Raw genomic sequence first — 55,737 nt, 5'->3', positions numbered from 1 at the left:
TCGCACACCCTCTACGGCACCGAGCGGTCCGGCGAGGCGATCCGATCCCGGATGCTGTCCGCCCGCCGGATCGTCGTCGCGGGCGACCCGGACGGCCAGCCGGCCGACGACAACGACCAGGAAATCGCCAAACGGACCACTCTGCACGAGGCGTTCGGGATCTGCCGCAGCACACAGGTCCGAGGCGCCCGCATCACGGTGTACGGGCGGCCGGGGGCTTGTGGTGGGGGCGGGTAGTAGCTTCCTGGGGGCCCCGGGTGCCCCCGGGTGCCCTTGACGGCCGATACCGATACGAGGCCGACGCCGACGCCGATACCGATACTGACGCCGACGCCGACCACCGCAGAGTCACGTACGGCGCGGCTGTCCGTAGCGCCACGTCCGGTGCGGCGCCCGCGGCGCCACATCCGGCGCGGCCGTCGGATCCGTGGCGTAACAGTGCGCGAAGTGCGGCATGTCGGCCTCCGCAACGGACCGGGGTCGGAGTGCCCGGCTGCCGTCATTCCCCTTGTGGTGGGTGGAAGCTGCGTACGAGCTCGATGTGCCCGACGATGTGCCGGTTGAACTCCGCCAACTCCTCCGCCGGAACCCAGAGTTCGAGGATCGTCTCGCCGCCCGCCTGACGCACCGGATAGCGCTCGGCGAAGTCCGCCTCGATCTCGAAGCGGGTGACATGGCCGACTCCGGAGGCCGGCACGTTCCAGTCGCGGGCGATCCGTATCGCGTAGTCCTCGTTGAGTACGGGATAGAAGATCGGCTGGTCGGGCAGGCGCGGCGGCCAGGCGCGCCAGCCGGAGGCCTCGACCAGGGCGAGCTCCTCGGGGCCGGTGGGGCGCCAGAGGGTGCGGGTGGCGGGCGCGGCCTCGTCCGGGCGCGGCGTGTCGATCATGCTCGTACGGTACGGGGGAGGGGCGGGCGGGGGAACCGAGATTTCGGGGCGGGGGGGGAGGGTGCGGGGCGAGATCGGGGTTCGGGGAATCGGGGCCCGGGGGAGGGACGGGCGGTGGTGCGGGTGGTGGTGCGGGCGCTGGTACGAGGGTGCCGACGGGGCGGGAGGAGACGGGTCGGGAGGAGACGGCTCGGGCCAGGGCGGTCCGGGTGGGCGCAGGCGCTTGCTCACCTCGGGGCCGCCGCTTCCCCGTCCGGCGTCGGCGAGCGCGTACCGGCCGTCCCGGCGGAGGCTTGGGCTCGTCGTTGTGGTGAAGGTGCGTACCGGCCGTCCCGGCGGAGGCTTGGGCTCGTCGTTGTGGTGAAGGTGCGTACCCGTCGTTCCGGCGGAGGCTTGGGCAAGTCGTTGTGGTGAAGGTGCGTACCTGCCGTCCCGGCGGAGGCTGGGGCCCGTCGTCCCGGTGAAGGCGCGTACCAGCCGTCCCGGTGGAAGTCCGCACCCGTTGCCCCGTCGGAAGCGCGAACCCGCCGTCCCGGTCGAGCAGCCCCCGCCCGGTCACGGCATCGGTGACCGTCACGCCCCGGACGGCCGTCCAGACCGCCGCCAAGGGGTGCGTTCCGCGAGCGGTGCTGCCAGCCGTGCGGGCGGGGTGCTGTACGCCGGAGTGGTCATGACTGCCCTGTCCGCCGCGAGTCTTCGGCGCCTACCGAAGGGACTCCGGCCTACGGTGCCCGTATGAGCACCTCCCCGGAGTACGCCACCTTCCACTTCCATGCGCTGCACCATGCCGACCAGCCGCTGCTGCTGCCCAACGCCTGGGATGTCATCTCGGCCGCCGCGCTCGCCGGGGCCGGATACGCGGCGGTCGGCACGACGAGCCTGGGCGTCGCCGCGGCCCACGGGTACCCGGACGGGCGCGGGCTCGCCGAGGTCCGGGACGCGACGCTGGCCCTCGCGCTGCGGCTCAATGGCCGGCTGGCCTGCCCGTACACGGTCGACGTGGAGGGCGGATTCGGCGGCGGTCCAGGCCAAGTGGGTGATCTCGCGGCCGAGTTGGCAGAGGCCGGGGCCGCCGGGCTGAATCTGGAGGACGGTCTGCCGGGCGGTGAAGGGCTACAGGATCCGGTGCGCCAGGCCGAATTGATCAGCGCGGTGAAGGAGCGGGCGCCGGGCCTGTTCCTCAATGCCCGCGTCGACACCCACTGGCTGACGGACAGCCCGCCGCCGCTGTCGGTGGCGCTGGAGCGCGCCGAGACCTATCTGGCCGCGGGCGCGGACGGCATCTTCGTGCCGGGCGTCACCGCCGACGAGGACGTATCGGTCCTGGTCGCCGAGATCCCCGCGCCGCTGAACATCCTCTTCGCCCCCGGACGGCACACCGTCAGCCGTTTGGCGGAGCTCGGCGTACGCCGCATCAGCACCGGTTCGCTGCTCTTCCGTACGGCCCTGCAGGCCACTCTCACGGCGGCGGACGCCATCCGTACTGGCCAGGGGCCGACGGATGCGGCCGGGGCGGGCGGCGAGGCGCTGGGCTATGGGGAGGTGCAGCGGTTGGTGGCGGGGGAGGAGTAAGGGCGAGCGGGGAGTGGAGACCGGATGCGCGGTAGCCGTGTCCGCCGGCTTGGACCACCACGGGCTCGGGCCGCACAGGCTGGGCCCCCGCGGGTTCGGGCCGCACAGGCTGGCCCCCACGGGCTCGGGCCCACCAGGCCTGGCCCCAGGGCCGGGTGCCGCGGGTCTGGGTGTCGCGGCCCAGGTGTCGCCCCAGGTGTCGCGGCTCAGGCCTGGTGTCCCCGGCTGCCGTGGCGCCGCCGCTGTACGACGACGATTGCGCCCGCCACACCCAGCGCACCCGCACCGCCTATCACCCCGGCCTTGGGCAGATGGCCGGCCTTCTCGGCCAGGCCGGCCAGTCCGTTGTCGGGCAGCATGATCGACTTGCGGCTCTCCGTGGGCACAGTGGAGTCGGCGGCGAAGGCAGCGCCCGCGGGAAGCAGCAGGGCGGCCAGCGCGCCGGTCGCGACGGTGGCGGTACGGATCACGGAGCGGCGCTGGGCCGGCATGGGTACTCCTCGTCGTGGGCGGCTCGGGCCGCCGTAGGGGCGTGGTTCTGAGAACCACGCTACGGAGTGTCCTTAACGGTAATCCGTACGTTGTGTAACAGTCGCCAAGATCTCTGGGGGCGGTCGTGTGAAGGAGGGCCCACCCAGCCGGGGCAAAAGGCTACAAAAGCCGTCAGAACGGCCGATCTGAAGATTCCGCCCGGCATCATCTTGGATAGCGTTGTGTCAGGTTACGTCCGCATATAAAGCGCTTCCCTCGCGGGTGGTCACCCCGAGTGATCGGTTCCAGGGGCCCTTCGGGCCGGGCCGGGCGGTGCACCGGCCCGGCGGCAAGGCGTAAAGGCGGTGGCGACGACATGCGACGGTTGCGACCCCGCACGGCTCTGCGCCCTCTCTCCGCCCGCAACGCCCGCTTCTCCTTCCCCGGCCGCTCCCGCCGCTCCCGCCGCTCACCCCGCTCACCCCGCTCACCCCGCTCCCCTCTCCTCGTGCTCCCCGGCTTCGCCGTCCTCGCCTCACTTGCCCTCCTCGCGGGGTGCGCGGGGGTGGAGGGATTGCAGAGCGAGGGGCGCGCCCGGGACGTGGATGCGCCGCTGGTGCTGTGGCCGGAGTATTCGCCCGCCCCGCCCCGCCGGGACGAGAACCCGGTGGCCTTGGTGCCCGTACCGAATGTCCCGCGGATCCCCAGCGGCACCATGGCGGACGCGAACCCGCTCGCCGTGCTCGACGCGGACATCGCCGCGCAGGGCCGGACGCCGCCCGCCCCGAAGGCCGTACGCCGCCCCGAGCTGCACGACATCACGGGTGACGGCAAGGCGAACCTGATCATGGCCGTCGACCTCGATCCCCGCACCAGCGAACTGCGTGTCTACAGCGTCCGGCGCACGGTGGTGACCCGGGTGCTCGTGCTGCGCGGTGTGCTGGCCGGTGTCGACCTGGCGGCCGGGCATCTGGTCATCCGTGAGCCCACCAAGGATCCGCGCTACGTCAGCGTCACCGACTATGTCTGGGACGGCCACTCGATGAGCTTGTGGAACCTCACCCTCGACGACGCCCGTACGCCCCAGACCCCGCGGGCCGGCGGCGGCAGCCCATGAAGCGCCCGGCGGTCTCCCTCCGCTGGAAGATCGCGCTGACCGTGATGGCGGTGAGCTGCGCGGTCGCCGCCGTCCTCGGTGTCCTCGTCCACAACGCGGTGGCCCGGCAGACCGTCGGCCAGGTCCGCAAGGAGACCCGCGCAAACCTCGACAGCGCCCTGGAACTCTTCGAGTACGGCACCTCCCGCGAGGGCCTCAACTCCCTCCTCGACCCGCCCGAACTGCCCGCCGAACTGCGCCGGTTGGCGCGCTCCGGGCAACGCGGCACCATGGTGGGGACGTATCGGGGCCGCCCCGTCATGTGGGCGGCGGCGCCGGCCGACGGCCAGGTCATGGCCGCCTGGTTGCCCTATGGCAACACCCGACGCTCCCTGGAGATACTCGACACCGCCATCCTCGGCTCGGCCGTGCTCGCCGCCGCGGTCGTCGCGCTCGCCGGACTGTTCCTGGCCCATCGCATCAGCCGACGGCTGGGCATCACGGCGGCGGTCGCGCGCCGTATCACCGCCGGCGATCTGGATGCCAGGGTCGGCCACGACGCAGATCAGGGGCCGGGCGGCGGCGCAGCGGGGCGGGACGAGGTGGCGGCGGTGGCCGCGGCGCTGGACTCCGTGGCCGGCTCCCTACAGAGCCGTCTCCAGGCCGAACAGCGCTTCACCGCCGATGTCGCCCATGAGCTCCGTACGCCGCTCACGGGCATCCTCGCCTCGGCCGAGCTGCTGCCGGAGGGCCGGCCAAAGGAGATGATCAACGATCGGCTGCGGGCGCTGCGTCGTCTCACCGAGGACCTGCTGGAGATCTCCCGGCTGGACTCCGGCACCGAGCACGCCGACCTCGCCGCGTATGACCTCGGGGCACTGGTCGAAGGCTCCGTACGCGCCACCGGCCTCGACACCGTCGTGCGGATCGGCGCCGACACGGTGGTCGAGACCGACCGGCGCCGACTCGACCGCATCGTCTCCAACCTCGTCATCAACGCACACCGGCACGGCCGGGCCCCGGTCGTCGTCACCGTCGACGCCCCGCCCGGCGGCCCACCGACCATCGAGGTACGCGACCACGGCCCCGGTTACTCCGTCGACCTGTTGCACCACGGCCCGCAGCGCTTCCGCACCGACGCCCCGGGCCGCGGCAAGGGGCACGGCCTGGGCCTGACCATCGCCGTCGGCCAGTCCGCCGTCCTGGGCATCGACCTCCGCTTCACCAACGCCCCCGACGGCGGCGCCCGCGCGATCCTCCGACTGCCTCATGGCGCGCCCGTCGCTCCATGACCCGACGCCCCACTGGCTCGGCCGGCTGACCGGCCGGCTGCTCCCCCGGCTGGCTGGCCGCCTAGCCCGGCTGGTCACCCAGCAGCGGGAGCTTGCGTCTGTCGGTAGCCCCCACCACCGGCCCTGTGGGTGGTTGCGTCTGTCGGTCGGCGATCCCACCGGCGCCGTGGGTGCTTCCGCCCGTCGGCTAGTCCCCCAGCACCGGCCCTGTGGGTGCTTGTGTCTGTCGGCTGGCGATCCCACCGGCGCCGTGGGTGCTTCTGCCCGTCGGCTGGCGACCTCACCGGGCCTTAGTGGGTGCCGTCACCGGCCACGGTGGGCGCTGTCACCGGCCACGGTGGGCTGTCACCAGTCGATGTCATCCGGCGGCTCCGGCAGTGCCTCATCATCGAAGGGATCCGGCGCAGCAGGACCATCGACGGTCGCCCCGGTCGGCCTGGCTGTCCCGCCCGGCCTGGCCGAGCCCGCACTCCTGGCCGCCCCGGCGCTCCCATTCGCCCCGGCACTTCTGGCCGCGCCGGTTGCCTCGGCTGCCGCTGCCCCGCCGGCGCTCTCGCCTCCGCCGCTCTCGCCGTCGGGGGCCGCTCCGTCGGGCGCCTCCCGCCCCGCCAGTACATCCAAGATCTGCGGGCCGTACTTCGCGAGTTTGTTCTCGCCGACCCCGTTGACCGAGCCGAGCTCGGACGTGGTCGTCGGCCGGAGGGTGGCGATCTCCCGCAGCGTCGCATCGTGGAAGATCACATACGCGGGCACGCCCTGCTCCTTGGCCGTACGGCCCCGCCAGCCGCGCAGCGCCTCGAAGAGCGGCAGCGCCTCCTCCGGCAGATCCGCCGGCGCCGCACGCTTGCCCTTGGCCTTCGCCTTGGCCGCCCGCGCCGCCTTCTCCGGCTCCCGCCGCATCAGCACCTCGCGCCGGCCGCCCAGCACCTCGCCGCTCGCATCCGTGAGCACCAGCGTGCCGTAGTCGCCCTCTACGGCGAGCAGCCCCTGCGCCAGCAACTGCCGTACGACACCCCGCCATTCGGCTTCCCGGAGGTCGTCCCCCACCCCGAAGACGCTCAGCCCGTCGTGATCGAACTGAATGACCTTGGCGGTCTTCTTCCCCGTCAGGATGTCGATGATCTGGCCCGCGCCGAACTTCTGCCCGCGCTCACGCTTCAGCCGTACGACCGTGGACAGCAGCTTCTGTGCGGCCACCGTGCCGTCCCAGGTCTCCGGCGGGACCAGGCACGTGTCGCAGTTGCCGCATGCGCTGCTCTCCTGGCCGAAGTAGGCCAGCAGCCGGACCCGTCGGCACTGCACCGTCTCGCACAGCGCCAGCATCGCGTCGAGATGGGAGGACAGCCGCCGTCGGTGGGCCTCGTCCCCCTCCGACCCGTCGATCATCTTCCGCTGCTGGACCACATCCTGTAGCCCGTACGCCAGCCAGGCCGTCGAGGGCTGGCCGTCGCGCCCGGCGCGGCCCGTCTCCTGGTAGTAGCCCTCGACCGACTTGGGCAGATCCAGATGGGCCACGAACCGGACATCCGGCTTGTCGATGCCCATCCCGAACGCGATCGTGGCGACCACGGTCAGCCCGTCCTCACGCAGGAACCGGGCCTGGTTCTCGGCGCGCGTCCGCGAGTCGAGTCCCGCGTGATAGGGCACCGCCGCAATGCCGTTCTCCACCAGGAACTGCGCGGTCTTCTCCACCGAGGCCCGCGACAGGCAGTAGACGATGCCCGCGTCCCCCGCATGCTCGTTCCGCAGCAGATCCAGCAGCTGTTTCTTCGGCTCGCTCTTCGCCGCAATGCGGTACTGGATGTTCGGCCGGTCGAAGCTCGCCACGAAATGCCGGGCGTCCGCCATCCGCAGCCGGGAGGAGATCTCCGTATGGGTGGCCTCGGTCGCGGTGGCGGTCAGCGCGATCCGCGGGACCTCGGGCCAGCGCTCGTGCAGCATCGACAGCGCCAGATAGTCCGGCCGGAAGTCATGGCCCCACTGCGCGACACAGTGCGCCTCGTCGATCGCGAAGAGCGAGATCTTCCCCCGGTCCAGCAGGCTCAGCGTCTGCTCGACCCGCAGCCGCTCGGGCGCCAGATACAGCAGATCCAGCTCCCCGGCCAGGAACTCGGCCTCGACGAGCCGCCGCTCCTCCAGATCCTGTGTCGAATTGAGGAACCCGGCTCGCACCCCGAGCGCCCGCAGAGCGTCGACCTGGTCCTGCATCAAAGCGATCAGCGGCGAGACGACAATGCCTACACCGGCTCTGACCAGCGAGGGAATCTGGTAGCAGAGCGACTTACCGCCACCGGTCGGCATCAGGACGACCGCGTCCCCGCCCCCTATGACGTGCTCAATGATCTCCTGCTGACTGCCGCGGAACGACTCGTACCCGAACACCCGGCGCAGCACCTGCACCGCCTCGCTTGCGTCCGAAGCGCCTTCCACATCCATGTCCACGACCACTTCCACGTCCGCCAGAGCCATTCCTGAAGCCTACGAGTTCCGAGGGGGTCGCCGTCGACCCTGTGGATAACTCTCACCACCCCGCACGGTCAGGCCGGTCGAAATCCCCTGAAACGGGTCCTCCGACCTGGTGACGACGGCGCTGAGGGTGGCGCTGTCACCCCCGCTGACCAGGCAGTCCACCGAGGCTTCCGTACGTCGGCCCTGCTTCTTCTCGGGCGACCAGTGGTAGATCGTCACCGTGCCGCGCGCATCGGCGGGCATTCCGTGTGGCAACCCGCTGACGGGCCGGCTGAACGGAGCCGCCTTCACGTCGACCGAGAAGCGGATGTCGTCGTGGGGCGAGTAGCGGTAGAAGACCCGGGCTTGGCCGCTCACCCGGCCGTGTCCGGCCGCGTTCTCCCCGCCAGCCACTGTGCCCGACGACGAAGACACGGCCGAAGCGGTGGCGGCGGCGGACGAGCTGAGCCCGGCCGCCGCGGCGAGTACGGCCGCGACGAGTGCCACCCCGACCGCAGCCCGGCGGCGTCGAGGGGAGCGGACCCGCGACCGGAGACGGAGGAGGAGGTAACGGAGGAGGAGGTAACGGAGGAGGAGGTAACGGAGGAGGAGGTAACGGAGGAGGAGGTAACGGAGGAGGAGGTAACGGAGGAGGAGGTAACGGAGGAGGAGGTAACGGAGGAGGAGGTAGTGGAAGAAGAGGGGGAGGAGGGGGAAGCGAAGCTGAAGTCGGGCATGGTGGACTCCCTTGCACTGCGGCGATCGTGTCGACCACCGCCGTATCGATGACGAGCCCTCAATCTGGTTCAGGCACGCGACTCTTCATCTCCGCGGGCACGGTCAAGACCCACCTCGCCAACATCCAGTCCAAGCTGAACGTCCGCAACCGGGTGGAGATCGCGGCATGGGCCTGGGAAACGGGGCTGGTCCTGCCGGGGCCATGAAGGGGCCATGAAGAGGGCAGGGAGGGGGCCGCGGAAGGGCCGTCGGACGGCGGGCCCGCGTCGGCGGAGCATCCCAACGAACCGCATTGAACTGCACATACCGTGGTGTCGCCGCATGTTCCCGCGCACGACAGCACATTCAGGGGCGCCCCCGCCTGCTGTCTCACCGGCCTGTCAGACTTGCGTGCACGTTGAACCACTTCCGGAACGGACACGTGGTCTCCAGTGACACCTGTATGCCACACGTCCCGGGGAGATTCATGACGCGCAGATGGTCGCTCATCACCACGATTGCCGTACTGACCGTCGCGCTGGCCTTTGTCGTCATCCAACTGGTGCGCGGCCAGGGGGCCGGGGAGTCCGGGAAGGAGCAGGCCGGGGGGACACCGGCCGCGCAGAGCCCGGGTGCTGACGCCGGGTCGCTGCGCGGCGACGGGTGGTGGCCCCTGCACCGGTCCGGTACCGCGAAGGCGGGTGAGCGCGACGCCGTCGTCAGTGGCGGGACGCAGTGGGCCGACGGCCCCGAGGGCGGCGCCCTGCGGCTGGACGGCACCAGCGGATACGCGGACACCGGTTCCCGGATCGACACCGCCGGCAAGGACTACTCGGTCGCCGCACGGGTGCGGCTCACCCCCGAGGGCATGAACGGATTGCACACCGCCCTGTCCCAGGACGGCGACCGGTTCAGCACGTTCTTCCTCCAGTACTCCGGCCAGGACCAGAACTTCGCGTTCAGTTTCACCGGCGCCCGTACCGTCGCGGAGAAGGCCGAGCAGCCGCAGGCCGGCCGCTGGTACCACCTCACCGGCACGTACAGCCGGCAGGACCACCGGATGCGGATCTACGTGGACGGCCGGCTCGCGGGAAGCAGAGAAGCTTCCAGCACGGTGAAGCCCACCGGCTCTGTGGTGATCGGACGCGGCAAGTTCGACGGCAAGGCGGCCGACCACTGGAAGGGCGATGTCGCCGATGTGCACGTCTACGACCGGGAACTGACATCCCGTGAGGTGAGCTCGCTTTCCTCCCGCGAACCGGGCTGACGGCGGTACCGGGGCGGGTTCACCCCCGCCGTAGGCCGGCGGACACGCCGCACGGAGCGAACGACCGCTCGTGGCGGCGCCCGCCGGCTTTCCCGCGGCCGGCGGAAGCCGACTTCCCCACAGACGACCGGAGAGGAAAAGGCCTTTGTCGGCCAGTGCTTCGACCGAAGACCGCATATCCCGCCCCTGCACCGCGGAACTCCGTCCCGACGAGTTCCTCAGAGCCCTCTACCAGTTCCACGGCAGCGCGTTGTTGCAGTTCGCCGCGCGGCGGCTGGGGGGCGACTGGCACCGCGCCGAGGACGTCCTCCAGGAAGTCGCGATACGCGCCTGGCGTCACGCCGGGGAGCTCGACCCGACCGCGGATTCGGCGCGGCCGTGGCTGTTCACTGTGCTGCGCAACCTCGTGATCGACGGTCACCGGGCCCGCCAGGCCAGACCGCCGGAGGCCGGCGACCCGGAACTCGCCCACCTGCCGGTGTCCGACGACGTGGACCACATCCTCACCTCCCAGGTGCTCATCGAGGCGTTGCAGGACCTGCGGCCGCCACAGCGCGAGGTCCTGCTGCACGTGCACTACCTGGGGCGCAGCGTCAACCAGACGGCCAGGGTCCTCGGCGTGCCGCCGGGCACGGTCAAGTCGCGGACGTACTACGCCGCTCGCGCACTGCGGCAGGCGCTGCACAGCCGCGGGCTGCACGCGGGCGGCCAGGACCGGGCCGCCGGATGAGACTCACGCGAAACGCCCCGCGTGCCGGGTGATCTCCAGGCCGAGTGGTCCGGTGTCGAGCGATCCGTCCGCACCGGCCCGCCAGGGCCACCCCGCGGGCGCGTCGCCGAGCACCAGCAGCGCGTCCCCGCGCCGCAGGCCGTCCAACGCCCCTTCCCGTCGCGGGAGCTGTGAGGCGTCCACGACGAACAGGTGGGGCGCCTCGCCCTGGACGGCGATCCGGCTGCTGCCCTCGATCAGCCGGAAGATCTGGGTGACGTCGGACGATCCGGGCTCCGGCGCTCCCGGGCCCGCCGAAGCCGCCCTGGCGAACGCCTCCTCCAGACTGGCCGCGGTGTGCAGCCGCGAGGTCCGCGGCGCGTCGCCGGCCATGAACCCGTCTCCGGCCAGGGACCCCACCAGGGTGACCTCGGCGAGCGCGCCCACCGGGCCGGCGAGGGCCTCGGCGACGACGGCCTGTGCCAGGCTGCGCACCTCCTCGTCCGGGCCGGTCACGGAGACGGGCCCGGCCGCCCGGGAGAGGTCGACCAGCACCCGGTCGGCGCCGTCCAGTCCCACCGTCACCGTCAGCGCGTACGGCAGGGCCGGTTCGCCCTCCGGGCCGGGGCGGTGCAGGTCGTCGGGCGAGATCGTCCAGCGCTCGCCGTCCGTCTCGGCGGTCCAGGGCGCGGGGGCGGACTCCTCCGGGCCGGCCAGCAGCAGTCCGAGGCGTTCCTCGGAGTAGACGACGGCGTACAGGTCGGGCAGCGACCGGCCGGAGCGCAGGCACTCGCCCGTCAGCCGGCGCAGGCCCGCGTTGACCACGTCCAGCGCCTCCCGCCCCACGACGGCGGCCGATGCGGCGGCGGGCTTCGGCGGGCGGGGCCGCCGCTCGGTGACGATCAGCGCGGCCACCGCCCCGATCAGCGCCAGCCCCAGCACCACGGCCAGGACGTACCAGATCATCTTCTGACTCCTTGTCGGGACGCCCCGGCGGCGGAGCCGGGACGGTCGATAGCGGGGGCGGCGCCGCGGCAATGTCGCGGTGCCAGGTACCCGAAGGCCACTACGGCGCCCGCCCGCGGATGGTTCACGGTCGGTTCACGGACGGGTCCGTGAACCATCCGCGGACGGGCGCCGTAGGTCCCGTCAGTGGCGCGGGAGCCCTCCGAGCAGGGCTCCCGCGGCTCCCCATTCACGCCGGCTGGAGGACGTTTTCGTGTCGTTGATGTTGACCGTGGTCGAGGGGGACGGTGACGCTTTCGACGTCCACCTCGACGCCGACCCCGACACGCCCGTGGGTGCCGTCGCGGAGGCGCTGGCCGGAGCGGGAGGCGTCCACCGGCCCCCGGAGGGCCTCGGCCTGTACGCCGGCGACCGGCTGCTGCCCGCGGACCTGCGGCTGCGGGACTCGCCGCTCCGCCACGCGGCCATCGTGGGCCTGGGCCGCCCGGCGGGCACCGCGTCGGCCGAACCGGACGGTCTGGTGGAGGTCCGTGCGGTCGGCGGGACCGGGGCGGGCGCGGTGCACCGGCTCGACATCGGCGAGTACCGGATCGGACTGGCACACGACGGGACCGCCCAGGTGCTGCGCGCCGTACCGGCCCGTCCGTTCGCCGTCCTGACGGTGGGCCCCCAAGGACGCTGCCGGGTGGCGCCCGACGCGTCCGCGCCGGACGGCGGCACCCTGCAACTGGACCGCGAGGACCTCGCCGCGGCCACCGCCTGGCCGGCCGGCGCGCAGCTCCTCGTCGGCGGCTGCCTGCTCGAACTCGCCCTCCCGCAGCGGCCGGACGCGGCCGTACAGCCGTCGGAGGACGGCACCGGCTGGGACTACAACCGGCCGCCGCGGCTGCGGCCGGCCGAGAACGCCACCCGTTTCACCCTGCCCTCCCCGCCCGCGTCGCCCGCCGCCCGGCCGCTCCCGTGGCTCGCCGCGGCCGCCCCGCTGGTGATGGCGGTGGCCGGGGCGACGATGCTCGGCCGCCCGACGATGCTGCTGTTCGGGCTGCTCTCGCCGGTCGTGATCGTCGGCAACTATCTGATGAGCCGGCGCAACGGACGTCAGTCCCACTCCGGCGAGGTCGCCGCGTACGAGGAGAAGAAGGCGCGCATCGAGGGCGACGCGGAGCAGGCCCTGGCGGCCGAACGCGCCGCCCGGCGCCGCGGCTTCCCGGACCCGGCCGAGGTCGTCCTGACCGCCGTCGGCCCCCGGCACCGCCTGTGGGAACGCCGCACCTCGGACGCCGACTTCCTGGAACTGCGCATCGGGACCGCCGACCTGCCCTCCGACGTGGTGCTCCACGACCCGACCAAGGACGAACACCGCCGCCAGGACCCGTGGACCGCGTACGACGTCCCGGTGACCGTTCCGCTGCGGGAGCACGACGTCCTGGGGATCGCGGGCGAGGGCCCGGTTGCGCGCGCCGTGGCACGGTGGGCGGTCGCCCAGGCCGCCGCCCTGCACAGCCCCCGTGACCTCCAGATCCACCTGCTGACGACCGGCGGCCCGGGACGCGACGGCTGGTCCTGGCTGCGCTGGCTGCCGCACGTGCGGAAGAAGTCCGGCGACACCCCGGCCAGCATCGGCTACGGCACCGAGACCTGCGCCCGGCGGGTCGCCGAACTGACCGCGCTGATCTCCGAGCGCGCCGGACGGGAGGACCGGCGGAGCCGGACCGCCGGGCCCGATGTGCTAGTCGTCCTCGACGGGGCCCGCAGGCTGCGTTCGCTGCCCGGCGTGGCGCAGATCCTGCGCGACGGGCCGTCCGTCGGCGTCCGCGCGGTCTGCCTGGACGCCGAGGAGCGGCTGCTGCCCGAGGAGTGCCACGCCGTCGTCGCCGAGGAGCCCGGCGGAACCGTGCGTGTGGGACGCTCCGGGAGGGGCACCGTAGGGGGCATCCGGCCCGACGTGGTGTCGCTGGACTGGTGCCGTTCGCTGGCCCGTGCGATGGGCCCGCTGCGGGACCCGGGCGGGGCAGACGAAGAGGCCGCGGTGCTCCCCGGTTCCGCGCGGCTGCTCGACGTACTCGCCCTCGACCCGCCGCAGGCCGCCGGCATCCGGGCGCGCTGGACGGCCGGAGGCCGCTCGACCCGGGCGGCCGTCGGCGTTTCCCTGGACGGCCCGTTCTTCCTGGACCTGAAGCGCGACGGCCCGCACGGGCTGGTCGCCGGCACCACCGGCTCCGGCAAGTCCGAACTCCTCCAGACGCTGGTCGCCTCGCTCGCGGTGGCGAACCGTCCGGACGCGATGACGTTCGTCCTCGTCGACTACAAGGGCGGCTCCGCGTTCAAGGACTGCGTGAACCTGCCGCACACCGTCGGCATGGTCACCGACCTCGACGCCCACCTCGTCGAGCGGGCCCTGGTGTCGCTGACGGCGGAACTCACCCGGCGCGAGCACATCCTCGCCGCGGCCGGCGCCAAGGACATCGAGGACTACATCGAGCTGCTGGAGCGCAACCCGGCGGGCCACGCCCCGATGCCCCGGCTGCTCATCGTCATCGACGAGTTCGCCTCGATGGTGCGCGACCTGCCGGACTTCGTGAAGGGCCTGGTCAACATCGCGCAGCGGGGCCGCAGCCTCGGCATCCACCTGATCCTGGCGACACAGCGCCCCAGCGGCGTCGTCTCCTCGGAGATCCGCGCCAACACCAACCTGCGTATCGCGCTCCGGGTGACGGACTCCGGCGAGAGCCAGGACGTCATCAACTCCTCCGAGGCCGCCGGGATCTCGCAGGGCACCCCCGGCCGTGCGTACGTACGGCTCGGCCAGAACTCCCTCGTGCCGTTCCAGTCCGGACGGGTCGGCGGCCGCAGGCCCGGCGCCGCGGCGGTCTCGCTGCCTGCGCCCTGGGCGGTGGCGGTCGGCTGGGAACGGCTCGGCGAACCGCTCCCGACGCGCCCCCGCGCCGCGGCCGCGCCCGCCGAGGTGGAGACCGACCTCACCGGGCTCGTCGAGGCGATCCGCGGCGCGGACCGGGAGATGGGCATCCCCGCGCAGCACAGCCCCTGGCTGCCGCCGCTGCCCGAGGTCCTCGTCACCGGCGAACTCCCCCCGCCCACGCCCTCGGACTACGATCTGGCGCCCGTCGCGTACGGCGTCGTGGACCTGCCCGCGCAACAGGCCCGGCAGGCCCTGGTGATCGACCCGGCGACGCTCGGACACCTGCACATCATCGGCTCGCCGCGCCAGGGCAGGTCGCAGACGCTGCGCACCATCGCAGGCGCCATGGCCTTCGCCCACCCCGCCGACAAGCTGCACATGTACGGCATCGACTGCGGCAACGGCGCGCTGCTGCCCATCGAGGGCCTGCCGCACTGCGGAGCCATCACCCAGCGCACCCAGCCCGACCGGGTGGCCCGACTCCTCGCCCGCCTCAACGAGGAACTGGGCCGACGTCAGGAGATGCTCGCCGCCCGCGGCAGCGCCGACCTGGCGGAGCTGCGCCGTGCCCTGCCGGAGGCCGAACGTCCCCCGCACATCGTGCTGTTCATCGACCGCTGGGAGGTCTTCGACAAGCAGCTCGGCGAGTACGACTCCGGGAACCTGCTGAACGCCGTGCTCACCCTGCTCCGGGACGGCGCGAGCGTCGGCATCCACCTGCTGATGACCGGCGACCGGGCGCTGTTCTCCAGCCGGGTCAACGGCTCCACCGAGGACAAGCTCGTCCTCAAGCTGAACGAGAAGTCCGAGTACGGGCAGATCGGCATCACCCAGCGCAACGTGCCGGACGAGATCCCGCCGGGCCGCGCCTTCCGCGCCGCCGACAAGGCGGAGGTGCAGATCGCGCTCCTCACGCCGAACCCGGAGGGCCAGGCGCAGGCCGGGGCGCTCCAGCAGATCGCCGAGTACTGCCGCGAACAGGCGGCTCATCTCCCGGCCACCACAAGGCCGTTCCGCGTCGACACCCTGCCGGACAGGCTCACCTTCGAGGAGGCCGCCCGGTTCGTCCCGGCCAGGCGCTCCTCGCGATGGGCGCTGGCCGGCGTCGGCGGCGACGAACTCACCGCGCTGGGGCCGGACTTCACCGTCACCCCGACGTTCCTCGTCGCCGGTCCCGCCCGCTCGGGACGCAGCACCGTCCTGTCGACACTGGCACTGGCGCTGCTCACGGCCGGCACCCCGATCGTGGTCGGGGCCCCCGCCCGCTCGCCGCTGCGGCACCTCGCCGGACGGCCCGGCGTGCTCGCGGTGTTCGACGAGGCCGAGCTCGACCCCACGGCCCTGGAGACGGCACTCGCCTCCGCGCCCGACGGGGCCGTGGTGCTCCTCGACGACGCCGACCTGCTGCTGAAGACGAAGGCCGAGCCCGTCCTCACGCAGATCGCCAAGTCCGGTGCCGAGACCGGCCGCGGCCTGGTGATCGCCGGGCAGACCGACCGGCTCTCCTCCGGCTTCTCCGGCTGGCACACCGAGGCCCGCCGGAACCGGTGCGGACTGCTGCTGAAGCCGCAGAACATGAGCGACGGCGAACTGATCGGCGTCAAGGTGCCCCGCAGCCGCCTGGGCGCGACCCGTCCGGGCCGGGCGATCCTGCACCTGGGGGACGGGGTGCTGCGTACGGTGCAGGTTCCGGAGACGGAGTTGCCGTCGGCCGAGAGCTGAGGTCCCGCGGGGTTGCGTGACACCTGGGAAGGCCCCTCTCACCAGCGGAAACGCTGGTGAGAGGGGCCTTCTTGAGGTGTCCGAGGTGCGAGTGCAACCAGTCATCAACCACTACCCGGGAGGGCAGGCCGTCCGCGACGGTCCGGCCGTCCCCCGCACCGGCCATGGAATCAGCCAAGAGTCCAGTTATCGGTTCCTGCTTGAGGCTTGGGGGCAGGTACCCATGAAGAGCGGTCCGCGGAAGGGGCCCAGTCGGGCACTTCTCCGTCGTAGTAGATGAAGAGAGCCCAGTAGTAGGCGTCTTCGTGCAGGATGATGTCGCTCTCTTCCAGGAACTGCTGTTCCGGCCACTGGGCGTTGATACGCGCCACGGCCTCCGCCTCCGAGATGGAGAACAGGGAGACCATCTCGTCGGCGACTTCGTCCAGCAGCTCCAGCACCTCGTCCGATGCGTTCGCCAAGAATTTACTCATACGACACCCCTTCTCACTGGAGGCTCCTGGTGAGGAGCTCCCCTGCGTCCTTCCCGAAGAACACCACCTGATTCCCGAACCACTTCCCGTTTTCCCAGTTCATGAAAGCCTTGGGGTTTGCCAGCATCGGGCCCTCCACCATCTGGTGGGGCAGGTCCTTTCCGCCACCGCGGTAGTAGTAGACGAAATCATCGAGCGCCCCGCTCGGGCCCTTGAACGTCTTCGAATTGAGGGAATCGAACTCCGCCCGGGGGACACGGAAGTGGAGAACCTCGGCATTTTTGCCGTTCTTGGCTGCCCAAGTCGATGCTTGCGCGAAGTCCCGCGTGGTGTAGAAACCGTTTCCGAAGTCCATGGGACGAGTGCTGAAGCTGGTGTTGACGCCATCTCGTCGGATATTCGCGGCGGCATTCTTGTTGGTCCCGTGGAACAGATCCACGTGACAGTCGGGCGCCAAGCCCAGGAAGTCGGTCGCCGTATGGGGGTTGTCGACGTAGGCGACGGGGTTGGGCGCCGGGTCCAGCCCCAGCGGGTCCGGTGACGCGTAGCGTCCCGTCTCGGGGTCGTAGTGGCGGAAGTAGTTGTAGTAGAGGCCGGTTTCGGGGTCCTCGTACTGGCCGGGGAAGCGGAGCGGGGTGACGGCCGTGGCGTCCCGGTTGCGGGCGGTGGTGCCCCAGAGGGTGGTACGGGAACGCCAGGCGATGTCGCCCTGTTCGTCGACGAGCTCGGTGGGCGTGCCCACCAGGTCCGTGACGATGGCGAAGAAGCGGGAGTCGTACTCCTCCTGCGTCCTCGGCCTGCGCTCCAGCTGTGTCAGGGGCCGGTGGTCCTCGTGGTCCCAGGTGAGGATGACGCCGGTGGTGCTGTCGGTCTGCTCGGCGAGGCTGGTGCCGTCCCAGGTGAAGTGGACGGCCTCGGCCACCGAACCGTCCTCGGCCATGCGGTACTTGGCGGTACGACGTCCCATCGGGTCGTACGTGTAGTGCCAGCGGGTGCCGTCGGGGGTCGTGCAGGCGGTGAGTCGGTCCTCGGCGTCCCATGCGTAGCGCCAGGTGTCGGGCTTCTTCGACGGACGCCGCTTCTGGCGCAGCACCATGCGGCCCGCGGCGTCGTGCTCGTACCGCACTCCTCCCGCCGCCTGGATGCGGGTGCCGGTGTAGGTGCGTTCGCCGCGGGCCTCGGCGCGGCCGGCCTTCTCCGGCCAGGTCGCCGATGTCTGGTTGCCCGCCTGGTCGTAGGCGTAGGACTCGGTCCAGCCGTCGGCGGTGACCGCCAGCGGGCGTCCGACCGGGTCCAGTTCCATCTGCCGGCTGGTGCCGGTCGCCTCGTCGGTGATGGAGGCCAGGTGGTTGTCGGGACGGTAGCCGTACCTGCGGGCACGCAGCGTCTCGCCCCGGCCCACGAGGCCGTGGGCCACCGGGCGGCCCGCCATGTCCCACGAGGTGGACATCGTCACCGGCGCGGCATGGGAACGCAGGACCCGGGTCAGTTCATGACCCGCCGCGTCGTGGGTGAACTCCAGACGCCGGCCGTCCGTCGTCAGCGCACTGCGATTGCCCGCCTCGTCGTACGTGAGCTCGGTGAACGCGCCCGTCGGAGTCGTGCGGGAGACGCGTCGTCCCAGGAGGTCGTAGGCGTAACGGGTGGTGCGGTCATCGACCGTCTCCGACAGGAGGCGGCCCACCAGGTCCCGCTCGAAAGTGAGAGCGGAGGTGGGGGAGGCCGCGCGGATGAGGGCGCCCGCTGCGTCGTAGGCGTACTTCGTGCGGACACCGGCCGCGTCCTTGGACGTCAGCCGGCCGAGGGCGTCGTACGTGTACGCGATCTCCTCGCCCAGTGGCGTCCTGCGGCTGACCAGACGGCCCGACACGTCGTGGGTGTACGAGATCTCGCGGTCGTCGAAGTCGGACTCCGCTATCAGGTTACCTGCGCGGTCGTAGGCGTAATCCCAGGTCAGCCCCTGCGGGTTGGTGACCTGGGCGAGGCGGAGCTCGGGGTCGTAGGCGAAGGCGTGGCGGACGCCGTCCGGCGTGGTCCGGGCGGCCACCTTGTCGAAGTGGGTGTACTCGTAGCGGGTGGTGCCGCCCGCTGCGTCGGTCCGGGTGAGGCAGTTGCCCTCCCCGTCCCAGGTCAGCTGCTCGCTCCGGCCGTCGGGGCCGGTGCGCCGCGCGAGAAGCCCCTCGACGGTCCACGCCGAGCTGCTGATCGCGCCCAGCGGGTCGGTGACGGTCGTGGGACGGCCGAACGCGTCCCGTTCCACCGTGGCGGTGCGGCCGGACGCATCGGTGACGGATGTCGGCAGGCCCGCGCCGTCGACCTCGTAGGTCACCGTCGCCCCTGACAGGTCCGTGCTGGTGGCGACCGCCCCGGTGGGGTGGTGGGTGAATCGGTTCGTGACGCCTTCCGGGCCGATGACGGCGGTCAGGTTGCCCCGCTCGTCGAACTCCTGCTGCCACGTCACCCCGTCGTGGCCCGTCGAGGAGACGGGGAGGTGCAGTCCGTTGTAGGCCGCTGTGGACCGGCTGCCGTCCGCACGCTCGATGACGGTGAGGTCGCCGGCCGCGTCGTACTCGAAGCGGGTGGTGTTGGCGAGGGCGTCGGTGCGGGCCAACAGGTGGTCGTAGCGGTCCCACTCGGAGTGGACGGTGTGGCCCAGCGGGTCGGTCTCAGCGACGACCTGATGCAGGTCGTTGAGCTGGTAGACCGTCGTGGCGCCGCAGGCGTCGGTGTAGTGCGTCCGGCTCTCGGCGGGGTCGTAGGACCACTGCGAGGAGAGGTAACCGTCGGGGCCGATGGTCTCGGTGACGCGGTTGGCGTCGTCGTAGACGTAGCGGTAGGTGGAGCCGTTCCGGTCCGTCCAGGAGGCGATGCGGGACTCGTCGTCATAGCCGAACACCAGCGGCCGGCCCGACGAGTTCACCACGTGCGTGAGGTTGCCGTCCACGTCATGTTCGTAGGACATGACGTCGACCGGACCCTGCGGCGTGGAGACCGAAAGACCGGTCAGCAGGCCCGCGATGCAGCGGACGTCGACGCGGTAGCCGCCGGAGTGGACCAGTGTGGTCGGGGTGCCGTCCTCCAGGCGGGAGACGGTGACCTCGTTGCCGTTGCGGTCGTGCCAACGGGTCAGCCAGTACAGGCCGTTCTCGTCGTCGGGATGGTCCGTGAAGGTCTGGACGAGGCCCGTGTGAGGGTCGGAGACGAGGTAGCTGCCCCCGCCCGTGGCGTCCGTTCCCCCACAGGTCAGCGGCAGACGAGGGCCTTCCTCGGGCCACACCGGCTCGTCGGACTCGGCGCTGGGAAGGCTCGGGTAGGTCAGGATCGAGCCGTCCTCGCGGGCCCAAAACACCCGCCCCTGGCCGTCGATCTCCAGGCGTTCGTCGAGGGTGGAGGCCCAGGAGGGGCCGAAGAACTGGCCGTAGCGGTAGGTCGACAGATGCGTACGGGAGACCGCCAGCGGCAGGACGCCGGGCAGCGTCAGATCGGTCTGCGTCAGCAGCATTTCACCGCTGGCCACATCGACCGGGTCGGTCTTGCAGGTGCGGCTGCTCAGACCCCGGCTGCTGGTACGGATGTTGGGCGGCTTGATCGAGGCGGGCTTGACCCCCTTGAGAGCCGAGCCGAGCCCCCCGATGCCCTTGAGGGCCGCGGCTCCGCCCCCGACCATGCCCACGACGCCGAGCACGATCTCGGCGATGTCCCAGTCGCCGGTCTCCGCCATGATCGACATGTTGATGCCCAGCGACGCCGCACCGGCCACGACGGCGCCGATCGTGAGCGCGATGCCCACACCCTGCAGGCCGGGCACCAGCATGGCCAGGACGCCCAGCACCGCGCTGATGATGCCGAAGGCCGTACTCAGCGCTTTCTTGATCTTGTCCCACAGGCTGTAGCCCGCGACCGATTCGCCCTTCGCGTCGTCGAGCTTCTGCGCCGCGGTGGAGGCGTCCTCCTCGCGCACCTGCCGCGCGTCCTCGGCGAGCAGCCGGGCGGCGTCGAGATCCGCTTGCGCGTCGTCGGCGTGCCCCTGTGCCGTGGACTGATTGCTGTGGGCCTCGTCCAGCGCGCGCCGGGTGCTCGCCCGTGCCTCGTGGTCGTCCGGGGGGTGGGTGACCGTGTCCAGCCGTCCGATGTCGGCACCGGCCGCTCGCACCACGTCGGTGGCCGACTCCAGCCGTTCCTTGGCCTCCCGTCCCTTCGCCAGTGCGTTGTCGGCATTCCGCTGCTGGTCGCGCAGCGAGTGGACGTACGTGTCCAGGGCGCCGGCCGCCTGGTCGTAGGAGCTGTGCAGCTTGCGCACCTGCTGGGCCAGGTCGCCGAGCTTGTCGCGGAGCTTTTCCATGGTCTTGCCCTCGCCCACCTGCTGGTTCTCCAGCCCGGAGACGAGGGGAAGGGCGTCGCCCGCGTTGTCGGCTACGGAGCGATAGCTCCTCGCGAGCTGTCCGAGCACCTCCGCATCACCCGGAGTCGGGTCGTCCGAGAACCCGAAGACCGACTCCCACTCGGACACCGCTGGACGCGCCATGGCCGCGACCTCACTTTCCGTTGTCTGCTTCGCCCATGGGGCCTGCACCGGCTGCTTCCGCCGCCGGATCCGCTGCGCCGGGCGTGCCGGCCGGGTCCTCGAAGCGGAACGACTCCGCGATCGCGTCGAAGACCTCGTAGAACTGGTCCGCCAGATCCACGTTGGGGGTGGAGCTGGCGAGCACCAGATAGTCCCGGCTGTTCGGCACCGGGATCAGGGTGTGCCGCACCGCGGTGGGGACGGGTGTCCCCTGGTAGTCCACGTCCTCGATCCTGGTGATCCGCCCGGCCGCTCCGACCTGGGGCAGTTCCACCAACTCCACCTCGCCGGGGGGCAGTCCGGTCCCTTCCGCCGCGGTGCCGAGCTGCATGCCGGCCGCGACGACGAGGTCCGCCAGATCCTCCGACTGATCCTCGGGAACGGAGATCCGGAGCACGACCGTCGTGGCGCTGAGCACCAGGGGGCCGCTGCCCGCGCGGAGAATCCTGAGCATCCCCGACGCCCGCAGCGCGCCCTGCGCGTGCGCCTCGCGGGCGGTGCGCCGGGTACTGCGGATCAGCTCGTCCACCTGCTCGCGGGAGAGCTGCGGGGCCTTCTTCACCTGGGACTCGATACGGCGGCGGATCGACGCGTCCCGGGTGTTCGGATCGAGGTCGAGATGCCACCAGGAGTCGGGGAACCTCAGCTGGTAGCCCGCGGGCGCGCCCTCGGGCCGCTCCGTGACCGGATGCGTCATGACGCCTTTCCCTTCCGCACGACGTCTCCTGTCACGCGTCCTTCTTCGATTGGTCCAGCGAGTTGGCGCTGTCCTCGTCCGTCTTCGTGAAGTTCTCGGAGATTTGGTCCGTGTTCTCGGAGAACGTCTTCACGTTGTCGTGGACCCGCTCGTGACCGGCCACCCACGCCTTGTCGAACTCGTCGAGAGCCTCCGCGAGGCGGGAGTCGCCGGCGAAGCTCTTGAACGAGTCGGCCTCACCCGTGGCGTGGAAGAGCGTCGCGGAGTTGCCGATCAGTTCCCCGATGTTCTGGAGCTCCCTGGCCGTGTCCTTCAGATCCTGCACGGGAACGCTGATGCGACCCATCGGTGTCTCCTCTCCTGCTCCGGCCGTCCGGCCCCGTCCTCGCAGGGAGGGCGGGGCCGGACGGTGCGGGGCACGTCAGCCGATGGAGCCGGACGTCTGGTCGTCGGTGTCGACGAACGCGTCGGCGACCTGCTTGATGAACTCGCTGACGCCGTGCAGGCCCTCGATCGCGTTCTGGGTGCCGTTCTTGTACTCCTCCCAGTACGGGCGGAACTTCGACTCGGAACCCGGGGTCGCGTAGGCCGCCTCGACCATCTCGTCCATCTTGGTGTTGGCCTCGTGGAGGCTCTGCTGCATCTGCTCCTTCTGGTTCTGAAGCCAGGTCGCCGCCTCCCGCATCTCGTCCGGGCTGATCTGGATGTTGCCGCCGGCCATGCCGATTCCTTCCCTCGCTGCGTATCGCCGCGGCTCGTTGGGCCGCACACACGGGGCTGTACGGGACACCTGCCGAGGCGGTTCACGCCTGTTGCGGAACGGTGACGAAGCACCAGGTGACGCACTGCCCAGCAAGGCGCACCTCGCGGCCGAACAGCGAGCTGCCCGAAGAGGAAGGAACGGGCGCCCGAGCGAGACAAGATCGACTGATCTGCCATGGATCTGGCTCGGATATGGGACGGATCTGACACGGCGGCTTCGGCGGCGTGATCCCGGCCTGAGAACGATCAAGGCCCAGGCATCCGGTTATACACCGGCTGACCTGGGCCTTCGTCGTGCCCGCCGCGTAAGCGGCGCATGGTGCCCCCGGCAGGATTCGAACCTGCGACACCCGCTTTAGGAGAGCGGTGCTCTATCCCCTGAGCTACGGAGGCATGGGTTTGGACCCCTGACAGGGTAGCTGATGCGTTCGCGGTAGTTCGCTTCTGATGGGGGTGAGGGGTGGCGGGCGTGCCTTGGTGGTCGGGGTGGGGCGCTGGGGCGGGATGGCTTCAGGGGTAAATGTGGAGTGTGTGCCGTTCCTGCGGGTTTTGGTGATGGGGTGTCTGGTGGGTTGGTGTGGATGCTTTTGGTGGGGAGGGGGCGGCATGAACGCCGATGGCGGTGGTCGAAATGACCACCGCCATCGGCGTCGTTGTTGTCGGGCCGCGTGGCGGACCGGCTAGGGGGCCGGGTGTCGTCGTGGTGGCCCGGGGTGTGCGGTCAGCCGCCGATGTGCCAGCTGACGGTGCCGTCCGTGGTGGCGAGGAGGACCAGGAGGAGCAGGTCGACGGCGCCGAGGGTGATGCCCAGGAGGGCGCGGCCGCGGCGGGTGGTGCCGCGGGCCAGGGAGAGGCCGCCGAGGACCAGGGCACAGGGGCCGAGAACGATGTTGAGGACCAGGGTGCCGAGCAGGCCGAGGATGAAGGAGGCCACGGCCATGCCGTCCGCTTGCGAGCGGAGGCGGGAGGCGGGCCGGCGCGGGGCCTGGGCTGCGGCGGTCGGCGCGGACGAGGTCGTCCGGGCGGCTTCGCTGAGCGTGGTCATCGGGAGGTCACCTCGGCGTGGTGGCGGCGTTCGCGGAGGAAGAAGACGAGCAGCCAGCCGGCGATGACGGCGGCCGCGACGAGGGTGACGGGGACGGGGAGATGTGCCGCGGTGCCCAGCATCATCCCCATCAGGAGGAGGGCTGCGACGAGGAAGAGCATGATCTTCCTTTCCGATTCCAGAGGACAGTTGTTCACTCAGTTCCTCCAGTCTACGACCGTCGCCGGGTGGAGTAGTTCGGAGAACGGTTGTTTACTGGATGACATGAGTCACAGTCTTGGAGTCCGGCAGGCCCAGAAGCAGAAGACCCGTCAGGCCTTGCTCGACGCGGCGCTCGGTCTGCTGGAGGAGCAGAGCCTGAGCAGCCTGGGTTTGCGGGAGGTGACGCGGGTGGTGGGGATCGCTCCGACCGCGTTCTACCGGCACTTCCGGGACATGGGTGAGCTGGGTGTCGCGTTGGTCGAGGAGGCGTTGGGGAGTCTGCATGTGATGGTGCGGGCGATCCTCGCCGAGCAGGACGCGGCCGAGGAGCGGATCGACCGTACGGTCGCGGTCGTGGAGCAGCATGTGCGCCAACATCCGCTGCACATCCGGTTCGTGGCGCGCGAGCGGCACGGGGGCGTGCGGGCGGTGCGGCAGGCGATCGCGGATGAGCTGGACCGGTTCGCGGAGGAGGTCGCGGCGGCGCTCAAGTCCCAGCCGGTGTCGGAGGGCTGGTGCGATGACGACGTGCGGATGCTGGCGGAGTTGTATGTGGACCGGCTGGTGACGACCGCCGCGGCGCTGCTCGACGCCGAGGAGGACGGTGCCGAGGGGGCGGCCGGACAGGTGGTGCGGGTGGCGCGCCGGCAGCTGCGGCTGATCAGCATCGGGCGGCGCCACTGGCAGGAGGAGAGGGAAGGCAGGGAAGGGAGGGAGGAAAGGGAGGAGAGGGAGGGGAGGGAGGGCTAGGAGGGGAGTGGCGGGGGCGTCGGTGAGGGTGGGGTGTGGTCGCTGCGGCAGGTGGTGTGTGGCAGGTGGGTGTGGCGGGCGTGTGGCAGGGGTGTCCGTACGGGATAGGTGTCGTCCGGGTTCGGGGCTTGGTCAGTTGCGTGCTGGGGTCACCCGTACGCGGTAGGTGCCGTCCGGGTTCTCCGTCAGGACGGTGACGGCCGCGCCGCTGTGGGGGTCCGTGTAGGTCTCGCCGGGGAGGAAGGTGGCGTCGGTCAGTTCCGGGTCGACGTATTTGTTGCCGCGGTAGCAGCCGCCGCTGTGCGGGGTGGCGTCCACGATGCGGAGCGGGCCGCGGCCCGAGTGGACGTGGGTGGCGACGCGGTAGACGAGGGCCCCGGGCCGGCAGACCGCGGGGTCGAGGAGGGCACGGGTGCGGGCCTCGACGACCAGGGCGGTGCGGGGCGAGGTCGGGACGACGACGATCTTCGTGCCGCCGGGGGCGGAGATCGGGGTGAGGGTGTGTTCGCCGGGCGTCCCGTGGCGTGGTGCGCAGTGCACCTGATCGGCGGACAGCCAGCCGAGCTTCCACTTGTGCCAGCCGACGAAGTCGTTGCTCGGGCCCCAGTCCTCGTCCATCGGGTCCCAGTGCCCCACCGGGGGCGGGGCGTCACGGTCGTCCGTGAAGTAGAGGTCGGGCAGACCGAAGCTGTGGGCGTTCTCGTGGTTGAGGACGCGGAAGGCGCTCACCCCGGATTGCCGGCTCCAGATGAAGGACGCGTTCCGGAACGGCACCCCGTCGGCGGTCTTCAGTCCCATGTCGCCGCCGCTGAAGGTGACCGACAGGACCGTACGGGTCGCGGGCGGGCCCGCGTTGGGTGTGGCGATGACGTTGATGACGTCGTAGTCGCGGAAGTCGACGAGGGGGTCGACCTCGCGGACGACCTCGCGGGAGAGGGCGTGGTAGCCGCCGTCCGAGCTCGGGTCGAAGCTGGCGCCCCGCTGAATGCCGTACGCCGCGAGCGGCCGCGACATATGGACCCACCGGAACAGCGGCATGGGCCGGTAGGTCAGCCTGCCGTACGAGCTGGTGTGGAAGTAGTTCGTCGCGGCCGGGAAGAATTCGTCGAAGCGGGCCTCGGGGGGCATCGTGGCGCGGGCGTCCGGGAAGTCGATGAAGAGGGTCAGCGCCCGTACGACGCCGGAGGAGCGGGCGAAACCGGCGGGGGTGTCCGCGGATTCGGCCACGTCGTCGCTGATACCGCGCAACGCACACGGGCCGCTCGGCGCAGTGCCGGGCCCCGTAGGTATGGCGACGGCGCTGGGCGGTGAGCCCAGGGCTATGGCCGCGGCGGCGGTGACCGCGCCTGCGGCCAGAACCGCGGATACCTTGTGCTTCATATCGATCACCTTGTGTCGACAGGTGACCGATCGCGCGCGGTGTTACATCAACTGGAGTCATGGCAGGGCCGGATGGGTCGCTGTCGTTCCGTTGGGCCGCTGCCGTTCCTTGATCGTTGCGCCTGGGGGGTGTGCCGGGCGCGTCGGTCGGGTGCGTCGGTCGAGTGCGTCGGTCGGTGTGTCGATCGAGTGGGGCGCGTGCGCCGAGGGGCGGGTGTGGGCGTGGGCGTGGGTGTGGGCGAGAGGTGTGCTCCAGGTCACGTCGGGGTGTGAAATATCCGGGGAGGGTCTCCCCGTTTAACCAGACGTCCGGATGAACCGGGGAGCGTCTCCCCGGTTCGTGCCGGTGCCGGCCTGTCGCCCGGCTCGCCCGGCCAAGGTCGTCCGTCGAGTCACTCCATCGGGCGGGCCGGCGCGGCGTCCGGGAATCCAGGCCTTCGGGAAGTGTCGAGAGTGGAAGGGAGTGAGCTGCCATGACTGCCGTCGTCGCATGCGCGAAGACCGGGAAGAAGGGGCAGCAGCCCCGTCTGCGGGCCGATGCGCTGCGCAACCGGGAGCGGCTCATCGCGGCCGCCCGGGAGACGATGGTCGAGTTCGGGCCCGAGGTTCCGCTCGACGAAATCGCCCGGCGCGCGGGTGTCGGCAATGCGACGCTCTATCGTCACTTCCCGGATCGCCTCGAGTTGATCCACCACGTCACGCTCTCCGTCATGTCCCGTACCGCGGACCGCGCGGAGAGTGCCCTGGCCGAGGAGTCCGATGCTTTCCAAGCGCTGAGGCGCTTCGTCCACGCCGCGGTGGAGGAGCGGATCGGGGCGTTGTGCCCGTTGCTCTCCGACGGCGTCGACCGTGACCACCCCGATCTGCTCGCGGCGCGTGAACGCCTGGAGGCGGCCGTCGAGGCCGTCATGGGTGCCGCGCGCGACAGCGGCCAGCTGCGTACCGACATCGCCGTCGGTGATCTGATGGTCGCGATCACCCAGCTGACCCGGCCGCTGCCGGGCAACAGCTGTACGAACTTCGACCAGTTCGTGCACCGTCATCTACAACTGTTCCTGGACGGTCTGCAGGCGCCCGCCCGCTCCGAACTTCCCGGCGCCGCCGCCACGTTGGACGACCTGAGGCGCCGCTCGTAGAGGGGGCCGCGCGCCGCAGCGGGGTCATTCGCCCCTCGTCTCATACGTCCCTTCGTCTCATACGTCCCTTCGTCTCCTACGCCTCCTCGCTCCCTACGCCTCCTCGTCTCATACGTCCCCACGCCTGCCTACGTCCCCACGCCTGCCTACGTCCCCACGCCGTCCCGTTTTTTCGCTCCGCACGTCCCGTTCTTCGCTCTTATTCGCTCACTGCACCACTAGGTGGATCCCGCCATGCCTGAAACAGCCACGTACGTCGATCCCCGGCGCTGGAAAGCGCTGATATTCATTGCTCTCGCCCAGCTGATGGTCGTGCTCGACGCGACCATCGTGAACATCGCGCTGCCCTCCGCACAGGTGGATCTCGGTATCACCGACGCCAACCGGCAGTGGGTGATCACCGCCTACGCACTGGCCTTCGGCGGTCTGCTGCTCTTCGGGGGGCGCGTCGCCGACCTGTGGGGGCGGAAGCGGACCTTCATCATCGGGCTCATCGGGTTCGCGGTCGCCTCCGCGCTCGGCGGGGCCGCGGCCAACCAGGGGATGCTGCTGGGCGCGCGTGCGCTCCAGGGTGTCTTCGGGGCACTGCTGGCGCCGGCCGCGCTGTCGCTGCTGGCCGTGACGTTCACCGAGGCCAAGGAGCGCGCCAAGGCGTTCGGCATCTTCGGAGCGATCGCCGGTGGTGGCGGTGCCGTGGGTCTGATCCTCGGCGGGGTGCTGACCGAGTACATGAACTGGCGCTGGACCTTCTTCGTGAACATCCCGTTCGCCGTGGTGGCCGCGACCGGCGCTCTCCTGGTCATCCGCGAGCCCGCGGGGAGCCGCAATCCCTCCCGTCTGGACGTCCCCGGCGTCATCCTGGCCACGCTCGGCCTGGTCTCGCTGGTCTATGCGTTCACCCGCGCCGAGTCCGACGGCTGGCTGGCCGGCCCGACCCTCGGCCTGTTCGTGGCGGCGGCCGTGCTGCTGCTGGCGTTCGTGCTGGTCGAGTCCAAGGTGAAGGCGCCGCTGCTGCCGCTGCGGGTGGTCGCGGAGCGGAACCGCGCCGGCATCTATGCCTCGCTGGGCCTGGCCGTGATCGGCATGTTCGGCCTCTTCCTCTTCCTGACCTACTACCTCCAGATCGTGAAGGGCTACACGCCGGTCATGACCGGTCTGGCCTTCCTGCCGATGATCGTCGGCATGATCACCGGCTCGACGCAGATCGGTGCCCGGCTGATGACCCGGGTCCGCCCGCGGCTGCTGATGGCACCCGGTTTCACGGTCGCCGCGCTCGGCATGCTGGTGCTGACCCAGATCGACCTGGACACGTCCTACCCGGCGCTGATCCTGCCCGGCTTCCTGCTGATGGGGCTCGGCATGGGTACGGCGTTCATGCCCGCCATGTCACTGGCCACGCACGGGGTCCAGCCGCGGGACGCCGGTGTCGCCTCCGCGATGGTCAACACCTCCCAGCAGGTGGGCGGCGCGATCGGTACGGCCCTGCTGAACACCATCGCGGCCAGCGCCACCACCGCGTACGCCACCTCGCACGCGGCCGGTGCGCGCTCGGCCGACCTGCTCAAGCTCCAGGCGATGGTCCACGGCTACACCACCGCCATCTGGTGGGCGGTCGGCATCCTGGCGCTGGCGGGCGTGATCGCCTTCACCTTCATCAACACCGGGCGGCCGGGCGGTTCGCCGGCGGCCTCCTCCGGTGAGGGCGAGGGCACGGTCGTGGGTTCGTCCGAGGACCAGGTCCAGGGCGAGGGTCAGGGCCAGGGTGAGGTGCAGGTTCCGGTGATGGTGCACTGAGCCGGTGGGCGGCGGGAACCGTACGGACGCCCGGGCCCGGGTCGTGTCGGCTCCGCGTCGCCCTGGCTCGCGGTGACGTGACCGGGCGTCCACCGACGCCGGGCCCGGTCCCGCTCCAGCTCCCGTCCCCTCATGCACACCGGCGTCGGCCTCGTCCGGCTCCGCTGATCCGTCAGCGGAGCCAGGGGAGGTCGGCGCCTTTCGGTTGCAGGCCTTCCGCCATGACCTGGCAGATCTCGGCCAACTGGCCGACCTGCTCAGGGGAGAGCCGGTCGAAGATCGCGGCGCGTACGGCGGCGACATGCCCGGGGGCGGCCTTCTCCAGGACCCGCATCCCCTCCTCTGTGAGGTAGGCGTTCTGGCCCCGCTTGTCGGACGGGCAGTTCTCGCGTCGGACCCAGCCGTTCCGCTCCAGGCGCGCGATCGCATGGGAGAGCCGCGAGCGGGTGATCTTGGCGTTCTGAGCCAGCTCGGTCATCCGCATCCGGCGCCGCGGTGCACGGGAGAGCTGGACCAGGAGGCCGTAATAGACGTGCGGCATCCTGGCGTCCCGCTGCAACTGACGGTCGAGGTGATCCTCCAGGAGCGTGGTGGCGTGGAGGTAGCACTGCCAGGCGAATTGCTCCTCATCGCTGAGCCAGCGCGGCTCAGTTGCGGATTCGATGCTCATACCATCCACTCTCTCACCACTTGGAGAGTTATTTAAGTTTTAACAACGTCGCGCTACGCTAAGACTCAGCACTTGAAGATTCAAGTATTAGGGTCGCGTGACAGCTGAAGGAGCACGCGCACCCACTACTGCCAGTGTGACGCTGTGGGGTTGTGATGTCCGTAATGCCGGCTCTCTATCTGAGCCATGGTGCGCCGCCGCTCGCCGACGATCCCTGGTGGCCGGGCCAGCTCGCCGCCTGGGCCGCGGAGCTGCCGCGTCCCCGGGCCGTGCTGATCGTCTCCGCGCACTGGGAGGAGGCTCCGCTCGCGCTCGGTGCCACCCGGACGGTGCCGCTGATCTACGACTTCCGGGGCTTCCCGGAGCACTACTACCAGGTGCGGTACCCAGCCCCCGGGGCGCCTGAACTGGCCGAGCGGATACGCGGGACGCTGCGTACGGCGGGCATGCCCGTGGTGGACTTCCCCGACCGGGGGCTCGACCACGGCGCGTACGTCCCGCTCGTGGAGATGTTCCCGGACGCCGACGTCCCCGTGCTCCAGATCTCCCTGCCGACCCTCGATCCGCGCCGGCTCCATGAGATCGGCCGCAAGCTCGCACCGTTGCGGGAGGAGGGGGTGCTGATCATCGGCAGCGGCTTCTTCACGCACAATCTGGCCGCGCTGCGGCACGTCAACGGCGGTACGCCGACGTGGTCGGCGGAGTTCGACGACTGGGGGCGCGAGGCCCTGGAGTCCCAGGATCTCGACGCTCTCTTCGACTTCGCGCACAAGGCGCCGGCCGGGCGGCTGGCCCACCCCCGCACCGAGCACTTCGCCCCGCTGTTCGTGACCCTGGGGGCAGCGGAAGCGCACGGGCAGCCGGGCGGCGGACGCAGTGTGATCGACGGGTTCTGGATGGGGCTGGCGAAGCGGTCGGTGCAGTTCGGCTGAGGGGCGGCGGGGAGGTGCGCCTCGGGCGGGGGTCGGTTGTCCGTGGGGGGCCGGGGCCGGGCTGTCCGCCGGGTGCCGTCCGCCCGGCATCCGCCCGCTGCCCGCCGGGCGCCCGTCAGTCGTCCTCGTCGATCAGGGTGAGGGCGTTCAGGGCCGCCGACAGGGCGCGGGTGTCACCGTCCTCGGAGGTCGCCGCCACGTCCAGAGCGGTGTCCGCGAACTTGATCGCATGCTTGTTGCCGTTGGCGACTGCCCGCTCGAAGACCTCCTCGGGTGTGATCGAGGCGGCGTCCGGCGCCGGGAGCGGGGTGTCCGCGGCGTAGATCGCGGTGATCGCCGACGTCGCCGCCCAGGCCACCGCGAACGAGCGCGCCCACAGCTCCTGGGGGAGCGCGGGCAGGGTGCGCAGCACCGCGTTCGGTGCGGTGGCGGCGTGCACCAGCATGATGCCGTTCCCGTGGCCGTAGTCCGCGTAGTTGAGGGTGGCGGCGCGTACGAGCGCGGTCAGGCCCTCGCGCACGGCCTCGGGGTCATAGGGGAGGTGTAAGGACTCGGTGGTGCTCAACCAGCCCGGGGTGGCGGGGAGATGGGTGTAGCCGTTCACCGGCGTCACGTGCTGTTCGGCGATACGGGGGAGGGCGGCCAGGGCCTCGGACGGGGTGGCACGGCCCGCGGGGTGGACGGCGACGGGCAGGAGCAGATGCCGGGCGGCCCAGTAGCCGAGGGCGTGCGCGAACTCCGCGAGCCGCGCGGTGTCCTCGCCCTCCGACAGGAGACCGCGTACGGCATGGCCCACGCGGATCGCCGGGTGGGTGGCGGCGCCGGCGATGCCGGGCAGTAGCCGCGGCCACCATGCGGCGAGGAGTTCGCGCCAGGGCCGCTCGGTGACCTGGCCGGTGAAGTACACGGTCCAGTCCGTGACCCGGCTCGAATCGCCCAGTGCCTCCCGCCAGTTGGTGTCGGTGATGCGGCCGTGGGCACGCGGCACGCCTTCCAGTTTGTTCTCGTAGCTGTCGAGCCAGCGGTGGACGGTGTGGGCCTGGCCGTTGCGGACCATGGCTTCGACGGCCATCGGTCCGTGATTGCTCAGATAGCCCTGGAACTCGGGGCCGGAGGCGTGCAGGCGGAGCAGGGCTTCGTCGAGTGTGCCGCTCGTTGCATCCATGGCTGGAGGCTAGGGCGGCGCGGCGGTGCGCGTAACGGGCTTCCGGCCTACACCGCTGGTCGTAAGGCCGCAGGTGGGGGCGGGAGTTGGCGGTGGGTGTGGGTGTGGGCGTGGGTGTGGGCGTGGGTTTGGGGGCGGGTGCTGCGGGCGGAAGGGGTGGGCGTTGCCGCATGTCCGAATCCATCTGTATCCCTCCGTATCCATACCGGACAGAGGGCGTCGGGTATTGGGGGGAGGGTGCTGCCATGACGAGTGAGAGCACGCGGGTCGAGGGCGGCGAGGGTATTGAGGGCGTCGCGGACGTCGAGGGTGGGGCAGGACGGGCCGGTGGTGGTGGCGGGGGCGAAGCGGTCGGCTGGTCGGTGGTCCGGGCGGTGGTACCGGAGTTCGCCGGGCGGGTGCAGGAGCGGTTCGGGGCGTACCGGCACCACGTTTTCGCGACTCTCCGCAAGGACGGCGCACCGCGGCTCACCGGCCTGGAGGCGGATTTCCGCCACGGGGAGCTGTGGCTGGGCATGATGGTGGGCTCGCGCAAGGTGCTCGACCTGCGGCGCGACCCCCGCTTCTCGCTGCACGCCAACCCGGGGCCGGGCGCCGACCTTTCGGGCGGTGACGTACGGGTGTCCGGGCGGGCCGTGGAGGTGACCGACCCCGAGGTGGTCGCGCGCTATGCGGCGGTGGTGAAGCCGCCGGAGCCGTTCCACCTCTTCCGGGCGGAGCTGACGGAGGCGGTGCGTACGTACGTCGAGGACTCGTATGTGGTGCTGGAGAGCTGGGTACCGGGGCGGCCGCTGCGCACCATCCGGCGGATGTCCGACGACGCGGCGCTACGGGTGGAACTGGGGCGGGCCCCGGGGTAGGCCCGCCGGCATGCGTACCGGCGGGCCGGGCGCCAGGGGGCGAGTGGTGGTCTCAGTGGGTGGCCACGGGGAGGTGGTGGGACCGGTCGTGGTCGGACCGGTCGTGCTTGTGGGGGTGGGGCCGGTGTCTGCCGTGCGGCTCGCGGACCCGGTGGGTGCGGAAGATGTAGAGGGCGACGACGAACATCACGGCGCCCATGGTGAAGCCGAAGGCGGACGACTTCAGGATCGTTTCTCCGCCGAGGCTGTAGACCCAGCCGATGGCACCGCCGAAGAGCGCACCGTAGGCGAGCGCCCGGGTTTCGGTGATCATGGACGACTGGAAGTGGGCCACCAGCAGCCCCAGCGCACCGGACACCACCGCCGCGGCCAGCCCGTACAGCATGGCCGGTCCGCCCTTGGTGCCGTCGGTGTGCGTGCGGAAGATGGTGAAGCAGCCGAAGGCGAGTGCCGTGATGATCGGCAGCGACACGGTCGGCGGGATGCGCTTGGCCCTTGCCGCCATTCCCGCCATCCCGGCCGGTCGCGGGGCCCCCTGCGGGCCACGGGCCTGGGCGTTCGCCGTCGCGCCGTGTTCGACGTCCACGGTGCCGTGTGAGCGGGCGGCCCTCGCACCGTGCCGGTGAGCGTGCTGGTCCATGACGGGCTCCTCTCGCTTGCCCCGCTGTCCCGCTGCCCCTCCAGTCCAGGCGACACCCCGGTGCCGTCGGCGTCAACTGGAGCGGCGGGCGACGGAGCCGGGAGGGAGCGGGGAGGCCGGTGAGGAGCGGGTTCAGCCCAGGTCCTTCTGGTACCAGGCCACGTCCCAGTAGCGGCCGAATTTGCGGCCCACCTCTGTGTACGTACCGATGTGCCGGAAGCCGAAGCGGGTGTGGAGGCGGGTGGACGCCTCGTTCGGCTGGGTGATCCCGGCGTAGGCGCGATGCACGTCCTCGTCGGCCAGCGCCTCGAACAGGGCCGTGTAGAGCAGCGTGCCGATGCCGCGGCCGACGGCGTGCGGGGCGCAGTAGGCAGTGACCTCGACGGAGGGGGCGTAGGCGGCCTTGGGGCGGAAGGAGCTGCTGGTCGCGTAACCGAGCAGCGCACCTTCTCCCGCCGTCCCCTCGCCTTCCGCCGACCCGGCATACAGGTCGCTCTCCGGACCGTTGTGCGGGTTTTTGGTCCGATCTGTCACTTCGCGGGCAACCAGGAGGCGATGCGGGCCGTCTTGTGGGTAGGCGAGCAACCATGGGCGGCGCTGATCGGGAGTGAAGGGCTCCAGGTCAAATGTGATGCACGTCTCACGGATGTAGTGGTTGTAAAGATCCGTGAGGGCCGGGAGGTCCGCTTCCGTGCCCGCCCTGACCTGCACTTCGCCCTGCTCGCGTGGCATGTGGCCTCCTCCGGTGGGGGCGCAGGGTACTGCATGATCAGAAAAATAGAGGGACAGCGTGGGAATTCTGTCCGGATTCCAGCCGTTGTTTCCTTCGGACGGGCCACGCGGTGAGCATCGGATTCGATGCCCCGATCCGGTCCGCCTTTGTCCCGCGACCGACTCATCGCAAAGGGAGCACACGCATGGCAACCCGTGCCGTCGCCCGACGTCAGGAAAGCAGCACCGGTTCTGACGGGGCCAACAGTGTTCGCGCCGTAGGCGGGGAGATCGCCGACCGCGACCTGGTCGGCATGTACCTCGACGAGATCGCGCGTACACCGCTGCTCGACGCCGCCAAGGAGGTCGAGCTCTCCCAGACCATCGAGGCGGGCGTCTACGCCCAGCAGATCCTCGACGGCGAGGTCACCGACGGTAATGCCGCAGGTGCCGGCCGCGAGGAGCTCGAGGCGCTGGTCGAGGAGAGTGCCAGGGCCAAGGACGTCTTCATCCGCTCCAACCTCCGCCTGGTGGTCGCGGTGGCCCGCCGTTATCCGCGCGCCGGGCTGCCCCTGCTGGACCTGATCCAGGAGGGCAACGCCGGTCTGGTGCGTGCCGTGGAGAAGTTCGACTACGCCAAGGGCTTCAAGTTCTCGACGTATGCGACGTGGTGGATCCGCCAGGCCATCACCCGTTCCATAGCCGACCAGTCGCGCACGATCCGGCTGCCCGTGCACCTCGTCGAGGAGCTGGGCCGGATCCGCCGTGTGCAGCGCGAGTTCAACCGCGAGAACGGCCGGGACCCGGAGCCGGCGGAGGTCGCCGGAGAGCTGGGCTCCACGCCCGCCCGTGTCACCGACGTCCTCGACTGGGCGCGCGATCCGGTCAGCCTCAACATGTCGGTGGACGACGACGGCGACACCCAGTTCGGCGATCTGCTGGAGGACACCTCCGCGGCCTCGCCCGAGCAGTCCGTGCTCACGCTGCTGCGCAGCGAGGAGCTGGAGGACCTGATCGACCGCCTCGACCACCGCACGGCCTCGATCATCAAGGCCCGTTACGGCATAGAGGACGGTCGTGAGCGCACGCTGACCGAGGTCGGCAAGCAGCACGGCCTGACCCGCGAGCGGATCCGGCAGATAGAGAAGCACGCCCTGCTGGAGCTGAAGCGGATGGCGGGTGACACGGGATTCGACGCGGCCGCATGACCGGCGCGTGCCCGTGCCGAGATCCCCGGCGCGGCCTGTGCCTGTAGAGAACGAGCCCCGGTGCCCTTCGTGGCGTCGGGGCTCTGTTGTGTCCGGAGGGCTGTGGTGCGGGTCCGCAGGGGTGCCGCTTGTGTCCGCAGGTGTGTCGGAGGCCTGCGGGGCGCTCCAAGGGGGCGCGACTCGGGGCTTCGATGTCCGTTTGAGTCTGGCCAGAGTCCATTTACGTTTACTTCGCGGAAAACCAGGCGTAGCATCGCGTTGAAACCACAGGTTCGGGCATGGAACGGACACAGACGCTGATGTATGCACCGGAACGCCAGCAGGAGATTCTGCGGCTCGCCCGTGAGGGCGGACGGGTCGATGTGCTCTCCCTGGCGGAGGAGTTCCAGGTCACCGCCGAGACCGTGCGGCGCGATCTGAAGGCGCTGGACCGGGCCGGGCTGGTGCGCCGGGTGCACGGCGGTGCCATCCCGGCCGGCCGGCTGGACTTCGAACCCGACCTCGCCGAGCGGGACGCCGTCGCCGCCGACGAGAAGCAGCGCATCGCGCGGGCCGCGCTCGCCGAGCTCCCCGGCGGAGACGGCGGCGCCGCCGGATCCGGGAGCGTGATCCTGGACGCCGGTACGACCGCCGTCCGGCTCGCCGCGGAGATCCCGCTGGAGGCCGAGCTGACCGTCGTCACCCACGGTCTGCCGGTCGCCGCACGGCTGGCCGACCACCCCGGGCTCACCCTCCACCTCGTCGGCGGCCGGATCCGGCGCCGTACGCGGGCCGCGGTCGACGACTGGGCGCTGCGCGCCTACCGCGAGCTCAACGCGGATGTGCTGTTCCTCGCGACCAACGGCTTCTCGCTCGAGGGCGGCCTGACCACCCCCGACCTCGCGGAGGCCGCCGTGAAGCGGGCGCTGATCGCCGCCGCCCGCCGGGTCGTCCTCCTCGCGGACTCCGCCAAATTCGGGCAGCAGCACTTCGCCCGCTTCGGCGAGCTGTCCGATGTGGACCTGCTCATCACCGACACCGGCCTGAGCCCCGACGACGCCCTCGCCATCGAGCGCGCGGGCACGGGAGTAGTACGCGCATGATCCTCACCGTCACCCCCAACCCCAGCCTGGACCGTACGTACGAGATCCCGGCGCTGGACCGCGGGGCCGTGCTCCGGGCCACCGCCGACCGGATCGACCCCGGTGGCAAGGGCGTCAATGTCTCGCGGGCGGTCGCCGCCGCCGGCCACCGCACCCTCGCCGTACTGCCCCTGGGCGGCCCGGCGGGTGCGGCGCTGGCCGGGCTGCTGGGCGACGAGGGCATCGAGGTGGCGGGGGTCCAGGTGGCCGGGCAGACCCGCTCCAACATCTCGGTCGCGGAACCCGACGGCACCCTGACGAAGATCAATGCGACCGGGCCCGAGCTGACCGCCGACGAGTCGGAGGCACTGCTCACCACGGTCGGCGCGCGCTCCGCCGGCGCCGACTGGATCGCCTGCTGCGGCAGTCTGCCGCGCGGTCTGGCGCCCGAGTGGTACGCGGAGCTGGTCGCCCGCGCCCACCGGGCCGGCGCCCGGATCGCCCTGGACACCTCGGGCCCCTCGCTGACCGCGGCGCTGCGCGAACGCCCGGACGTCGTCAAGCCGAACGCCGAGGAGCTGGCGCAGGCCGTCGGCCGCCCGCTCGCGACCCTCGGCGACGCGGTCAAGGCCGCCGAGGAGCTGCGGGCCTCGGGAGCCCGCGCCGTACTGGCCTCCCTGGGGGCGGACGGCCAGCTCCTCGTCGACGAGGAGGGCGCCTTCTTCGGCAGCGCCCCGGTCGTCGCCGTCCGCAGCAACGTCGGCGCGGGCGATGCCTCACTGGCGGGCTTTCTCGCCGCGGGCGGTACGGGACCGATGGCGCTGGCCGCCGCACTGGCCCATGGCGCGGCCGCCGTCCAGCTGCCCGGCAGCCAGATGCCGACACCGGCCGATCTGGACACGTCGGCGGTCAGGACCACCGATGCGGTGCCGCTCCACCGCGTACTGACGGAGCCGGTGTCATGACGGCCGCGCGCGAAGCCGCTGGTGTTGCCGCAGCGCAGCGAGCTGTTGCCGGGCCTGGCGGACGGCGAGCTGTTGTCAGGCCTGGCGTGCGGCGAGCTGTTGTCGGGCCTGGCGTGCGGCGAGCTGTTGTCGGGCCTGGCGTGCGGCGAGCTGTTGCCGGGCCTGCCGCGCGGCGAGTTGCCGGCATGGCCGCCGTGCGCCGAGTTGTCGGCCTGCCCCCTCGACACCGCCCTCCGGCCGCTGCCGGGAGGCGCTCCAGCCACCCCCAGATCCGTCCCCACCCCCCGTTCCGTCCCCACCGCCCCCACGGCGGTACCGCGCGCAAGGGAGCCCGCGATGAGTGAGCTGATCACCGCGGAACTGGTCGACCTCGACCTGTCCGCAGAAACGAAGGACGCCGCCGCACGGTCCCTGGCCGAGCGGATGGCCGCCCACGGTCGCGTCACCGACCTGGAGGGGTTCCTCGCGGATGTGGCCGCGCGCGAGGCCCAGATGCCGACCGGTCTGGACGGCGGGATCGGGATTCCGCACTGCCGCAGCACGCATGTCACGGAGCCGACGCTGGCCTTCGGACGCAGCGCCTCCGGTATCGACTTCGGTGCGCCCGACGGCCCGGCCGACCTGATCTTCCTGATCGCCGCCCCGGCGGGCGGTGACGCGGACCATCTGTCGATCCTCTCGACCCTCGCCCGGAGCCTGATGGACGAGTCCTTCACCGGCGCGCTGCGGTCCGCCACCGAACCGGAGCGGACGGCGGCACTGATCCGTGGCGACGAGCCGGCGGGGGAGCCCTCGGCCCAGGCCCCCGCCCAGGCCCCGGCCCCGGAAAAGGGCACCCGGCCGGAGACAGCACCTGAGGCGGAAGAGGCCCCCGCAGCATCGACCGAGGTCCCCGCCGAGGCCCCCTCCGAGGTCCCTCCCGCGGCTCCTCCCGAGGCCCCCTCCGCGGCCGCCCCCTTCCGTATCGTCGCCATCACCTCCTGCCCCACCGGCATCGCGCACACCTACATGGCCGCCGAGTCGCTGGAGAAGGCCGGGCAGGCCGCCGGTGTCGAGGTGTCCGTCGAGACCCAGGGCTCGGCCGGGTTCAAGCGGCTCGACCCGCAGCTCGTCAGGGACGCGGACGGCGTGATCTTCGCGCATGACGTCGAGGTACGGGAGAAGGAACGGTTCGCCGGGAAGCCGACGGTCGACGTCGGAGTGAAGGCGGGCATCAACCGTCCCGCCGAACTCATCGCCGAGGTACGGCAGAAGGCCGAACGCGGCGAGGTGTCCGGCACCGCGCGCGCCGCCGCGCCCATGGACAAGGACGCCGAGACGGGCGACGGCTTCGCCACCCGCCTCCGCAAGTGGCTGATGACCGGCGTCAGTTACATGGTCCCGTTCGTCGCCGCGGGCGGTCTGCTCATCGCGCTCGCCTTCGCCATCGGCGGCTACACGATCAACAAGGCGCCCTCCGTCGCCGAGCACTTCGTCTGGGCCGATGCCACGAGCTGGGCGGCGCTGCTCTTCCAGATCGGCAGTGTGGCGTTCGGCTTCCTCGTCCCGGTCCTGGCCGGATTCATCGCGTACGGCATGGCGGACCGGCCCGGCCTCGTCCCGGGCTTCGTCGGCGGCGCGATCGCGCTCACGATCAACGCGGGCTTCCTCGGCGGCCTGATCGCCGGTCTGATCGCGGGTGCGGTGGTGATGACGATTCAGCGGGTGGGCATACCGCCGGTGCTGCGCGGCATCATGCCGGTCGTGGTCATCCCGCTCATCTCGTCGGCGATCGTCGGCTTCCTGATGTTCCTCGTGGTGGGCAAGCCGATCGCCGCGCTGCAAAAGGGGCTGACGGACTGGCTGTCCGGTCTCACCGGCGCCAACGCGATCATGCTGGGTGCTCTGCTCGGCCTGATGATGTGCTTCGACCTCGGCGGCCCGCTGAACAAGGTCGCCTACGCCTTCGCGGTCGGCGGCCTCGCCAACCCCAACGAGGGCAGCCTGAAGGTCATGGCCGCGGTGATGGCGGCCGGTATGGTCCCGCCGCTGGCGATGGCGCTGGCCACGACCGTCCGCGGCCGGCTCTTCACCAAGGCCGAGCGGGAGAACGGCAAGGCGGCCTGGGTGCTCGGCGCTTCCTTCATCACCGAGGGCGCGATCCCCTTCGCCGCCGCCGACCCGCTGCGCGTCATTCCCTCCGCGATGGCCGGTGGGGCGGTCACCGGAGCCCTGTCGATGGCGTTCGGCTGCACCCTCCGCGCCCCGCACGGCGGCATCTTCGTCGTCCCCCTGATCGGCCAGCCGTTCCTCTACCTGCTGGCCATCGCCGCGGGTACGGGCGTCAGCGCGGCCCTGGTGATCCTCCTCAAGGGGCTGCGCAAGACGCCGCACACCCGCGCGGCGGACTCGCCGGCCGACGGCGAGGCCGAGGTGACGGTCGCCGCCTGATCTCCGCTCCGCCCGAGCGTGCCGAGGCTTCCGCCGACCCAGGTGGAGGCCTCGGCGCAGGCACCTCTCAAGCCCGTCCGGCGACGTGTTCTGACGGGACGTAAGACGGGGTTACTCGTGCGTTAGCCGATCTTTAGCCGGCGCGACGAGAGTCATGGATGTCACGCCGAAGGACACCAGTCACCACCCCGGGGGAATCCTCATGTCGCTCGCCACCACCCTGCGCCGCGGTCGCCGGCTCGCCGTCGCCTCGCTCGTCGCCGCCGCGGCGCTGTCGCTGACCGCCTGCCAGAACGGTGATGACAAGGCGTCGGCCGCGCCCTCCGCCGCGAGCAGCCAGGCCGCGTCGGACGGCGGGTCCACGGCGGGGGACTCCACTTCCGGTGGCGCCTCGGGCGGTTCCTCCTCGGGCGGCTCGTCCACGGGCGGCTCGTCCTCGGGCTCGTCCTCGGCGGGCGGGGAGCAGTCGGGCGGTGGTTCCGGTGCCGCAACGGGGAAGGGCGCCTCGCGTACGGGCACCAACGGGGGCCAGGCGTCCGCGACGGGTGGCCCCGGTGGGCAGGGCGGTGCCTCCGCCGGCCGTAAGGGCGTCAACGGCACCTGGGTCGGCAAGCTGAAGTGGCTCACCGAGTACAAGCTCACGGTGGCCCCGGAGAGCGGCGCGGAGCAGGCGTTCCACCTCCTCGACAGCACCAAGGTGCTCGGTGCGGCGGCGCTCTGCGAGGCCTCCGACGGGCGCGTCCACCTGGATGGCTCCGGCTACGGCACCGCTTCGTGCACCCTCGACGACGCGCGCAAGGCGGCCAAGCTCGGCTCCGTCGACGTCCGGGTGACCGTGCGGGACGGCGCCGCCACGAAGATCGTCGAGCACTACCACCCGTAAGCCCCGCACGGAGTCCCCAGCGACTCCTCTCAGCACCGTTCAGCGGCCGTCGGAACATCCGGCGGCCGCTGGCCGTGCTGCAGGCCGCTGAGCCGTGCTGCGGGCCGCTCAGATTCCCAGCCGGGCCGCGATGCCGTCGAGGACGCTGTCCAGGCCGGTTTCGAAGCGCCACTGCGGGTCGTCCTTGCGGGTGGCCTCGTGGAGATAGCGGTGATAGGTGGGGTAGCGCCCGGTGCTCATCAGGTAGCTCATCTGCGGGGCGAGGGCGGTCCGCAGTTCGTCGGGGCCGGCCCAGCCCTGCTCCCGCATCAGGCAGTGGTGGGCACATTCGGCCGAAACCGCGCCGTGGACATAGGAGTTGACGGTGCCGAGCACGGCCATCATCGCGTCGACATCGAGTCCGAGACCGTCCAGGGCGGAGAGCGCCCGCTCGGCCACGGACATCCGGTTCGGGGTGAGCGCGCGCAACGACTGCGGTGAGGAGATCTGGATGAGCCAGGGGTGGCGCAGCACGATCTCCCGGGTGCGCAGCGCGTTGGTGCGCATGACGTCGCGCCAGTTCTCGATGTCGTCAGGCAGTGTGAGGTCCGCGTAGACCGCGTCCGTCATCAGGTCCAGGACATCGCCCTTGCCGGAGACATAGCGGTACGCCGCCATGGGGGCGACGCCCAGTTCGGTGGCCAGGCGGCGCATGGTGACGGCGTCGATGCCCTCGGCGTCGGCGATGCGGACGGCGGCCGCGGCGATCTTCTGCGGGGTCAGGGCGGCCCGCGGAGCCGGCGCCGGCCGGTCCAGGCGCTCCCAGAGGGAGACCGCTGCCGGGTCCGGCTCCGTGGCGGGCCCGGACGGCGTCCGGTCCTCGGCTCCGGCTGGCTTCTTGCCGGACATGGGCTCACTTCCTTCCCGGATCCTCCCGCTTCCCGGATCTCCCGGAGCGACGCGTACAACGTATCAGCAGTAGACGCTGTACACGCTGATGTGTACGTTGTATTCGCTCGATACGCCGTACACACGGCGCAGCGAAGAGGCACGTCGTTGCCGGTTGCTGCGGAGAAACGGAAACGCGGAGCGAGGGGGCGCAGTGAGGGTGACCAACGGTTCGACCGAAGCGGCCGGCCAGGCCGTCGGGGCAGACCCGGCCGAAGACGGCAGGGCGGTCGGAGGAGGCAGCAAGGCGGCCGGAGGAGCGGACGAGGCCGGAGAGGCGGACGAGGCGGTGCCCGGGGGGCGGCCGCCGCGGTCGTTGTACTTCGGGGTGTTCGGGCTGCTGCTCGGGATGTTCCTGGCGATGGTGGACGGTCTGATCGTGGGGACGGCGCTGCCCACGATCGTCGGGGACCTCGGGGGACTGGACCAGCTGTCGTGGGTGGTGACGGCCTATCTGCTCACCACCGCCGTGGCGACACCGATCTGGGGGAAGGCGGGGGATCTCTACGGCCGCAAGGGCACGTTCATGGCGGCGGTCGTGCTCTTTCTGGCCGGGTCGATGCTGTCCGGGCTGGCGCAGGACATGGGGCAGCTCATCGCGTTCCGGGCCGTGCAGGGGCTGGGCGCGGGCGGGTTGATGGTCGGAGCGCTGTCGGTCATCGGGGTGCTGGTGCCGCCCCGGCAGAGCGGCCGGATGCAGTCGATGATCGGCGCCATGATGCCGGTCGCGTTCATCGGCGGGCCGCTGCTGGGCGGCTTCCTCACGGACCATCTGAGCTGGCGGTGGGCGTTCTACGTGAATGTGCCGATCGGAGCGGTGGCGCTGGTGATCGTCGGGGGGTGGATCCGGCTGGGCCGCAGCGGGCGGAGCACGGCGCGGATCGACTACGCGGGCGTGGCGCTGCTGTCCGCCGCCATCCTGGCGCTGACCCTGCTGGCCAGTTGGGGCGGCGTCCGGTACGGCTGGGGGTCACCGCAGATTCTCGGGCTGGCGGCGGTGGCCGCGGTGGCGGCGGCCTGGTTCGTACGGGTCGAGCGGCGGGCCGTGGAACCGGTCATCCCGCCCCGGCTGTTCCGCAGCCGCAATTTCACCGTGGCGCAGATCCTGAGCTTTCTGGTCGGTGCGGTGATGCTCGGCGCGACCAGCTATCTGCCGCAGTACATGCAGCTCGTGCAGGGGCTGTCGCCGACGGCCGGCGGGCTGCTGTTGCTGCCGCTGATGTTCGGGATGCTCGGTGTACAGCTCGGCACCGGGGCGCTGATCAGCCGTAACGGCCGCTATCGGGTCTATCCGATCCTGGGCGGCGCGGTGTTGACCGTGGGCGTCCTGATCCTGCTGTCGCTCGGTACGGGCACCGGGACGGCCCTGGCCTCCGCGCTCACCGTCGTCGCGGGGATGGGCATCGGGTTCGTCATGCAGAGCACCATGATCATCACCATGAACAGCGCGGAGCCCCGCGACATGGGCGCCGCCGGCGGCACGGTCACGCTGCTGCGTACGGTCGGCGGCTCGCTCGGCGTCGCCCTGCTGGGTGCCGTCTTCACCGGGCGGCTGCACAGCGGGCTCGCCGAGCGGGTGGGGGAGAGCGCCGCGGACCGGCTGACGGCGGGCGCCGGACAGCTGACGCCCCAGGTGCTGGACGGGGTGGCCGCACCGGTACGGGACGCCTACCGTGCGGCGGTCACCAGCGGGCTGCACGGCGTCCTGCTCGGCGCCGCGGTACTGGCCGTCCTCGGCTTCGCGGCCGCCTGGTTCGTACGGGAGGTGCCGCTGCGGAGTGCGGTGGATCCGGCCGACGGACCGGGGCCGGCCGACTGACCGGGTCGGCCGCCTCACCGGACCTGGTGACCTGCCAGGCCCGGTGACCTACGGGACCGCAGACAGCGGCCCCGTACGCACAAGGCGGTGGCCGGCCCCTGTCAGGGACCGGCCACCGCCTTCGTCTGTGCGCCTCGGACCTTCGTCCGTCAGACCGCGCTGCCCGCCTGCCACTCGGACCAGGACAGGTTCCAGCCGTTGAGGCCGTTGTCCGGCTTGACGGTCTCGTCCTTCGAGTTCTGCACGATGACGACATCGCCGATCAGCGACTCGTTGAAGAACCACTTGCCCGGGGTGTCGCCCCCGCCGCCCTTGTTGTCCCGCAGGCCGACACAGCCGTGGCTGGTGCCGGCCTGGCCGAAGATGGACGGGGAGCCCCAGTAGTTGCCGTGGAGGAAGGTGCCGGAGGCCGACAGCCGCATGGCGTGCGGGACGTCAGGGATGTCGTACTCGCCCTTGCCGTCCTTCTTCTTGAAGCCGACGGTCGAGCCGTCCATGCGGGTCTGCTCGAACTTCTCCGAGATCACCATCTGGCCGTTGTAGGTGGGGTTCTCGGGGCTGCCGCCGGAGATCGGGACGTCCTTGAGGGTCTTGCCGTCCCGCTTGACCGTCATGTGCTGGGTGTTCATGTCGACCGTGGAGACCTGCGAGCGCCCGATGGTGAAGGAGACCGTCTTGGACTGCACGCCGGTGATGCCCTGGCCGCCCTTCACCCCCTCCAGGTCGATCTTCATGGTGACCTTGGAGCCGGCCTTCCAGTAGTCCTCGGGACGGAAGTCCAGGCGCTGGGTGCCGAACCAGTGGCCGACGACCTTCTGGCCGCTGCTGGAGGTCACCGTGATGTGGGACTGGACGTCCTTCTTGTTGGTGATCGCCTTGTCGAAGTTGAAGGACACCGGCATGCCGACGCCGACGGTCTTGCCGTTGTCGGGGGTGTAGCTGCCGATGAAGCTGTTGGCCTGCGAGACCGTCGTGAAGGAGGCGTTCTCGGTGACGGCCCGGCCCTTGGCGTCCTTGCCCTTCGCCACGATCTTGTACTTGGTGCCGCGCTCCAGCTGGACGCCGGGCTTCCAGGACGTGCCGTCGGACGATATGGCACCGGCCACGTCCTTGCCGGAGTCGGCCTCGGTGAGCTTCACCTCGGTCAGCTTGCCGCCGGTGGCCTTCACGCCGGTGTCGTTGATGCTGGCGTTGGTGGCGCCGTCGTCCGACGAGACCTTGATCTTGACGTCCGAGGCGTTCTTGGCGGCCGCGGCGTCCGCGCCGGCCTGGCCGTTCTTGCCGTCGTCGTTGCCGCCGGCCGAGGCGTCCCCGCCACAGGCGGACAGGGTCAGCGCGCCCGCGGCGAACAGCGCCGTCACGGCGAGCGTGCGGCGCATCCGCCGGTTACGGCGCGGCGCGCCCGGCGCCGGCTGCTCGACCGAGGGGAGCAGCTGGTGCGGGGTGCGGGACCGAGCGGGCGCGAGGTTGTCCGGCGTTGTCACGAGCTGCTCCATAACAGGGGTGTTGTGTTTCCGTGCTGGTAAACAGCACGAGCGGGCAGATTTGGTTGCGGGTACGGCCTCCTTGTGACGAAGGTCACATGTGCGGAGGTAGAGGGCGGTCGGCCGGTCCCGACAGCCAGGTTCGCAGTGGCGTGCCGTGTTCGTCCAGGCGGGGTGGAGCGGCGGGTTGGGACACCGGAGTGCCCGAGAGGCGGAGTGGGCTGGTGACTTGGGGGATGCGTCCCTCGCCGACGGGGGTCACCGGATCGAGGCCGAGCCGCGCCGCCAACTCCAGGGCCTCGGAGAGGGTGTTGACCGGGCCGCACGGGACCGACGCCGGGGTCAGTCGCGCGGCCCAGTTCTGCGGGGTGTCGGTGGCCAGTCGGCTTTCCAGGGCTTTGATGAGGTATGTGCGGTTTTGCACCCGGTCCTGATTGCGGGCGTACCGGACATCGTCGGCGAGTTCCGGTACGCCCAGCGTCTGTGCCAGCGCCCGGAACTGACGGTCGTTCCCCACCGCCACGGCCAGCAGCTGCCCGTCCCGGCAGGCCAGCGTCTCGTACGGGGCGATGCTCGGATGGCGGTTGCCCATGGGGCCCGGGTCGTGACCGGTGGCCAGATATCCGGAGGCCTGGTTCACCAGCGAGCCCAGCAGAGAAGAGAGCAGATTCACTTCCACCCATTGCCCCTGGCCGGTGCGGCCGCGGTGGTGCAGGGCCGCCAGGATGCCGGTGGTGGCGTCCTTCGCGGTCAGGACGTCCACCAGGGCGACGCCCGCCTTCAGCGGGGTGCCGCCGGGCTCGCCGGTGATGCTCATGAGCCCGCCGACGGCCTGTACCACGAAGTCGTAGCCGGGCAGCCGGGCGCCCGCGCCGGATCCGAAACCGGTGATGGTGCAGTGCACCAGGCCCGGGTTGGCGGCGCGGGTGGCGGTGTGGTCCAGGCCGTACTGGGCGAGCGAGCCGGGGCGGAAGTTCTCGATCAGCACGTCGGCCCGGCGGGCCAGCTCGCGGGCCGCGGCCGCGTCGTCCGGGTCGCCGAGGTCCAGGGCCAGGCCGCGCTTGGAGCGGTTCGCGGCGTCGAAGTACGCGGCCGTCCCGCTCCGCTGCGCTCCGCCTTTGCTCTCTGTTGTGTCCTCGGAAGCAAAGCCGGTCGCGAACGGCGGGCCCCAGGCGCGGGTGTCGTCACCGGTGCCGGGCCGCTCGACCTTGATCACCTCGGCGCCGAGGTCGGCGAGCGTCGCGGCGGCCAGCGGGCCGGCCAGCACCCGGCTGAAGTCCGCGACGAGGATGCCGTCCAGGGCACGGGCGGGCGGCTCACCGGGCGGGGCGGCGCCGAGGGGCCCCGTGGTGGCCGTCGGGTCGGCGGGCTCCGTGTCGGCGTCGGTGGACGGCCGGTGCGGCTGCGGCACGTGCGTACTCCTCACGTCGCGGAACGAAGTGCCGTCATCCTCCGGGCCGGTCTTCGCCCGGGGGAAGCCTCCGGGGTGTCCAACGGGGTGGGGTGCATCCTGCCGGGGCGGCCTCTTGGGTGGCTGCTGTGCGGTGTCGTGACGGGAATGTAGCGAAATGTCATAGGAGATGCGTCACTTCGGGACTTAAGTCCCAAGATCCCCTGTCGGAAGGCCTGACGTGTGGTGTCTACTGGCTCTGCCCCCAGCGCCTTACCCGTCCGGGAGGACCGCATGCTCCCCTCCGCTTCGATTCTGCAGCAGATCGGCCTCGGCGTGCTGCTCGCTGTGGCCATCGTCTGGGCCGTCGGGCTGGCCAGACTCCTGCGCCGGGGGCGGTACGAGGCGGCCATGTGGCGTGACCAGCGGGAAATGCGGGCACGGTACGCGCCGCGTGGGCGGTTCGCGCCGCCCGGCCCTGAAGCGCTGCCCGTACACCCGCAACTGCTCGGTTCCGTACCGCGGCAGACCGGCCCGGCCGGCCCGCCGTCGGAGTGCGTGGAGCTGAGCGCCGCCGAGCGTGCGGCGTTCGCGGGGCTCGTGCGGCAGCTGACCAGCCGCAGTTGACCGGATGACCGGCCGTGCCCGGTCTCAGCGCACCGGGCCCAGCCGCAGCAGGGCCAGTGCGGTCAGCATCTGCACCGATACCGCGGCCGCCGACTTCCACGTCGACAGATGGTGCTGGCCCCGTATGAGCAGTACGGCGAGGACATAGCCGAACCCCCAGGTCGTCCAGGTCGCGGCCTGCACGAAGGTGGCGTCGGTCGGCAGCCAGGCCGCGATCGCCATCCGCGGCAGATCCGTCACCCAGAACAGCACGATGAACAGGCTTGCGGTCGGCGCGAAGCGGCCTATGCCGCCGAGCGTCCGGGCGATGGCGTGGGCGACCGCGCCCAGCGCCAGACTGGCGGCCAGCACGCCCGCCTCGCCCAGTCCGAGAAGCTTCAGCGCCGCCGCGTGGTCGACGGCCCACTGGGTGTGGAACGCATCCACCGACAGCACCCCGATGCCGCCGCTGATCAACGACAGCAGCACCGCCGCGCTCCAGGCGCTACGGTCCCGCGCCTCGTCCAGCACCTCCACCGGGCGGTACCAGAGCCCGAATATCAGCCGGTGCCACCACAGGCGGCGGCGTGGGGCCGGCTTGCGCGGTGCCGGCTGGACGAGCGTGGGCGGGGGGGGCTGGGGAGGCGGGGAGGGGGGCGGTGCGGACATAAGGCCGTTTCTACCACCGGCCGATCCAGGGCGAGATGGGGGCGTCGGGCCACGGCACGGCTGCTGTGGATGAGACCCTCAGCCGATGACCTTGCAGACACCGGAGCACGACGAGGCGCACGGCGGCGGTCTCGGCAGCCGGCTCAACTGGCTGCGTGCCGCGGTCCTCGGCGCCAACGACGGCATCGTGTCCACCGCCGGACTCGTCGTCGGAGTGGCCGGAGCCACCGATTCCCGCAGCGCCCTGCTGACGGCGGGGCTGGCCGGACTGCTCGCCGGGTCCATGTCGATGGCGGCCGGTGAATATGTGTCGGTCTCCACCCAGCGGGATTCGGAGAAGGCCGCGCTGGCACAGGAGAAGCGGGAGCTGGCGACCGAGCCGCAGGCCGAACTCGTCGAACTGACGCAACTGTTGGCGGGGAAGGGACTGAACGAGCGCCTGGCCAGGGAGGTCGCCGAGGAGCTCACCGCGCACGATGCGCTGCGCGCCCATGCGGAGGTGGAGCTGGGCATCGATCCCGACGAGCTCACCAACCCCTGGCACGCGGCCGGTGCGAGCTTCCTCGCGTTCACGGCGGGGGCGTTGTTGCCGCTGCTGGCGATCGTGCTGCCGCCGGCCGCACACCGGCTGTGGATCACGGTGGTCGCGGTGCTGGCGGCGCTGGCGCTGTGTGGCTGGAGCAGTGCCCGGACGGGGGCCGCGCCGGTGGGGTGGGCGGTGCTGCGGAATGTCGGGGGTGGCGTGCTGGCGATGGGCGTGACCTACGCCGCGGGGTCGGCGCTGGGGGCGGTGGGGGCGTGAGCGACGGGTGCCGCGGGTGCCGCGGGTGGCGGCGGCCGTCCGTGGGTCAGACGGTCCCGTAGAGATCCCGGTACGACGGGAAGAGGCCGCCCGGGCCGTCCACCGTCTCCGCTGCCCGGGCGGCGCTCACCACGGCGCGGGTCAGGACGTCCGCGCCCGCGGACAGGATCTCGTTCAGGGCGCCGGCCTCGGCGTGTACGCCGAAAGCGCGGTCACCGTGGGCCTCTTCGGGGGTGAGGGGGCGGGCCGCGGTGGACAGGGCGAAGACCGTGTCGCCGTCCGAGAGGAGATGGACCGGACGGATGGCACGGGCCAGACCGTCGTGGGCGGTCCCGGCGAGCTTGTGGGCCTGGGCGCGAGTGAGGGCGACGTCCGTGGCGACCACGGCGAGGGTGGTGTTGAGCGGCGGACGGACGGACGCGGCCGAGCGGGCCCGGGATGTTTCCCTGGCCTCGGCCAGCCGGCGCAGTGCGGTGGCGTGCACCTCGGGGGAGGGCAGGGCGGTGGGGTTCTCGTACAGACGGCCGTAGAGGGCGCCGGTGCGCGGGTCGGTGACGGAGCCCGCGGCATTGACGGCGGCGAGCGCGGCGACGGTGCCGCCCGAGGGGAGCACCGCGCTCGCGGTGCCGATGCCGCCCTTGAGGCCGCCGGCCACCGCGCCCGTCCCGGCGCCCGTATTGCCCTGGGCGACCGGTGCGCCGGGCCCGGTGCCCGCCGCGGCCTCGGCCGCCGCCCGGCCCAGCGCGGCATCCGGCCGGGCCCGCCAGTCGCCGCCGCGCCCCAGGTCGAAGAGGGCCGCGGCCGGCACGACGGGTACGACCTGCGCGGGATCGGGGCCGACGCGGAAGCCGCGGCCCCGCTCCTCCAGCCAGGCGGCGACACCGGACGCGGCGTCAAGACCGAAGGCGCTGCCGCCGGTCAGCACGACCGCCTCGATGCGCTGGACGAGGTTGCGCGGGTCGAGCGCGTCGGTCTCCCGGGTGCCGGGGCCGCCGCCGCGTACGTCGACGGCCGCGACGGCACCGCCCTCGGGCGCCAGGACGACGGTGGTGCCGGTCAGGTAGCCGCCGCCGGCCCGCTGGGCGTGGCCGACCCGGAGGCCGAGGACGTCGGTGAGGGCGTCCTGCGGCCCCGCGGGGTGCGGCGGGTGCTCAGTAATCGGCCGGCCCCATCACGATGACCGGGTGCAGATCGGGGTCGAGGGTGCGCAGCAGCTCGCGCATCACCTTGGGCTTGAGGCTCACACAGCCCTGGGTGGGGCCGTCGTGGTCGACATGCAGCCAGACGCCGCCGCCCTTGGCGTCGCCCCACGGGCGCTGCGGGTCCAGGGGAGAGGTGCCGGACTCCCGGTTGTAGTTGATGGCGATGACGTAGTCGAAGGCGCCGGCCAGCGGCTCGCCCTCCACACCCGTGCCGCCGGCGACGAAGCTGCTGTTGTGGTCGTAGGGGAGTTTGGTGTCCCCGGGGGCGGCCAGCAGGCCGCCCGCGTCGGTGAGGGAGAAGACACCGATGGGGGAGCGCAGGTCGCCGTAATGGTGGTCGTCCGTCCAGCCGCGGGCGGCGTTGTGCGCGGGCCAGGTGGGACCCGGCTCCCAGTCGTCGGAGCCCTCCTCACGGGTGTAGAGGACGACCCGGGACTCGAAGGAGTCCATGTCCTTTCCCGTGACCACCAGCACCTGTCGTGAGTTGGCCGGTATCCGCTTCCGGGCGGCGTCGCCGAGGCCCGGGATGGGCCGTCCGGCCGGGGGATTCGGTGCGGCGTTCGGGGCGGATTTCGCGGCGGACACAGGGATGCGTGGCGTGTCCGGACCGGAAGCCGTCGTGGACGTGGTGCTCTTGGCGTCGGTCCCGCTGTTGTGGTCGTCGCCCGAAGCCGGCCACGCCCACAGGGCGGTGCCGACCAGGGTGGAGAGGGCGAGACCGCCTACGGCCTTGCTGCGCCGGGACAGTCTCGTCCGCACGCGGGACTGAGCGTGGCGGGCCATGGCTGGCGTCTCCTCAGGTACGGACGGTGGTCGTTTCCGGGGCTTCCTGCGGCTCTTCCACAGGGGAACCCCTGTCATAAAAAGGGCAATCTGCACCCTACCGCTTCAGTATCGGCGCGCCTCCGCTGGACCTGGTGAACAGGGGGAAACCGGGGCGTGAAGTGGCAGGAAGTGGGGTCCATTGGTGGGTAATTGACGGGGTATGGGGTGTCGGGTGGAGGTGGCGGGTCCGCTGGTGGTGGCCCCTCACCTGGCCGAGGGGTGAAGATGGCCGAATCTGATGCAGGATCAGGGCGGTTGCGGGGGTTTGCACGGCCGTTCGGCACACTTATGGGGGACGGGGAGAGGGGCGGGCAGGGGCCTTGTGAAGCCTGTGCCTACCCCCTTTGCGAGATCGATGGCGCAGCGCTCGCCGAGATGGGTGACAGAACGGCTCCTTCTACTCCACCAGTGCGGTGCCCTGACGGGTGGTGAGGGCGACGCCGGTCGCGACCGTGGCGGAGGCCACCAGTCCGGCCGCCAGGACCGCCCAGTGCCCGGCGAAGGTGCACGCCAGGACCGCGACCGACGACACCGGCAGCACCAGCTGCTGGGCCGCGCCGCGCTTCTGGTGCCGGGAGTGGATCAGCCACACCGTGAACATGAACAGCGCGGCCGGCACCGTGACGCAGGCGGCCGCGGCGAACGCCGACAGATGCACCTTGCCGAACGCCTCCTCCACCGCGATCTCGATGCCCGCGCCGACCCCGGCCGCCGAACCGAAGACCAGGTAGTGGCCGTAGCCCCACAGGAACGCCTGGCGGTTCGAGCGCAGGTGGAGGTGGATGGGGACCGCGAAGTAGATCCAGTACGCGGCGAAGACCAGCAGCAGGCCGCCGCCCGCGATCGGCAGCAGGGTGCTCAGTTCGTCGTTCTCGTCCAGCGCCGACTGCACGGCGAGGGTGGCCGCCGCGATCGTCTCGCCCAGCACGATGATGGTGAACAGGCCGTAGCGCTCGGAGATGTGATGGGGATGCCAGGCCGTCTGCCGCTCCCGTTCGGCCAGTGCGGGGACGGCCAGCTCCAGCAGTCCGACGACCACGAACACCCAGGGCACGCCCCCCTTGGGCAGTACGAGCAGGCCCAGCCAGCCGACCTGGCACACCGTCACCCCCAGGGCGTAGCGCAGTGCGGTGCGCCGCTCGGCGCCCCGGCTGCCCCGTGCGGCCCGCAGCCACTGGGTGACCATGGCCAGCCGCATCAGCACGTACCCGAACCAGATGACCGTGAAGTCGCTCTGGGCGAAGGCCCGCGGCACGCCGGCGGCCAGCACCAGCACCCCCGCCATCTGGACCAGCGTCACCACGCGGTAGAGCGCGTCGTCGGTGTCGTACGCCGAGGCGAACCAGCTGAAGTTCATCCAGGCCCACCAGATGGCGAAGAAGAGCATCAGGTAACCGGAGATGCCGTGCCCCGGGTGCCCCTCGGCCAGCGCATGCGCCAGCTGGCGGCCGGCCTGGGCGATCGCCACGACGAAACACAGGTCGAAGAAGAGCTCCAGCGGGGTGGCGGTGCGGTGCTCCTCGTCGCGGAGGCGCGCACGCATGAGGACCGGCACGTCAGCTCCTCTCGTCGGCCGATGCGGCCGCCTCAGTACAGCGCGGGCGGGCGGAACCGCCGATGAGGGGAGCGGGGTGCGGCGTGTCGTGTCGCCCCGTATGGCGGCTACTCGGCGACCGCCTCCACGATCGAGGGGAAGGCCGGTGTGGGCAGCACCCGCGTCAGCCGGAAACCGCCGGCCGACAGCAGCGTCGCGAACTCCTCCGAGGTCCGCTCCTGCCCGTCGAGCACCGTCATCATCGCGACGTCCAGGGTCTTGCCGAAGTGCGGGGCGTTGCCCGGCGGCAGTACGGCGTCGATGACCAGCAGCCGGCGGCCGGCCGCCATGGCCCGGTGGCAGGTCCGCAGGATGCGCAGGCAGGCCTCGTCCGCCCAGTCGTGCAGGACGTGCTTGAGCACATAGACGTCACCGCCCTCCGGTACGGACGCGAAGAAGTCGCCCTCCTGGGTGCGCCAGCGGCCCTTCAACTCGTCGCCGTCCAAGAGGTGATGGGCCAGCGGCGGGGCCTGGTCGAAGAGCACACCGGTCAGTTGCGGGTGGCGGCGCAGCGCGGCGCGCAGCAGTCCGCCGCGGCCCCCGCCGATGTCCACGACCGTGCCGGTCGCGGGGAACGGATACACGGCCGCCACCGCCTCGTCGACCGGGGCGGACAGCGAGGACATCCCGTCGTCGAAGAGCCGGCGGGCGGCCGGATCCGACAGCAGATGCTCGAAGAGGGGCGCCCCGAAGAGCCGCTCGAAGGACGCGCCGTCGTGCCGTACGGACTCGGGGAGGGCGGCCGAGGTCCGCAGGAGCAGCTCGTCGGTCATCATCATGACGGCGGGGTGCAGCGAGTCGGGGACGTCGGTACGCAGGGGAGCCGCGGTCGGCGTCAGGTGGTAGGCGCCCGCGGTGTCCTCCCGGAAGATGCCGCGGGTGGCGAGGTAGCGCAGTACGCGGCGCAGATGCGGGGTGTGGGTGCCGGTGGCGGCGGCGAGCTGCTCGGCGGTGCGCGGGCCCTCGGCGAGCTGGTCGGCGATGCGGTGGTGCGCCGCGGTGCGCAGGGCGGCGGAGAAGACATGGCCCATGGCCTGGTCCATCAGGTGCGCCGTGAGGTCTCGGGGCTCGCCGGTCGGTCGGTTGGGGGAAGTGGCCAACGTCAGCCTCCAGTCATCGGCTTGGGCGTGCTGGTCCCGGTCGCAGGCAGGATGAGCCACGGTTGCAGCCGTCGGCTCCGGTGTCACGAACGGGAGGCGGAGCACCCGCGAAGTCCGGCCAGGGAAGGGCGCAGTGCCCCTACGGGACGGCTCCGGGGCGGGTGGGGGACCGGGCCTCGGTGCGGGGTGGTGATTCATGGTCGAATGCGTGTATGAGCGACAGCGACACGACAGGCACGACCGGCCCGACCGATGACGCCGAGCACCGCGACGACTCCGCCCCCGCCATGGTCCTGGCCCCGCTCGACGAGCGCCTCGCGGACCTCGTGGCCCTCTACGAAGACCTGCACCGCCATCCCGAACTCGGCTTCCAGGAGACCCGTACGGCCGCCGAGGCCGCCCGCCGGCTGACCGGCTGCGGCTATGACGTGACCACCGGCATCGCCGAAACCGGCGTGGTCGGCGTGCTGCGCAACGGCCCGGGACCCGTGGTCCTGCTGCGCGCCGACATGGACGCACTGCCCGTCACCGAGAACTCCGGCCTGGACTACGCCTCCACGGTCCCCGGCCGGATGCATGCCTGCGGGCACGACGTCCATGTGACCTGCCTGCTGGGCGCCGCCGATCTGCTCGCGGCGGGCCGCGCCCACTGGTCCGGCACGCTGGTCGTGCTCTTCCAGCCCGCAGAGGAGGTCGGCAGCGGCGCCCGCGCCATGTTCGACGCCGGCCTCTACAGCAAGGACCTCGTCCCGACACCCGATGTGGTGCTGGCCCAGCATGTCGCCCCCTTCGGCGCCGGGCTGATCGCGTACTGCCCCGGTCCGTGCATGGCCGCCGCGGACAGCCTGGAGATCACCTTCCACGGCATCGGCGGTCATGGCTCCCGGCCCGAGACCACCGTCGACCCGATCCTGATGGCGGCGTCCTTCGTGCAGCGGGTGCAGTCCGTGGTGGCCCGTGAGGTCGCGCCGAAGGACCGTGCGGTGGTCAGCGTCGGTTCCTTCCAGGCCGGGGGCACCGCCAATGTCATCCCCGACCGCGCCGTCGTACGCCTCAGCGTCCGCACCTTCGACGAGACGGTGCGCACGGCCGTACTCGCCGCCATCGACCGCATCGCGCGCGCCGAGGCCGCGGCCTCCGGTGCGGACCGCGCCCCCGGGACCGAGGTCCTGGACTCCTTCCCCGTCACCGTCAACGACTCCACGACCCTGCGGCAGGTCAATGAGCAGTTCACCCAACTCTTCGGTGAGCAGCGGCTGTTCGCCTACGAGCCGGCGACCGGCAGTGAGGACGCCGGACTCCTGGCGACCGCCGCCGGGGCACCGCTCTACTACTGGTGGCTGGGCGGCTGGGACCCGGAGGAGTTCCGTACGGCGCTGGCGGCCGGGCGGCTGGCGCAGGACATCCCGTCCAACCATTCGCCGCACTTCGTGCCGGTGGTCCGGCCGACCCTCACCATGGGCGTCGAGGCGCTGACCGCCGCGGCGCTCAACCAGCTCGCTCCGGCGGGCACGGAGGACGGGACGGAGGCGACGGACGCGGCCGGCGGGAGGGAGGCGACGGGACAGGCCGGTCAGGCCGGGCGGCGGTGACGGAACAGGCAGGTCGGGGCGGGGTGGCGGTGACGGAACAGGCCGGTCGGGGCGGGTGGCGGTGACGGAACAGGCCGGTCGGGGCGGGGTGGCGGTGACGGAACAGGCCGGTCGTGGCGGGGTGGCGGCAAAGGTTTGACCTTGTCCTTGGGAGAAGCCCCAGCATCGGCCGTGCCGGGCGAGCGCCCGGTACGAGGAGGGCGGACGGGTGGACGGACGGGCGATCGCAGACGGGGGCGAGGTGCCCTACGGGGACGGCGAGCTGCTGACCATCGGGGCCTTCGCACGGGCCTCCCGGCTCTCACCGAAGGCGCTACGGCTCTACGGCGAGCTCGGCCTGCTGACCCCGGCCCGTGTCGACCCGCGCAGCGGCTACCGCCTCTACGCGCCCGCCCAGCTGGAGCGGGCCCGGCTGGTGGCCTGGCTGCGCCGGCTCGGTATGCCGCTGGCCCGCATCCGCGAGGTGTGCGAGCTGGCGCCGTCCGCGGCAGCCGCGGCGGTCACCGCGTACTGGGCGCAGGTCGAGGCCGACACCGCCGCGCGCCGGGACCTGGCCGCCTTCCTCGTCGACCAGCTGTCCAGGAAGGACACCGTCATGACCGAACCGCGTACCCCTTTGACGATGCGCTGCGCCGCCCTGACCGACCGGGGCCTGGTGCGCCCGGCCAACCAGGACGCCGCCTACGCGGGACCGCGGCTGCTGGCCGTGGCCGACGGCTACGGCCCGCGCGGCGGCCCCGCCGCGACGGCCGCGATCGAGGCGCTCAAGGACCTGGAGAACCGGGACCTGACCTCCGCGGATCTGCTTGGCGTCCTGGAGGAGGCGGCCCATCGCGCACACCGCGCCGCCCCGTCGGCAAACGAGGCCTCCGGCAGCACCCTCACCGCACTGCTCCGCTCCGGCTCGCAGCTGGCGCTGCTGCACATCGGCGACTCCCGCGCCTACGTCCTGCGCGACTCCGGCCTCTTCCGCATCACCCACGACCACAGCCTGGTCCAGTCGCTGGTCGACGAGGGCCGGCTCACCCCCGAGGAGGCGTCGTCGCACCCACAGCGCGCGATGCTGCTGCGGTCGCTGGAGGGCGGCACCGCGTTCGCCCCCGACCTGCAACTGGTGGAGGCGCGTCCCGGCGAGCGCTATCTGCTGTGCACGGACGGCCTGACCGGCGTGCTGCCGGCCGAGACGATCCAGGACGTACTGACCACGGCCGGCGGCCCCGACCAGGCCGTACGGGACCTGGTCCGGCTGGCCCGCGAGGCGGGGGCGCCGGACAACGCGGGGTGTGTGGTGGGGGAGTTGGCGGCGGCGTAGGAGGAGGGTGAGCGCGGCG

48 protein-coding genes, 1 tRNA gene and 1 pseudogene (1 of these 50 only partly in view) are annotated in these 55,737 nt (G+C 71.5%); 24 read left to right on the top strand and 26 right to left on the bottom strand.

Annotated features, from left to right (window positions below):
* On the top strand, positions 1-237 hold the 3' end of the coding sequence (locus K7C20_RS15925; protein ID WP_245170960.1) for a glycosyltransferase family 39 protein. 1,197 nt of this gene lie to the left of the window's left edge; the window shows 237 of its 1,434 coding nt (coding positions 1,198-1,434); its start codon lies off the left edge, out of view; it ends in the stop codon at positions 235-237.
* 262 nt (positions 238-499) lie between these two features.
* Here K7C20_RS15925 and K7C20_RS15920 read toward each other — a convergent pair whose 3' ends face one another.
* Positions 500-889, bottom strand: a complete 390-nt coding sequence (locus K7C20_RS15920; RefSeq protein WP_030080641.1) for a hypothetical protein — start codon at positions 887-889, stop codon at positions 500-502.
* 735 nt (positions 890-1,624) lie between these two features.
* Here K7C20_RS15920 and K7C20_RS15915 point away from each other — a divergent pair.
* Positions 1,625-2,461 carry an isocitrate lyase/PEP mutase family protein gene (locus K7C20_RS15915; RefSeq protein ID WP_053208599.1) on the top strand — a complete coding sequence of 279 codons (837 nt, stop codon included), beginning with the start codon at positions 1,625-1,627 and terminating at the stop codon, positions 2,459-2,461.
* 206 nt (positions 2,462-2,667) lie between these two features.
* On the opposite strand, the gene K7C20_RS15910 is transcribed toward K7C20_RS15915, so the two are convergent.
* Positions 2,668-2,952, bottom strand: coding sequence for a hypothetical protein (locus tag K7C20_RS15910; RefSeq protein WP_030077506.1), 285 nt, complete (start codon positions 2,950-2,952; stop codon positions 2,668-2,670).
* Between the two features lie 356 nt (positions 2,953-3,308).
* On the opposite strand from K7C20_RS15910, the gene K7C20_RS15905 reads away from it, so the two are divergent.
* Positions 3,309-4,049 carry a hypothetical protein gene (locus K7C20_RS15905; RefSeq protein ID WP_245170962.1) on the top strand — a complete coding sequence of 247 codons (741 nt, stop codon included), beginning with the start codon at positions 3,309-3,311 and terminating at the stop codon, positions 4,047-4,049.
* Positions 4,046-5,320, top strand: coding sequence for a sensor histidine kinase (locus K7C20_RS15900; protein WP_030077510.1), 1,275 nt, complete (start codon positions 4,046-4,048; stop codon positions 5,318-5,320). Before K7C20_RS15905 ends, K7C20_RS15900 begins: the two co-directional genes overlap by 4 nt.
* A gap of 345 nt (positions 5,321-5,665) precedes the next feature.
* Here K7C20_RS15900 and recQ read toward each other — a convergent pair whose 3' ends face one another.
* Positions 5,666-7,789, bottom strand: coding sequence for a DNA helicase RecQ (gene recQ / locus K7C20_RS15895; RefSeq protein ID WP_030077512.1), 2,124 nt, complete (start codon positions 7,787-7,789; stop codon positions 5,666-5,668).
* Positions 7,790-7,798: 9 nt separating this feature from the next.
* Positions 7,799-8,146, bottom strand: coding sequence for a hypothetical protein (locus K7C20_RS15890; protein ID WP_053208600.1), 348 nt, complete (start codon positions 8,144-8,146; stop codon positions 7,799-7,801).
* A 6-nt stretch (positions 8,147-8,152) separates the two neighbouring features.
* Here K7C20_RS15890 and K7C20_RS15885 point away from each other — a divergent pair, with 6 nt between their 5' ends.
* The 4 genes and pseudogenes from K7C20_RS15885 (at position 8,153) to K7C20_RS15870 (ending at position 10,482) form a co-directional block, all read left to right on the top strand.
* Positions 8,153-8,557, top strand: coding sequence for a hypothetical protein (locus tag K7C20_RS15885; RefSeq protein WP_222892616.1), 405 nt, complete (start codon positions 8,153-8,155; stop codon positions 8,555-8,557).
* A 26-nt stretch (positions 8,558-8,583) separates the two neighbouring features.
* Positions 8,584-8,712: pseudogene (locus K7C20_RS15880) on the top strand (response regulator transcription factor); the annotation flags it as partial.
* 260 nt (positions 8,713-8,972) lie between these two features.
* Entirely contained in the window at positions 8,973-9,752 is a 780-nt protein-coding gene (locus K7C20_RS15875; RefSeq protein WP_053208601.1) for a LamG domain-containing protein, read from the top strand.
* Positions 9,753-9,897: 145 nt separating this feature from the next.
* Positions 9,898-10,482, top strand: a complete 585-nt coding sequence (locus tag K7C20_RS15870; RefSeq protein ID WP_030077520.1) for a sigma-70 family RNA polymerase sigma factor — start codon at positions 9,898-9,900, stop codon at positions 10,480-10,482.
* A 3-nt stretch (positions 10,483-10,485) separates the two neighbouring features.
* Here K7C20_RS15870 and K7C20_RS15865 read toward each other — a convergent pair whose 3' ends face one another.
* Positions 10,486-11,427: a hypothetical protein gene (locus K7C20_RS15865; RefSeq protein ID WP_053208602.1), complete on the bottom strand. Its 942-nt coding sequence runs from the start codon at positions 11,425-11,427 to the stop codon at positions 10,486-10,488.
* Between the two features lie 262 nt (positions 11,428-11,689).
* Here K7C20_RS15865 and K7C20_RS15860 point away from each other — a divergent pair, with 262 nt between their 5' ends.
* Entirely contained in the window at positions 11,690-16,069 is a 4,380-nt protein-coding gene (locus tag K7C20_RS15860; RefSeq protein WP_107083328.1) for an FtsK/SpoIIIE domain-containing protein, read from the top strand.
* 170 nt (positions 16,070-16,239) lie between these two features.
* Here the strand turns inward: K7C20_RS15860 and K7C20_RS15855 are convergent, their stop codons facing one another.
* The 8 genes from K7C20_RS15855 to K7C20_RS15820 all read right to left on the bottom strand — a co-directional run bounded on the left by K7C20_RS15855 (position 16,240) and on the right by K7C20_RS15820 (position 23,771).
* Positions 16,240-16,542 (bottom strand): hypothetical protein, encoded by a 303-nt coding sequence (locus K7C20_RS15855; RefSeq protein ID WP_150127163.1) that lies wholly within the window; start codon positions 16,540-16,542, stop codon positions 16,240-16,242.
* Between the two features lie 13 nt (positions 16,543-16,555).
* Positions 16,556-21,067 carry a DUF6531 domain-containing protein gene (locus K7C20_RS15850; protein WP_078952870.1) on the bottom strand — a complete coding sequence of 1,504 codons (4,512 nt, stop codon included), beginning with the start codon at positions 21,065-21,067 and terminating at the stop codon, positions 16,556-16,558.
* Positions 21,068-21,077: 10 nt separating this feature from the next.
* Positions 21,078-21,803: a hypothetical protein gene (locus tag K7C20_RS15845; protein ID WP_030077528.1), complete on the bottom strand. Its 726-nt coding sequence runs from the start codon at positions 21,801-21,803 to the stop codon at positions 21,078-21,080.
* Positions 21,804-21,834: 31 nt separating this feature from the next.
* Positions 21,835-22,149, bottom strand: a complete 315-nt coding sequence (locus K7C20_RS15840) for a hypothetical protein (protein ID WP_030077530.1) — start codon at positions 22,147-22,149, stop codon at positions 21,835-21,837.
* A 75-nt stretch (positions 22,150-22,224) separates the two neighbouring features.
* Positions 22,225-22,524: a WXG100 family type VII secretion target gene (locus tag K7C20_RS15835; RefSeq protein WP_030077532.1), complete on the bottom strand. Its 300-nt coding sequence runs from the start codon at positions 22,522-22,524 to the stop codon at positions 22,225-22,227.
* 358 nt (positions 22,525-22,882) lie between these two features.
* Positions 22,883-22,958 (bottom strand) — tRNA-Arg (locus tag K7C20_RS15830).
* Between the two features lie 328 nt (positions 22,959-23,286).
* The gene (locus K7C20_RS15825) at positions 23,287-23,610 is read right to left on the bottom strand and encodes a hypothetical protein (RefSeq protein WP_030077539.1); all 324 of its coding nucleotides are present in this window, start codon (positions 23,608-23,610) and stop codon (positions 23,287-23,289) included.
* The gene (locus K7C20_RS15820) at positions 23,607-23,771 is read right to left on the bottom strand and encodes a hypothetical protein (RefSeq protein WP_030077541.1); all 165 of its coding nucleotides are present in this window, start codon (positions 23,769-23,771) and stop codon (positions 23,607-23,609) included. The genes K7C20_RS15825 and K7C20_RS15820 overlap by 4 nt, the downstream gene beginning before the upstream one ends.
* 103 nt (positions 23,772-23,874) lie before the next feature.
* Between K7C20_RS15820 and K7C20_RS15815 the strand changes: the two genes are divergently transcribed.
* A complete protein-coding gene (locus K7C20_RS15815) occupies positions 23,875-24,561 on the top strand; it encodes a TetR family transcriptional regulator (RefSeq protein ID WP_048828935.1) in 687 nt (228 codons plus the stop codon).
* Positions 24,562-24,693: 132 nt separating this feature from the next.
* Here K7C20_RS15815 and K7C20_RS15810 read toward each other — a convergent pair whose 3' ends face one another.
* On the bottom strand, positions 24,694-25,941 hold the full coding sequence (locus K7C20_RS15810) for a M6 family metalloprotease domain-containing protein (protein WP_030077548.1): 1,248 nt from the start codon (positions 25,939-25,941) through the stop codon (positions 24,694-24,696).
* 473 nt (positions 25,942-26,414) lie between these two features.
* Here K7C20_RS15810 and K7C20_RS15805 point away from each other — a divergent pair, with 473 nt between their 5' ends.
* Positions 26,415-27,077 carry a TetR/AcrR family transcriptional regulator gene (locus K7C20_RS15805; protein WP_030077550.1) on the top strand — a complete coding sequence of 221 codons (663 nt, stop codon included), beginning with the start codon at positions 26,415-26,417 and terminating at the stop codon, positions 27,075-27,077.
* A 234-nt stretch (positions 27,078-27,311) separates the two neighbouring features.
* Positions 27,312-28,871, top strand: a complete 1,560-nt coding sequence (locus tag K7C20_RS15800) for an MFS transporter (RefSeq protein ID WP_053208904.1) — start codon at positions 27,312-27,314, stop codon at positions 28,869-28,871.
* Positions 28,872-29,043: 172 nt separating this feature from the next.
* On the opposite strand, the gene K7C20_RS15795 is transcribed toward K7C20_RS15800, so the two are convergent.
* Entirely contained in the window at positions 29,044-29,541 is a 498-nt protein-coding gene (locus K7C20_RS15795; RefSeq protein WP_030077557.1) for a MarR family winged helix-turn-helix transcriptional regulator, read from the bottom strand.
* 155 nt (positions 29,542-29,696) lie between these two features.
* On the opposite strand from K7C20_RS15795, the gene K7C20_RS15790 reads away from it, so the two are divergent.
* Complete coding sequence (locus K7C20_RS15790; protein ID WP_030077559.1) at positions 29,697-30,473, top strand: DODA-type extradiol aromatic ring-opening family dioxygenase; 777 nt, start codon at positions 29,697-29,699, stop codon at positions 30,471-30,473.
* Between the two features lie 115 nt (positions 30,474-30,588).
* Here the strand turns inward: K7C20_RS15790 and K7C20_RS15785 are convergent, their stop codons facing one another.
* Positions 30,589-31,638 carry a questin oxidase family protein gene (locus K7C20_RS15785; RefSeq protein ID WP_030077561.1) on the bottom strand — a complete coding sequence of 350 codons (1,050 nt, stop codon included), beginning with the start codon at positions 31,636-31,638 and terminating at the stop codon, positions 30,589-30,591.
* 245 nt (positions 31,639-31,883) lie between these two features.
* Between K7C20_RS15785 and K7C20_RS15780 the strand changes: the two genes are divergently transcribed.
* A complete protein-coding gene (locus tag K7C20_RS15780) occupies positions 31,884-32,498 on the top strand; it encodes a pyridoxamine 5'-phosphate oxidase family protein (RefSeq protein WP_030077563.1) in 615 nt (204 codons plus the stop codon).
* A 52-nt stretch (positions 32,499-32,550) separates the two neighbouring features.
* Here the strand turns inward: K7C20_RS15780 and K7C20_RS15775 are convergent, their stop codons facing one another.
* Entirely contained in the window at positions 32,551-33,138 is a 588-nt protein-coding gene (locus tag K7C20_RS15775) for a hypothetical protein (protein ID WP_030077565.1), read from the bottom strand.
* 132 nt (positions 33,139-33,270) lie between these two features.
* Complete coding sequence (locus tag K7C20_RS15770; protein ID WP_030077567.1) at positions 33,271-33,870, bottom strand: GNAT family N-acetyltransferase; 600 nt, start codon at positions 33,868-33,870, stop codon at positions 33,271-33,273.
* A 185-nt stretch (positions 33,871-34,055) separates the two neighbouring features.
* Between K7C20_RS15770 and K7C20_RS15765 the strand changes: the two genes are divergently transcribed.
* From K7C20_RS15765 to K7C20_RS15745, 5 genes are all read left to right on the top strand, one after another.
* Positions 34,056-35,057 (top strand): sigma-70 family RNA polymerase sigma factor, encoded by a 1,002-nt coding sequence (locus tag K7C20_RS15765; RefSeq protein WP_030077569.1) that lies wholly within the window; start codon positions 34,056-34,058, stop codon positions 35,055-35,057.
* Positions 35,058-35,356: 299 nt separating this feature from the next.
* Positions 35,357-36,139 (top strand): DeoR/GlpR family DNA-binding transcription regulator, encoded by a 783-nt coding sequence (locus K7C20_RS15760; RefSeq protein WP_030077571.1) that lies wholly within the window; start codon positions 35,357-35,359, stop codon positions 36,137-36,139.
* The gene (pfkB, locus tag K7C20_RS15755; protein ID WP_053208788.1) at positions 36,136-37,083 is read left to right on the top strand and encodes a 1-phosphofructokinase; all 948 of its coding nucleotides are present in this window, start codon (positions 36,136-36,138) and stop codon (positions 37,081-37,083) included. The genes K7C20_RS15760 and pfkB overlap by 4 nt, the downstream gene beginning before the upstream one ends.
* Positions 37,084-37,419: 336 nt before the next feature.
* Positions 37,420-39,513, top strand: a complete 2,094-nt coding sequence (locus K7C20_RS15750) for a PTS fructose transporter subunit IIABC (protein WP_030089387.1) — start codon at positions 37,420-37,422, stop codon at positions 39,511-39,513.
* A gap of 154 nt (positions 39,514-39,667) precedes the next feature.
* Positions 39,668-40,396 (top strand): hypothetical protein, encoded by a 729-nt coding sequence (locus K7C20_RS15745; RefSeq protein ID WP_052414391.1) that lies wholly within the window; start codon positions 39,668-39,670, stop codon positions 40,394-40,396.
* 108 nt (positions 40,397-40,504) lie between these two features.
* On the opposite strand, the gene K7C20_RS15740 is transcribed toward K7C20_RS15745, so the two are convergent.
* Positions 40,505-41,284: a TetR/AcrR family transcriptional regulator C-terminal domain-containing protein gene (locus tag K7C20_RS15740; protein WP_053208787.1), complete on the bottom strand. Its 780-nt coding sequence runs from the start codon at positions 41,282-41,284 to the stop codon at positions 40,505-40,507.
* Positions 41,285-41,672: 388 nt separating this feature from the next.
* On the opposite strand from K7C20_RS15740, the gene K7C20_RS15735 reads away from it, so the two are divergent.
* Complete coding sequence (locus K7C20_RS15735) at positions 41,673-43,142, top strand: MDR family MFS transporter (protein ID WP_245170997.1); 1,470 nt, start codon at positions 41,673-41,675, stop codon at positions 43,140-43,142.
* Between the two features lie 149 nt (positions 43,143-43,291).
* Here K7C20_RS15735 and K7C20_RS15730 read toward each other — a convergent pair whose 3' ends face one another.
* Positions 43,292-44,638, bottom strand: a complete 1,347-nt coding sequence (locus tag K7C20_RS15730; protein ID WP_222892615.1) for a L,D-transpeptidase — start codon at positions 44,636-44,638, stop codon at positions 43,292-43,294.
* Positions 44,639-44,720: 82 nt separating this feature from the next.
* Positions 44,721-46,037, bottom strand: a complete 1,317-nt coding sequence (locus tag K7C20_RS15725) for a CaiB/BaiF CoA transferase family protein (protein WP_078952970.1) — start codon at positions 46,035-46,037, stop codon at positions 44,721-44,723.
* A gap of 273 nt (positions 46,038-46,310) precedes the next feature.
* On the opposite strand from K7C20_RS15725, the gene K7C20_RS15720 reads away from it, so the two are divergent.
* Complete coding sequence (locus K7C20_RS15720; RefSeq protein WP_053208763.1) at positions 46,311-46,643, top strand: hypothetical protein; 333 nt, start codon at positions 46,311-46,313, stop codon at positions 46,641-46,643.
* Between the two features lie 24 nt (positions 46,644-46,667).
* On the opposite strand, the gene K7C20_RS15715 is transcribed toward K7C20_RS15720, so the two are convergent.
* Positions 46,668-47,291, bottom strand: coding sequence for a YIP1 family protein (locus K7C20_RS15715; protein ID WP_246655307.1), 624 nt, complete (start codon positions 47,289-47,291; stop codon positions 46,668-46,670).
* Between the two features lie 85 nt (positions 47,292-47,376).
* Between K7C20_RS15715 and K7C20_RS15710 the strand changes: the two genes are divergently transcribed.
* Positions 47,377-48,093: a VIT1/CCC1 transporter family protein gene (locus tag K7C20_RS15710; RefSeq protein ID WP_053208761.1), complete on the top strand. Its 717-nt coding sequence runs from the start codon at positions 47,377-47,379 to the stop codon at positions 48,091-48,093.
* A gap of 46 nt (positions 48,094-48,139) precedes the next feature.
* Here K7C20_RS15710 and K7C20_RS15705 read toward each other — a convergent pair whose 3' ends face one another.
* The 4 genes from K7C20_RS15705 to K7C20_RS15690 form a co-directional block, all read right to left on the bottom strand.
* Positions 48,140-49,252 carry a P1 family peptidase gene (locus tag K7C20_RS15705; protein WP_030082738.1) on the bottom strand — a complete coding sequence of 371 codons (1,113 nt, stop codon included), beginning with the start codon at positions 49,250-49,252 and terminating at the stop codon, positions 48,140-48,142.
* Positions 49,245-50,078 (bottom strand): L,D-transpeptidase family protein, encoded by an 834-nt coding sequence (locus K7C20_RS15700; RefSeq protein ID WP_030082736.1) that lies wholly within the window; start codon positions 50,076-50,078, stop codon positions 49,245-49,247. Before K7C20_RS15700 ends, K7C20_RS15705 begins: the two co-directional genes overlap by 8 nt.
* Before the next feature lie 439 nt (positions 50,079-50,517).
* Positions 50,518-51,675 carry a low temperature requirement protein A gene (locus K7C20_RS15695; protein WP_030082734.1) on the bottom strand — a complete coding sequence of 386 codons (1,158 nt, stop codon included), beginning with the start codon at positions 51,673-51,675 and terminating at the stop codon, positions 50,518-50,520.
* 107 nt (positions 51,676-51,782) lie between these two features.
* Complete coding sequence (locus K7C20_RS15690) at positions 51,783-52,814, bottom strand: methyltransferase (RefSeq protein WP_053208760.1); 1,032 nt, start codon at positions 52,812-52,814, stop codon at positions 51,783-51,785.
* Positions 52,815-53,026: 212 nt separating this feature from the next.
* On the opposite strand from K7C20_RS15690, the gene K7C20_RS15685 reads away from it, so the two are divergent.
* Together K7C20_RS15685 and K7C20_RS15680 are read left to right on the top strand one after the other, a co-directional pair.
* Complete coding sequence (locus K7C20_RS15685) at positions 53,027-54,406, top strand: amidohydrolase (protein ID WP_245170993.1); 1,380 nt, start codon at positions 53,027-53,029, stop codon at positions 54,404-54,406.
* A 208-nt stretch (positions 54,407-54,614) separates the two neighbouring features.
* On the top strand, positions 54,615-55,718 hold the full coding sequence (locus tag K7C20_RS15680; RefSeq protein ID WP_245170992.1) for a MerR family transcriptional regulator: 1,104 nt from the start codon (positions 54,615-54,617) through the stop codon (positions 55,716-55,718).
* Positions 55,719-55,737 lie beyond the last annotated feature (19 nt).

It is taken from the genome of Streptomyces decoyicus (assembly GCF_019880305.1).
GTDB classification, from domain to species: Bacteria; Actinomycetota; Actinomycetes; order Streptomycetales; family Streptomycetaceae; genus Streptomyces; species Streptomyces decoyicus.
This window is presented reverse-complemented; position numbering and strand designations above follow the sequence as displayed.

What these genes read in the sequence shown, in the direction of transcription:
- K7C20_RS15920 (WP_030080641.1), bottom strand. Translation starts at nt 889, where the DNA reads ATGATCGACACGCCGCGCCCGGACGAGGCCGCGCCCGCCACCCGCACC.
- K7C20_RS15900 (WP_030077510.1), top strand. Translation starts at nt 4,046, where the DNA reads ATGAAGCGCCCGGCGGTCTCCCTCCGCTGGAAGATCGCGCTGACCGTG.
- K7C20_RS15745 (WP_052414391.1), top strand. Translation starts at nt 39,668, where the DNA reads ATGGATGTCACGCCGAAGGACACCAGTCACCACCCCGGGGGAATCCTC.
- K7C20_RS15750 (WP_030089387.1), top strand. Translation starts at nt 37,420, where the DNA reads ATGAGTGAGCTGATCACCGCGGAACTGGTCGACCTCGACCTGTCCGCA.
- K7C20_RS15765 (WP_030077569.1), top strand. Translation starts at nt 34,056, where the DNA reads ATGGCAACCCGTGCCGTCGCCCGACGTCAGGAAAGCAGCACCGGTTCT.
- K7C20_RS15810 (WP_030077548.1), bottom strand. Translation starts at nt 25,941, where the DNA reads ATGAAGCACAAGGTATCCGCGGTTCTGGCCGCAGGCGCGGTCACCGCC.
- K7C20_RS15910 (WP_030077506.1), bottom strand. Translation starts at nt 2,952, where the DNA reads ATGCCGGCCCAGCGCCGCTCCGTGATCCGTACCGCCACCGTCGCGACC.
- K7C20_RS15865 (WP_053208602.1), bottom strand. Translation starts at nt 11,427, where the DNA reads ATGATCTGGTACGTCCTGGCCGTGGTGCTGGGGCTGGCGCTGATCGGG.
- K7C20_RS15875 (WP_053208601.1), top strand. Translation starts at nt 8,973, where the DNA reads ATGACGCGCAGATGGTCGCTCATCACCACGATTGCCGTACTGACCGTC.
- K7C20_RS15740 (WP_053208787.1), bottom strand. Translation starts at nt 41,284, where the DNA reads ATGTCCGGCAAGAAGCCAGCCGGAGCCGAGGACCGGACGCCGTCCGGG.
- K7C20_RS15905 (WP_245170962.1), top strand. Translation starts at nt 3,309, where the DNA reads ATGCGACGGTTGCGACCCCGCACGGCTCTGCGCCCTCTCTCCGCCCGC.
- K7C20_RS15840 (WP_030077530.1), bottom strand. Translation starts at nt 22,149, where the DNA reads ATGGGTCGCATCAGCGTTCCCGTGCAGGATCTGAAGGACACGGCCAGG.
- pfkB (WP_053208788.1), top strand. Translation starts at nt 36,136, where the DNA reads ATGATCCTCACCGTCACCCCCAACCCCAGCCTGGACCGTACGTACGAG.
- K7C20_RS15915 (WP_053208599.1), top strand. Translation starts at nt 1,625, where the DNA reads ATGAGCACCTCCCCGGAGTACGCCACCTTCCACTTCCATGCGCTGCAC.
- K7C20_RS15730 (WP_222892615.1), bottom strand. Translation starts at nt 44,638, where the DNA reads ATGGAGCAGCTCGTGACAACGCCGGACAACCTCGCGCCCGCTCGGTCC.
- K7C20_RS15790 (WP_030077559.1), top strand. Translation starts at nt 29,697, where the DNA reads ATGTCCGTAATGCCGGCTCTCTATCTGAGCCATGGTGCGCCGCCGCTC.
- recQ (WP_030077512.1), bottom strand. Translation starts at nt 7,789, where the DNA reads ATGGCTCTGGCGGACGTGGAAGTGGTCGTGGACATGGATGTGGAAGGC.
- K7C20_RS15770 (WP_030077567.1), bottom strand. Translation starts at nt 33,870, where the DNA reads ATGCCACGCGAGCAGGGCGAAGTGCAGGTCAGGGCGGGCACGGAAGCG.
- K7C20_RS15685 (WP_245170993.1), top strand. Translation starts at nt 53,027, where the DNA reads ATGAGCGACAGCGACACGACAGGCACGACCGGCCCGACCGATGACGCC.
- K7C20_RS15720 (WP_053208763.1), top strand. Translation starts at nt 46,311, where the DNA reads ATGCTCCCCTCCGCTTCGATTCTGCAGCAGATCGGCCTCGGCGTGCTG.
- K7C20_RS15710 (WP_053208761.1), top strand. Translation starts at nt 47,377, where the DNA reads ATGACCTTGCAGACACCGGAGCACGACGAGGCGCACGGCGGCGGTCTC.
- K7C20_RS15805 (WP_030077550.1), top strand. Translation starts at nt 26,415, where the DNA reads ATGACTGCCGTCGTCGCATGCGCGAAGACCGGGAAGAAGGGGCAGCAG.
- K7C20_RS15780 (WP_030077563.1), top strand. Translation starts at nt 31,884, where the DNA reads ATGACGAGTGAGAGCACGCGGGTCGAGGGCGGCGAGGGTATTGAGGGC.
- K7C20_RS15715 (WP_246655307.1), bottom strand. Translation starts at nt 47,291, where the DNA reads ATGTCCGCACCGCCCCCCTCCCCGCCTCCCCAGCCCCCCCCGCCCACG.
- K7C20_RS15760 (WP_030077571.1), top strand. Translation starts at nt 35,357, where the DNA reads ATGTATGCACCGGAACGCCAGCAGGAGATTCTGCGGCTCGCCCGTGAG.
- K7C20_RS15785 (WP_030077561.1), bottom strand. Translation starts at nt 31,638, where the DNA reads ATGGATGCAACGAGCGGCACACTCGACGAAGCCCTGCTCCGCCTGCAC.
- K7C20_RS15800 (WP_053208904.1), top strand. Translation starts at nt 27,312, where the DNA reads ATGCCTGAAACAGCCACGTACGTCGATCCCCGGCGCTGGAAAGCGCTG.
- K7C20_RS15735 (WP_245170997.1), top strand. Translation starts at nt 41,673, where the DNA reads ATGTTCCTGGCGATGGTGGACGGTCTGATCGTGGGGACGGCGCTGCCC.
- K7C20_RS15845 (WP_030077528.1), bottom strand. Translation starts at nt 21,803, where the DNA reads ATGACGCATCCGGTCACGGAGCGGCCCGAGGGCGCGCCCGCGGGCTAC.
- K7C20_RS15815 (WP_048828935.1), top strand. Translation starts at nt 23,875, where the DNA reads ATGAGTCACAGTCTTGGAGTCCGGCAGGCCCAGAAGCAGAAGACCCGT.
- K7C20_RS15775 (WP_030077565.1), bottom strand. Translation starts at nt 33,138, where the DNA reads ATGGACCAGCACGCTCACCGGCACGGTGCGAGGGCCGCCCGCTCACAC.
- K7C20_RS15860 (WP_107083328.1), top strand. Translation starts at nt 11,690, where the DNA reads ATGTTGACCGTGGTCGAGGGGGACGGTGACGCTTTCGACGTCCACCTC.
- K7C20_RS15795 (WP_030077557.1), bottom strand. Translation starts at nt 29,541, where the DNA reads ATGAGCATCGAATCCGCAACTGAGCCGCGCTGGCTCAGCGATGAGGAG.
- K7C20_RS15700 (WP_030082736.1), bottom strand. Translation starts at nt 50,078, where the DNA reads ATGGCCCGCCACGCTCAGTCCCGCGTGCGGACGAGACTGTCCCGGCGC.
- K7C20_RS15820 (WP_030077541.1), bottom strand. Translation starts at nt 23,771, where the DNA reads ATGCTCTTCCTCGTCGCAGCCCTCCTCCTGATGGGGATGATGCTGGGC.
- K7C20_RS15850 (WP_078952870.1), bottom strand. Translation starts at nt 21,067, where the DNA reads ATGGCGCGTCCAGCGGTGTCCGAGTGGGAGTCGGTCTTCGGGTTCTCG.
- K7C20_RS15835 (WP_030077532.1), bottom strand. Translation starts at nt 22,524, where the DNA reads ATGGCCGGCGGCAACATCCAGATCAGCCCGGACGAGATGCGGGAGGCG.
- K7C20_RS15855 (WP_150127163.1), bottom strand. Translation starts at nt 16,542, where the DNA reads ATGAGTAAATTCTTGGCGAACGCATCGGACGAGGTGCTGGAGCTGCTG.
- K7C20_RS15825 (WP_030077539.1), bottom strand. Translation starts at nt 23,610, where the DNA reads ATGACCACGCTCAGCGAAGCCGCCCGGACGACCTCGTCCGCGCCGACC.